Source organism: Curtobacterium sp. PhB25 (genome assembly GCF_004365375.1).
GTDB lineage: Bacteria > Actinomycetota > Actinomycetes > Actinomycetales > Microbacteriaceae > Curtobacterium.
On record NZ_SODR01000011.1, the window covers coordinates 56,468 to 100,509 of the forward strand.

Annotated in this window: 34 protein-coding genes (1 of these 34 cut by a window edge); 15 read left to right on the forward strand and 19 right to left on the reverse strand. The window is 72.3% G+C overall.

Going from position 1 to position 44,042, the window contains the following annotated elements:
- The 6 genes from secA to mtrA all read right to left on the reverse strand — a co-directional run.
- Nucleotides 1-2,566 carry the 5' portion of a preprotein translocase subunit SecA gene (gene secA, locus EDF51_RS18050; protein WP_123938737.1) on the reverse strand. The gene continues 215 nt to the left of window position 1, outside the view, so the window shows 2,566 of its 2,781 coding nt (coding positions 1-2,566); it begins with the start codon at nucleotides 2,564-2,566; the stop codon falls past the left edge of the window.
- Nucleotides 2,567-2,737: 171 nt separating this feature from the next.
- Nucleotides 2,738-3,439 (reverse strand): ribosome-associated translation inhibitor RaiA, encoded by a 702-nt coding sequence (raiA, locus tag EDF51_RS18055; RefSeq protein ID WP_134195913.1) that lies wholly within the window; start codon nucleotides 3,437-3,439, stop codon nucleotides 2,738-2,740.
- Between the two features lie 160 nt (nucleotides 3,440-3,599).
- On the reverse strand, nucleotides 3,600-4,268 hold the full coding sequence (locus EDF51_RS18060) for a phosphoribosyltransferase family protein (protein WP_131845587.1): 669 nt from the start codon (nucleotides 4,266-4,268) through the stop codon (nucleotides 3,600-3,602).
- Nucleotides 4,269-4,368: 100 nt separating this feature from the next.
- Nucleotides 4,369-6,063, reverse strand: a complete 1,695-nt coding sequence (locus tag EDF51_RS18065) for a GerMN domain-containing protein (protein ID WP_131845588.1) — start codon at nucleotides 6,061-6,063, stop codon at nucleotides 4,369-4,371.
- Nucleotides 6,063-7,784: an MtrAB system histidine kinase MtrB gene (gene mtrB / locus EDF51_RS18070; protein ID WP_243649914.1), complete on the reverse strand. Its 1,722-nt coding sequence runs from the start codon at nucleotides 7,782-7,784 to the stop codon at nucleotides 6,063-6,065. Before mtrB ends, EDF51_RS18065 begins: the two co-directional genes overlap by 1 nt.
- Before the next feature lie 5 nt (nucleotides 7,785-7,789).
- Entirely contained in the window at nucleotides 7,790-8,464 is a 675-nt protein-coding gene (gene mtrA, locus EDF51_RS18075; protein WP_123292246.1) for an MtrAB system response regulator MtrA, read from the reverse strand.
- A 151-nt stretch (nucleotides 8,465-8,615) separates the two neighbouring features.
- Here mtrA and EDF51_RS18080 point away from each other — a divergent pair, with 151 nt between their 5' ends.
- Genes EDF51_RS18080 through EDF51_RS18100 form a run of 5 tightly spaced genes read left to right on the forward strand, consistent with a single transcriptional unit; the run spans nucleotide 8,616 to nucleotide 14,233 of the window.
- Nucleotides 8,616-9,989: a glycerophosphoryl diester phosphodiesterase membrane domain-containing protein gene (locus tag EDF51_RS18080; protein ID WP_131845589.1), complete on the forward strand. Its 1,374-nt coding sequence runs from the start codon at nucleotides 8,616-8,618 to the stop codon at nucleotides 9,987-9,989.
- The gene (locus tag EDF51_RS18085; protein ID WP_131845590.1) at nucleotides 9,986-10,627 is read left to right on the forward strand and encodes a DUF4129 domain-containing protein; all 642 of its coding nucleotides are present in this window, start codon (nucleotides 9,986-9,988) and stop codon (nucleotides 10,625-10,627) included. Before EDF51_RS18080 ends, EDF51_RS18085 begins: the two co-directional genes overlap by 4 nt.
- Nucleotides 10,624-11,856 (forward strand): DUF4350 domain-containing protein, encoded by a 1,233-nt coding sequence (locus EDF51_RS18090; RefSeq protein WP_134195915.1) that lies wholly within the window; start codon nucleotides 10,624-10,626, stop codon nucleotides 11,854-11,856. The genes EDF51_RS18085 and EDF51_RS18090 overlap by 4 nt, the downstream gene beginning before the upstream one ends.
- A complete protein-coding gene (locus tag EDF51_RS18095; RefSeq protein WP_131845592.1) occupies nucleotides 11,853-12,881 on the forward strand; it encodes a MoxR family ATPase in 1,029 nt (342 codons plus the stop codon). The genes EDF51_RS18090 and EDF51_RS18095 overlap by 4 nt, the downstream gene beginning before the upstream one ends.
- Entirely contained in the window at nucleotides 12,881-14,233 is a 1,353-nt protein-coding gene (locus EDF51_RS18100) for a DUF58 domain-containing protein (protein ID WP_131845593.1), read from the forward strand. The genes EDF51_RS18095 and EDF51_RS18100 overlap by 1 nt, the downstream gene beginning before the upstream one ends.
- Nucleotides 14,234-14,246: 13 nt before the next feature.
- Here the strand turns inward: EDF51_RS18100 and EDF51_RS18105 are convergent, their stop codons facing one another.
- Complete coding sequence (locus tag EDF51_RS18105; RefSeq protein WP_131845594.1) at nucleotides 14,247-15,245, reverse strand: stage II sporulation protein M; 999 nt, start codon at nucleotides 15,243-15,245, stop codon at nucleotides 14,247-14,249.
- Between the two features lie 42 nt (nucleotides 15,246-15,287).
- On the opposite strand from EDF51_RS18105, the gene EDF51_RS18110 reads away from it, so the two are divergent.
- Complete coding sequence (locus tag EDF51_RS18110) at nucleotides 15,288-16,157, forward strand: RDD family protein (protein ID WP_131845595.1); 870 nt, start codon at nucleotides 15,288-15,290, stop codon at nucleotides 16,155-16,157.
- 142 nt (nucleotides 16,158-16,299) lie between these two features.
- Here the strand turns inward: EDF51_RS18110 and ahcY are convergent, their stop codons facing one another.
- Both ahcY and EDF51_RS18120 read right to left on the reverse strand, forming a co-directional pair.
- A complete protein-coding gene (ahcY, locus tag EDF51_RS18115; RefSeq protein ID WP_134195917.1) occupies nucleotides 16,300-17,778 on the reverse strand; it encodes an adenosylhomocysteinase in 1,479 nt (492 codons plus the stop codon).
- A 104-nt stretch (nucleotides 17,779-17,882) separates the two neighbouring features.
- Nucleotides 17,883-18,098 (reverse strand): DUF3499 family protein, encoded by a 216-nt coding sequence (locus EDF51_RS18120; protein ID WP_111085977.1) that lies wholly within the window; start codon nucleotides 18,096-18,098, stop codon nucleotides 17,883-17,885.
- Nucleotides 18,099-18,176: 78 nt separating this feature from the next.
- Between EDF51_RS18120 and EDF51_RS18125 the strand changes: the two genes are divergently transcribed.
- Nucleotides 18,177-18,617 carry a metallopeptidase family protein gene (locus EDF51_RS18125; protein WP_123938728.1) on the forward strand — a complete coding sequence of 147 codons (441 nt, stop codon included), beginning with the start codon at nucleotides 18,177-18,179 and terminating at the stop codon, nucleotides 18,615-18,617.
- Nucleotides 18,618-18,654: 37 nt separating this feature from the next.
- On the opposite strand, the gene EDF51_RS18130 is transcribed toward EDF51_RS18125, so the two are convergent.
- The 5 genes from EDF51_RS18130 to manA form a co-directional block, all read right to left on the reverse strand.
- Nucleotides 18,655-20,058 carry a DUF5719 family protein gene (locus EDF51_RS18130; RefSeq protein ID WP_134195919.1) on the reverse strand — a complete coding sequence of 468 codons (1,404 nt, stop codon included), beginning with the start codon at nucleotides 20,056-20,058 and terminating at the stop codon, nucleotides 18,655-18,657.
- Nucleotides 20,055-22,892 carry a glycosyltransferase family 2 protein gene (locus EDF51_RS18135; RefSeq protein WP_134195921.1) on the reverse strand — a complete coding sequence of 946 codons (2,838 nt, stop codon included), beginning with the start codon at nucleotides 22,890-22,892 and terminating at the stop codon, nucleotides 20,055-20,057. The genes EDF51_RS18130 and EDF51_RS18135 overlap by 4 nt, the downstream gene beginning before the upstream one ends.
- 180 nt (nucleotides 22,893-23,072) lie before the next feature.
- A complete protein-coding gene (locus EDF51_RS18140; RefSeq protein ID WP_111085981.1) occupies nucleotides 23,073-23,396 on the reverse strand; it encodes a WhiB family transcriptional regulator in 324 nt (107 codons plus the stop codon).
- Between the two features lie 197 nt (nucleotides 23,397-23,593).
- Nucleotides 23,594-24,556 carry a UDP-glucose 4-epimerase GalE gene (gene galE / locus EDF51_RS18145; RefSeq protein WP_123292353.1) on the reverse strand — a complete coding sequence of 321 codons (963 nt, stop codon included), beginning with the start codon at nucleotides 24,554-24,556 and terminating at the stop codon, nucleotides 23,594-23,596.
- Nucleotides 24,557-24,631: 75 nt separating this feature from the next.
- A complete protein-coding gene (manA, locus tag EDF51_RS18150; protein ID WP_134195923.1) occupies nucleotides 24,632-25,840 on the reverse strand; it encodes a mannose-6-phosphate isomerase, class I in 1,209 nt (402 codons plus the stop codon).
- 65 nt (nucleotides 25,841-25,905) lie between these two features.
- Here manA and EDF51_RS18155 point away from each other — a divergent pair, with 65 nt between their 5' ends.
- Complete coding sequence (locus EDF51_RS18155; protein WP_131845600.1) at nucleotides 25,906-27,285, forward strand: O-antigen ligase family protein; 1,380 nt, start codon at nucleotides 25,906-25,908, stop codon at nucleotides 27,283-27,285.
- A 31-nt stretch (nucleotides 27,286-27,316) separates the two neighbouring features.
- On the opposite strand, the gene EDF51_RS18160 is transcribed toward EDF51_RS18155, so the two are convergent.
- Complete coding sequence (locus tag EDF51_RS18160) at nucleotides 27,317-28,675, reverse strand: hypothetical protein (RefSeq protein ID WP_131845601.1); 1,359 nt, start codon at nucleotides 28,673-28,675, stop codon at nucleotides 27,317-27,319.
- Between the two features lie 131 nt (nucleotides 28,676-28,806).
- Here EDF51_RS18160 and EDF51_RS18165 point away from each other — a divergent pair, with 131 nt between their 5' ends.
- Nucleotides 28,807-30,093, forward strand: a complete 1,287-nt coding sequence (locus EDF51_RS18165) for an O-antigen ligase family protein (RefSeq protein ID WP_123938722.1) — start codon at nucleotides 28,807-28,809, stop codon at nucleotides 30,091-30,093.
- Nucleotides 30,094-30,396: 303 nt separating this feature from the next.
- Here the strand turns inward: EDF51_RS18165 and EDF51_RS18170 are convergent, their stop codons facing one another.
- On the reverse strand, nucleotides 30,397-31,143 hold the full coding sequence (locus EDF51_RS18170; RefSeq protein WP_134195925.1) for a polyprenol monophosphomannose synthase: 747 nt from the start codon (nucleotides 31,141-31,143) through the stop codon (nucleotides 30,397-30,399).
- Nucleotides 31,140-33,629, reverse strand: coding sequence for a glycosyltransferase (locus EDF51_RS18175; protein WP_133938907.1), 2,490 nt, complete (start codon nucleotides 33,627-33,629; stop codon nucleotides 31,140-31,142). The genes EDF51_RS18170 and EDF51_RS18175 overlap by 4 nt, the downstream gene beginning before the upstream one ends.
- A 137-nt stretch (nucleotides 33,630-33,766) precedes the next feature.
- Here EDF51_RS18175 and EDF51_RS18180 point away from each other — a divergent pair, with 137 nt between their 5' ends.
- The gene (locus EDF51_RS18180) at nucleotides 33,767-35,083 is read left to right on the forward strand and encodes a glycosyltransferase (RefSeq protein ID WP_166673590.1); all 1,317 of its coding nucleotides are present in this window, start codon (nucleotides 33,767-33,769) and stop codon (nucleotides 35,081-35,083) included.
- A 173-nt stretch (nucleotides 35,084-35,256) separates the two neighbouring features.
- Here EDF51_RS18180 and EDF51_RS18185 read toward each other — a convergent pair whose 3' ends face one another.
- Both EDF51_RS18185 and EDF51_RS18190 read right to left on the reverse strand, forming a co-directional pair.
- Nucleotides 35,257-37,806, reverse strand: a complete 2,550-nt coding sequence (locus EDF51_RS18185; protein ID WP_134195929.1) for a hypothetical protein — start codon at nucleotides 37,804-37,806, stop codon at nucleotides 35,257-35,259.
- Nucleotides 37,806-38,399 carry a hypothetical protein gene (locus EDF51_RS18190; protein ID WP_134195931.1) on the reverse strand — a complete coding sequence of 198 codons (594 nt, stop codon included), beginning with the start codon at nucleotides 38,397-38,399 and terminating at the stop codon, nucleotides 37,806-37,808. Before EDF51_RS18190 ends, EDF51_RS18185 begins: the two co-directional genes overlap by 1 nt.
- Before the next feature lie 190 nt (nucleotides 38,400-38,589).
- Between EDF51_RS18190 and EDF51_RS18195 the strand changes: the two genes are divergently transcribed.
- From EDF51_RS18195 to EDF51_RS18215, 5 genes are all read left to right on the forward strand, one after another.
- Nucleotides 38,590-39,492: an ABC transporter permease gene (locus EDF51_RS18195; RefSeq protein WP_123292227.1), complete on the forward strand. Its 903-nt coding sequence runs from the start codon at nucleotides 38,590-38,592 to the stop codon at nucleotides 39,490-39,492.
- Between the two features lie 3 nt (nucleotides 39,493-39,495).
- Complete coding sequence (locus tag EDF51_RS18200; RefSeq protein ID WP_123292226.1) at nucleotides 39,496-40,725, forward strand: ABC transporter ATP-binding protein; 1,230 nt, start codon at nucleotides 39,496-39,498, stop codon at nucleotides 40,723-40,725.
- Complete coding sequence (locus tag EDF51_RS18205) at nucleotides 40,644-41,783, forward strand: glycosyltransferase family 2 protein (RefSeq protein WP_208321868.1); 1,140 nt, start codon at nucleotides 40,644-40,646, stop codon at nucleotides 41,781-41,783. Before EDF51_RS18200 ends, EDF51_RS18205 begins: the two co-directional genes overlap by 82 nt.
- A gap of 74 nt (nucleotides 41,784-41,857) precedes the next feature.
- Complete coding sequence (locus tag EDF51_RS18210) at nucleotides 41,858-43,012, forward strand: glycosyltransferase family 1 protein (protein WP_243837159.1); 1,155 nt, start codon at nucleotides 41,858-41,860, stop codon at nucleotides 43,010-43,012.
- Nucleotides 43,009-43,863 (forward strand): glycosyltransferase family 2 protein, encoded by an 855-nt coding sequence (locus tag EDF51_RS18215; protein ID WP_123292223.1) that lies wholly within the window; start codon nucleotides 43,009-43,011, stop codon nucleotides 43,861-43,863. The genes EDF51_RS18210 and EDF51_RS18215 overlap by 4 nt, the downstream gene beginning before the upstream one ends.
- Nucleotides 43,864-44,042: the final 179 nt, after the last annotated feature.

A 44,042-nucleotide genomic window follows, 5' to 3' on the forward strand; every position in this document is an offset into this window, starting at 1 on the left:
ACTCGAGGCCGGAGACCTCGTCCTCGCCGAGACCCTTGGCCTCGATGACGGCGTTCTCGCCGTCGGACTGCACCTGGACCTCGAGGTTGAACAGGTAGCCGACCGACTCTTCGCGGATCTGGCCCATCATCGTCTGGAACAGCGCGTAGCCCTCGCGCTGGTACTCGACGAGCGGGTCACGCTGCGCCATCGCGCGGAGGCCGATACCGTCCTTGAGGTAGTCCATCTCGTACAGGTGGTCGCGCCAGCGGCGGTCGATCACCGACAGGACGACACGACGCTCGAGCTCGCGCATCGCCTCGTCGCCGAGGAGCTCCTCACGCGTGGAGTACGCCAGCTTGGCGTCGGAGAGGATCTCGCGGCCGAGGAAGTCCCGCGACGCCTTGCCCTTCGAGCCGGCCTCGGTGATGACCTCGTCGATGGAGATCGAGATCGGGTAGAGCGTGCCGAGCTCGGTCCACATGGCGTCGAGGTCCCAGTCGTCCGGCGAGCCCTCACCGGTGTGGGTGTCGATCACGTCGTCGATGACGGCCTTGAGGAACGACTGCGCACGGTCGTGCAGGTCGTCGCCCTCGAGGATGTGGCGGCGGTCGCTGTAGATCGCCTCGCGCTGCCGGTTCAGGACGTCGTCGTACTTCAGGACGTTCTTGCGGATCTCGGCGTTCCGGCCCTCGACCTGTGCCTGGGCGGAACGGATCGCGCGGCCGACGAGCTTGTTCTCGATCGCCAGGTCGTCCGGCACGTTCGAGCGGCCCATGAGGCTCTCGGCGGCACCGGAGTTGAACAGGCGCATGAGGTCGTCGGTGAGCGACAGGTAGAAGCGGCTCTCACCCGGGTCACCCTGACGACCGGAACGACCGCGCAGCTGGTTGTCGATGCGGCGCGACTCGTGGCGCTCGGTGCCGAGGACGTAGAGTCCACCGGCCTCGCGGACCTTGTCGCCTTCGACCTCGACCTCGGCCTTGACGCGGGCGAAGACCTCGTCCCACTCGGCTTCGTACTCGTCGGGGGTCTCGGTCGGCGACAGGCCCTTGGCGTGCATCTCCTGCACCGCCAGGAACTCGGAGTTGCCGCCGAGCATGATGTCGGTGCCTCGGCCGGCCATGTTCGTCGCGACGGTGACGGCGCCGAGGCGACCGGCCTGGGCGACGATCGCGGCTTCACGAGCGTGGTTCTTCGCGTTGAGGACCTCGTGCTTCACGCCCTTCTTGGCGAGGAGCTTCGACAGGTACTCGGACTTCTCGACGCTCGTGGTGCCGACGAGGACGGGCTGGCCCTGCTCGTGGCGCTCGGCGATGTCCTCGGCGACCTGCTCGAACTTCGACTTCTCGTTCTTGTAGACCAGGTCGGTCTGGTCGATGCGCTGCATCGGCTTGTTCGTCGGGATCGGGACCACGCCGAGCTTGTAGGTCGACATGAACTCGGCCGCTTCGGTCTCGGCGGTACCGGTCATGCCGGAGAGCTTCTGGTACAGCCGGAAGTAGTTCTGCAGCGTGACCGTGGCGAGGGTCTGGTTCTCCGCCTTGACCTCGACGTTCTCCTTCGCCTCGATCGCCTGGTGGATGCCCTCGTTGTAGCGACGGCCCATCAGGATGCGGCCGGTGTGCTCGTCGACGATGAGCACCTCGCCGTTCATCACGACGTAGTCCTTGTCGCGCTTGAACAGGGCGACGGCCTTGATGGAGTTGTTGAGGAACGAGATGAGCGGGGTGTTCGCCGACTCGTACAGGTTGTCGATGCCGAGGTAGTCCTCGACCTTCTCGATGCCGGGCTCGAGCACGCCGACGGTGCGCTTCTTCTCGTCGACCTCGTAGTCCTCGCCCGGGGTCAGGCGCTTGGCGATCGAGGCGAACTCCGTGAACCACCGGTTGGCCTCGCCCGAGGACGGGCCGGAGATGATGAGCGGCGTGCGGGCCTCGTCGATGAGGATCGAGTCGACCTCGTCGACGACGGCGAAGAAGTGGCCGCGCTGCACCATGTCGGAGGCCTGCCACGCCATGTTGTCGCGCAGGTAGTCGAAGCCGAACTCGTTGTTCGTGCCGTAGGTGATGTCCGCGGCGTACTGCTCGCGGCGCTCGGCCGGCGTCTGGTTGGCGATGATGCAGCCGGTCGTCATGCCGAGGGCACGGAAGACGCGGCCCATGATCTCGGACTGGTACGACGCCAGGTAGTCGTTGACCGTGATGACGTGCACGCCGCGCGACGGGATCGCGTTGAGGTACGCCGCCGTCGTCGCGACGAGGGTCTTGCCCTCACCGGTCTTCATCTCGGCGATGTTGCCGAGGTGCAGGGCCGCCCCGCCCATGAGCTGCACGTCGAAGTGCCGCATGCCGAGGGTGCGCTTCGCTGCTTCCCGCACGGCGGCGAACGCCTCGGGGAGCAGGTCGTCGAGGGTCTCGCCGTTGGCGTACCGCTCGCGCAGCTCCTTCGTCTCGTCCTGGAGTTCCTCGTCGGTGAGGCTCGAGAAGTCGTCCTCGAGGTCGTTGATCGCCGAGGCGTACGCCTTCAGCCGGCGGACGGTGCGTCCTTCGCCGATGCGGAGGACCTTCTCCAGCACGTTTGCCACGTGAGCTCCTTACGGGGTCGTCGTGCGCGACCTGCGCGCCCGATCGACCAGTCATGCTAGCAACCCCCCGGTGCCGTGCGCTGTGAGGGCTGTCGGTGTGGGGGCAGCGGTGTGCGCGGCCCGCGAACGGACCGCGCACACACGGGTCGGACGGTGTCCGCAGCGATCGCGTCAGGCGAGCGCCGCGGCCGGCTCGGCGTCCACCGACGCCGTGGCACCGGTCTGGTCGTCGATGCCGATCACGCCGTAGTCCCAGCCCTTGCGTCGGTAGACGACGCTCGGGCGGTGGGTCTCGGCGTCCACGAACAGGTAGAAGTCGTGTCCGACGAGCTCCATGAAGTACAGGGCGTCGTCGACGGTCATCGGCGCGGCCTCGAAGACCTTGTGCCGGATGACCACGGGGCTGTAGACCTCGTCGTCCTCGTCCTCCGGTGCGTCGGCGTCGACGACCGGGACCGCGCCGGTGGCGACGTCCTCGATGAGGCGGCCGTCAGCGGGGACCACCCCCATGCCGTCGAAACCACTGCCTGCGGCCTCGGCCACCGAGGTCGGGCGGTGACGACCGCGGTGCACCTTGCGCCGGTCACGAGCACGACGCAGCCGTTCCATGATGCGGGCGAAGGCGAGGTCGAAGGCGGCGTACTTGTCGGACGCCGCGGACTCCGCCCGCACGAGGGGCCCGGGACCGATGAGCGTCAGCTCGATGCGGTCCTCGCCCTGGCTGCCGCCCGACTTCTCGTGGTGGCGGCTGATGCGCACCTCGAAGGCGAGCGCACGGTCAGCGAGCACGTCGATCTTCTCGGACTTCTGTTCGACGTAGGTGCGGAATCGGTCGGTGACCCCGACGTTCCGGCCTGTGATCGTCACGTCCATGTCGCGGCTCCCATCGAGCTTCGGCGCGTCGCCTCCATCCGGCGAACCCGAACGCCTTGCCGCGAGGCTAGACCCGCCACAGGTCCCGCGTCACGGTGCGTCGGCGAGTCTGCCGGACACCCACCGGACGCACAGCGGTCACCCGGTGTTCACCGAGCCGTCAGTCCTCGACGCTCGCGACGGCCACGCACCGGACGACCCGGCCGCCCGCGGCGCGGACCGCCCGCACGCCCTCGGCCATCGTGACGCCGGTCGTCACGACGTCGTCCACGAGCACCACGTCCCGCCCGTCGACCCCGCACGCCCGCAGCGTCCCGACGGTCGCGGCGACCCGCTCGATCGCCGTCCGTTCCTTCTGACCCGGCCCCCCGCTCGCCGGTCCACCCCGGACCCGCACCCGTCGGAGCCGCCCGGTGCCACGGACGCCGCCGCGGGCGAGCAGCAGCACCACGGGGTCGAACCCCCGACGCCGTGCCCCCGCCCGCGACGGCGGGACCCGCAGCACGACGGTGTCCACGGGTGCCTCGGCGAGCGCGGCACGCACGAGCGAGCCGAAGCGAGCGCCGAGCGGTCGTGCGACGTCCACCCGACCGCGGAGCTTCAGCTCGAGCAGCAGGGTCCGGACGAGTCCCTCGTACTCGAAGGCGGCGTCGAGCCGCACGCCCGCGACGAGTCGGACCCGACGCGGGCGTCCGGCCAGGGCGGCGCGGCAGGCCCGGCAGAGCGCACGGTCGGGGCGTCCGCAGCCCAGGCACTCCACCGGCAGGAACAGGCCGAGCACCGCGAGCGCCGCGTCGCGCCACGGCGTGAGCGGGTCCTCGGTGCGCATGCGACGAGTGTGGTGGCGACCGCACGGCGGGCGTGCGCCGACATGGCGGACGGTGGACGGGCCTCCCGGCCGGGGTGGGTGTGGAGGGGTGACCGCGACGTCAGCGCTGGACGCCGAGCACGTCCGCGGTCACGCCGGTGGTGTCCCAACCGCCGCCGGTGGACTGCAGCACCGACCCGCTCGACATCCGGAGCAGCAGCGCACCACCGCTCCCGCCGCTGATCGAGGTCGCGCGACCGTCCGGCTTCGGCAGGGTGCTCGACTGCCCGCCGATCGTGGTCCGGACGACGTTCGGACCGGCCGTGGTCTGCCCGACCGACGCCACGTCGGTGTCGTTCACCCACGTCGCCCCGACGGCGTCGCCGGTGGCAGCCTGCACCCGCACGGCGGCGCCGAACGACGTCGGGGACCGGTCGGACCCGCGGATGATCGCCATCACGTACAGGCCGGGGCCGTCGGCGGTCTGGATCAGGGCGAGTGCCCGGGTCGAGTCGCGGGAGACCTGGAACGACACGAGGTCACCGCGCGGCAACGACGTCGCGACCTGGTGCGGGTCGCCGCCGAGGCCGTAGGCGGTGATCCGGCGGGTGTCCGACGACTGGCCGACCCAGACGAACCCGAGGTCGTCGATCGCGGGGGCGACGAGGTCCTCGCGGGCGTCGACGCGCAGGTGGTCGTCACCGCGGACGACGACGGCACCGTCGCGGTTGCCGACGGCGGCCGTGGTGCCGGAGGCGGACAGCGAGATCGAGGTCGGGTCGAGGCCGGCCACGGTGTCGCCGACGCCGCCGCCGAGCTTCGAGACCTTGCCGGTGCCCGAGGCCGCGTAGCCGACCACACCGTCCTCGTCGACGAGGGGGCGGGGGTCGACGTCCGGGTTCTGCTGCGCGTTCGCCCCGCTCGAGTCCGGGACGGACAGGCTCGCGCCCTCGATGGTCATCGACACCGACGAGATCGTGGCGACCGAGGCGAGCGACTTGCTCAGCTGCTCACGCATCCGGACGCGGTCGACGGTGCTGGCGCGCAGGGCGTCGCTGGACAGGTCGACGAGTGCCGTGCCGCTGTCGATGGTGACCGCGTTCAGGGAGAGCTGGGTGCCCTCGGGGAACGACGAGACCACGGCGCCCTTCAGCCAGTCGGCGGGACCGGCCATCAGGGCGCTGGCGATGCGGGTGCTGGTGGACGAGCGGGCGAGGAACCAGCGCTCGTCGGGCACGAGGAACCGGAACGTCGGGTCGTAGAAGTACAGGGCGTGCTGCTGGAAGACGGAGTCGAAGCTCACCGGGGACAGGATGATGCCGTCCGGGGCGTAGGCGATGCGCCACTCGCCGTCCTCGCGGGTGAACTGGAACGTCAGCGTGGACGAGGTCGGGCGGACCGCCTGGGTGTACTCCCCCTCGGAGTCGACGGTCGCGCTCGCGGTGAGCGTGTACGTCAGCTCGCGGTCGTCGGCGCGCTCGACGGTGCCGCTGCCGTCGCGGATCGTGACACCCTGCCGCGGGTTCCACTGCTGCGAGAAGTCCGAGGCGAGGAACTGCCGGGCGATGGCGTAGTTGTCCTGTGCGCCGGTGGCCGCCGCGATGAACCCGCGCAGGATCGCCGTCTGGTCGGAGCCGGTGATCGGCTTGTCCGGCCGGAAGTCGACGCCGGACAGCGACTCGTCCTTGATCGTCTGCCCGGTGCGGACGGCGCCGTCGACGGGGATGGCGGCGCAGGCGGTGAGCGCCAGCACACTGACGGCCGCCAACGCCGCGGCGACGACGTGCCGGAAGCGGGGACGGAGGCGGGGGCGCATCAGGACTCCTCTCGCACGGCGCGGGGGCCGTCGTACGACTCGTCGAGCTCGGGCAGCGGGATCGCCGACGTCGCGGCGGTGACCTGTTCGTTGCGGGGCAGCGTCAGCACGAAGGTCGATCCCTGACCGGGGCGCGACCACACGTCGATCCGACCACCGTGCAGCTTCGCGTCGCCCAGGCTGATCGCGAGACCCAGGCCGGTGCCGCCGATGGTGCGCTTGCGGCTCGGGTCGGCGCGCCAGAACCGGTCGAACACCCGTGCTGCGTCCTCCGGCGGCATGCCGACGCCCTGGTCGCGCACCGCGATGGCGACCGTGCGGGCATCGCTGTCGACGACGACCTGGACCGGCTTGGCGTCACCGTGCTCGATCGCGTTGCCGACCAGGTTGCGCAGGATGCGACGCACGCGCTTGGCGTCGAGCCGCATCGTGGTGTGGCCGCCGGGTGTGGCGAGCTGCAGGTCGATGCCGGCGCGTTCGGCCAGGGGGCGGAACTCCTCGACGATGTCCGCGGCGAGCGCCGCCGGCACCGACGGCTCGGTGTCGAGCTGCACGGCCTGCGCGTCGTAGCGGGAGATCTCGAGCAGGTCGGCGAGCAGCAGCTCGAACCGCTCCACCTGGGCGTGCAGGAGCTCGGCCGAGCGCCCGACCGAGGGCTCGAACGCGTGCCGCGAGTCGAAGAGCATGTCGCCGGCGAGCCGGATGGTGGTGAGCGGCGTGCGCAGCTCGTGGGACACGTCGGACACGAAGCGCTGCTGCACGCGGGAGAGCTCGGCGAGCTGGGTGATCTGCCGGCTGACGGCCTCGGCCATGCCGTTGAAGCTCCGCGCGAGGGTCGCCAGGTCGTCCTGGCCGCGCACCGGGATGCGTTCGTCGAGGCGTCCGGCCGCGATCTTGCGGCTCGTCTCCGCTGCCTCGCGGATCGGGACGACGACCAGCCGCACGACGAGCGAGGTCACCAGGGCGATGAGCACCATGAGCGCGACGCCGCCGATCGAGAGCGTCTGCGACACGAAGTCGAGGGTCTGCTGGGCATCGGACAGGTCGTAGACCAGGTACAGCTCGTACTGGCCGGCGCTCGGGATCTGCAGCGTCGAGCCGACGGCCAGCCCGGGCACGCGGCGGCCGTCGTCGTCGAGCTGCACCGGCTGCAGGCTGAGCTTGCCGGTGTTCGCGCCGACCTCCTTGCGCAGGGCGTCCGTGATGACGGCGTCCGGGAAGTCCTGGCTCGCGATGGTCTGCAGCGTCTGCGGGGTGGACTGGTCCGGGCTCCGCTCGATCGCGATGCTCGTGCCGCCGGGGCTCGTCGTGTTCGACAGGATCGCCTGCTGCGCCTCGTTCTGCAGCGTCTCGAGCTCGGATTGGTTGTTGTCCTCGGCCGCGGTGGCGGCGTCGAAGATCCCCTGCGCGACGATGGTCGCGCGGGCCGACTCGGACTCGATCTGGTCGCGGCGCTGCGAGTAGACGTTCGTCGAGATGCTCACCATGACGGCGGTGCCGATGATCCCGACCGCCAGTCCGGTCGTCATCACGGTGATGGCGACCGAGCGGAACATCAGGGACCGGCGCCACACGTACGCGACGGGCCGCCAGCCACGGCGGACCCAGCGGCGCATCCGTCGTCGGCCACGGCCGACCACCCCGATCGACACGGTGGCCGTGCCGGGGGCGGCACCGGCTGCCGTGCCGGGAGTGGTGCCGGCGGGCGGGGCGGGCGGCACGGTGGTCAGGCTCCTCCGGCCCGGTACCCGACGCCGCGGACCGTGGTGACGGTCTTCGGGTTGTCCGGGTCGTGCTCGATCTTCGCGCGCAGGCGCTGGACGTGCACGTTCACCAGGCGGGTGTCGGCCTTGTAGTGGTAGCCCCAGACCTGCTCGAGCAGCATCTCGCGGGTGAAGACCTGGTTCGGCTTCTCGGCGAGCGCGCGGAGCAGGTCGAACTCGAGCGGGGTGAGCGCGATGACGGTGTCGCCGCGGCGGACCTCGTGCCCGGCGACGTCGACCGTCACGTCACCGACGTGCAGCACCGTGGCGTCGGTGGCGCTCGGCCGCAGCCGCGTGCGGATGCGGGCGACGAGCTCCTTCGGGTTGAACGGCTTGACGACGTAGTCGTCGGCACCGTTCTCGAGGCCGAGGACGACGTCGGCGGTGTCGCTCTTGGCGGTGAGCATGATGATCGGCGTGCCGCTCTCGGCACGGATGCGCTTGCAGACCTCGATGCCGTCGATGCCCGGGAGCATCACGTCGAGCAGGACGAGGTCCGGCTTCGTGCTGTGGAACGCGTCGACGGCGTCGTTGCCGTCAGCGCTGAACTCGGGTTCGTAGCCCTCCGAGCGGAGGACGATGCCGATCATCTCGGCGAGGGCCTGGTCGTCGTCGACGACGAGGATGCGCGGTGTCATGTGATGTGGACTCCGTGTGGCGTGCGGGTGGTGCCGGGTCGGCACGTGTCCCCACACGATAGCCGAGGCCCCGTCACGCGGCGTTTTCCGCCAGGATGGAGGTGTACCGCGCGTCGCAGCGCGGACCGACACGACGAAGGGGGCCGAGGTCATGTCCGATTGGCAGACGCCTGGCGGTGGTCAGCAGGGGGCCGGGCAGCAGGGCGCCGGGCAGCAGGGCGCGTGGCAGGGACAGCCGGGAGGCCCGCCCCGCTTCTCCGCGCCGCCGCCGCCCGCCCCGGGGCCGGGTCGACCCCCCGGCGGTCGTGCGCCGTCCGGCTCGCGTCCGGTGATCCCCCTGCGGCCGCTCGGGTTCGGTGACGTGCTCGGCGGCGCCTTCACGGTCTTCCGCCGCAACGCCCGCGTCCTGCTGCTCTGGAGCGTGCTGCTGAGCGGCGTGCTCGGGCTGCTCTCCACCCTCGTCAGCACGTTCGGCCAGCAGGCGCTGCAGTCGCGGATGATGACGGCGTTCGACGGCAGCGGTGGTGGCGACACGATCGTCGCGGGCTCGGTGACGCTGTGGATCCTGCTGACGATCGGCCTGCCGTTCCTGGCGTACCTCGGGCGCGGCTTCCTGGTGGCACCGGTCGCCGCGGACACCGGCCAGCGGGTGCTCGGCCGTCGCGCGACCTTCCGGGGGCTCTGGGCGTTGCTCGCCGGGCGGCGGTGGCCGGTCGTCGGGTGGATGTTCGTGCAGATCGGCGCGGGGCTCGTCGTCGGGATCATCGTCGCGGTGGTGTTCTTCGGGTTCTTCGCGGCGCTCGGTGCCGGGGACGCCGGCGCCGGGTGGTTCGTCCTGGCGGTCTTCGTGATGGTGCTCGGCTTCGGTGTCGTGCTGACGTGGCTCGGCATCCGGTTCGCCTTCACCGTGCCGACCATCGCGCTCGAGGGCCGACCGGTCTTCGCCGCCGCCGCGCAGTCGTGGCGGCTCACCCGCGGGGCGTTCTGGCGGACCTTCGGCATCCTGCTGCTCGTGCAGGTGATGTTCGGCGTCGCGGCCTCGATCGCCACGGCGCCGCTCACCATCGGGGCCGTGCTCGTCGGCGGCGTGTTCGACCCGCTCGGGCAGACCGACGCGTCCTCGGGCATCGGTGCGGGCGCCCTCGTCCTGATCGTCATCGGCAGCCTGCTCGCGATCGCGGTGCAGTGCGTCACCGACGTGCTGAGCGCGGCGGTCGTCACCTTCCTGACCATCGACCGGCGGATCCGGACCGAGGCCCTCGACCAGCGCATCGCGTCGCACCTCGACACCGGGCAGCCGGCCGACCCGTTCGCACCGTCCGCGCCGGTCTCCCGACCGCCGTGGCCGCCGCAGCAGTGGGCCGGGCAGCAGCAGCCGCAGCAGTGGCCCGGACAGCCCCCGCAGGCGTGGCCCGGACAGCAGCAGGCGCAGCAGCCCTGGCCCGGACCGCAGCAACCGTGGCCGCAACAACCGCAACACCCGCAGCAGCAGGGGCAGCACCGCCCGCCGGACGGGACCGCATGACCGCGGTCGACCCCGACGAGGCCCGCCGCCTGCTCGAACGCGAACTCGACCGGCCCGCGTACGACGGCGCCCACGTGACGTGGTGGGACCGCGCGTCACGGACGTTCCTGGACTGGCTCGGGTCCCTCCGCGCCGACGGACTCGACTCCCCCGTCGCGGCCCGCACGGCCCTGGTGATCGCGATCGTGGTGCTCGTCGCCGTCGTCGTGCTCGTCGTCGTGGCCCGCGGGCTCCCCCGACGTCGTGCACGCAGCGGCGCGGACGACGCCGGCGGGGTGTTCGACGACGACGACCTCCGGTCCGCCCGGGAACTGCTCGACGCCGCACAGTCCGCGATCCGCCGGGGCGACTGGTCGGCGGCGGTCCTCGACGGCTTCCGGGCGGCCGCCCGCGGCCTCGGCGAGCGCGACCTGGTCCCGGACGTCCCCGGGGCCACCGCACGCACCATCGCCGCCCGCGCAGCCGTGCCCTTCCCCGCCGAGGCCCCGGCGCTCGACGACGCGGCGACGGCCTTCGACGCCGTCCGCTACCTCGGGCTCGACGCCGACGAGGCCACCGCTCGCCGGGTCCTCGACACCGAGCGTGCCGTGCGCCAGGCTCGTCCGGCCAGGTCCTCCGGGCCGGTGGTACCGGCATGACCGCCAGCACCGCCACCGCCGCCGTGCCGCGCACGGGTGCGCCGTCGCCGGACCAGCCAGAGGGCCGCCGGCTCCGGGTCGGCTTCTGGGTCGCGATCGTGCTCGTCGGGCTCGTGCTCGCCGTGCTCACCGCCGTGGTGCAGGGCGCCGAGGGCCCGGACCGCCGGCCGCTCGACCCCACCTCGACCACCGCGAGCGGATCGGCGGCGCTGGTCCGTGTCCTGGAGCAGCGTGGCACCTCCGTCCGGGTGACCGACCGGGCTGACGGGATCGACGGTGGCACGGTGTTCGTCGACGACTCCGACGGCGTCCTCGACCCAGGCGTCGCCGAGCGCATCGCCCGGACCGCCGAGCACGTGGTCCTGGTGGGCGTCGACTCCACGCCGTTCACGTCGTTCGGCCTCGACGTCACCACGGCCACCGCGCCCGAGGGCGACGACACCGTGTCCACCGCGTCCTGTGCGATCCCGGCCGCGGCGTCGGCTGCGCGGGTGTCCACCGCCGGGTACGGCTACACGGTGGACGACCCCGACGCGGACCGCTGCGCGCCGTCCGGCAGCGGCGACGACCGAGCCTGGGGACTCGTCCGCACGGCGACGCCCGGCGGCGACGTCACCCTCGTCGGCACCACGTCGGCGTTCCGCAACGACACGATCACGACCGCCGGGAACGCCGCGCTCGCCCTCGGGCTGCTCGGCTCGGACGACCGCCTCACCTGGTACACGCCGACCGTCGGCGCCCCCGACGCCGCCCCGACCCTCGGCGAGCTCGCGCCGCCGTGGGTGCCGAGCGGCCTCGCGCTGCTCGCCCTGGTGGCCGTCGCCGCCGCGGTGTGGCGGGGCCGACGTCTCGGGCCGCTCGTCGTCGAACGGATGCCCGTCGTGGTGCGCGCCGCCGAGACCACCGAGGGCCGGGCCCGGATGTACGCGCGCACCCACGACCGCACGCACGCCCTGGACACCCTCCGCGTCGCCGCGGTGCGCCGGATCGGCCGGCTGCTCGGACTCCCCCGGTCCGCGCACGTCGACGACGTCGTCCGCGCAGCGGCCCGCGCCACCGGCATCCCGCACGACCGCGTCGGCGCCGTCCTCGTCGGCGGTCCGACCTCCGACGACCGTGCCCTCGTCGACGGCACGAGGGCACTCGACGACCTCGAACGGGCCGTCCGACGATCCACCTCGGGCGACCGTCCCAGCACCGACCAAGACCGACCAGGAGCACGACCGTGACCGACCTGCCAGCTGCCCCCGACCAGCACGTCCCAGCACCGGGCGACCGCGCCCCGCACGACCGGAACCAGCACGACCCCGGGCTCCGCGACGCCTTCGGGCGGGTCCGGGCCGAGGTCGCCAAGGCCGTCGTCGGGCAGGAGGGCGCGGTGTCCGGCATGATCGTCGGACTCCTGGCGCAGGGGCACGTGCTGCTCGAGGGCGTGCCCGGCGTCGCCAAGACCCTGCTCGTCCGCAGCCTGGCCGCCGCGATGTCCCTCGACACGAAGCGGATCCAGTTCACGCCGGACCTGATGCCCGGCGACGTGACCGGTTCGCTCGTGTACGACGCCTCCACCGGCACGTTCCCGTTCCGCGAGGGCCCCGTCTTCACGAACGTGCTGCTCGCCGACGAGGTGAACCGCACACCCCCGAAGACCCAGTCCGCCCTGCTCGAGGCGATGGAGGAACGCCAGGTCAGCGTCGACGGCGACGCCCGGCTGCTGCCCGACCCGTTCTTCGTCGCCGCGACCATGAACCCGATCGAGTTCGAGGGCACCTACACGCTCCCCGAGGCGCAGCTCGACCGCTTCCTGGTGAAGCTGACGCTCGACATCCCGCCGCGCGACGTCGAGTGGCAGGTCCTCCGCCGGCACGCCGACGGCTTCGTGCCGCGGGACGTCCGGTCGGCGGGCATCACCCCCGTGGTCGGCGTCGACGAGGTCCTCGCCGCGCAGCGCGCCGTCCGGGCCGTCGGTGCCCGTGACGACGTGCTGGCGTACATCGTCGACCTCGCCCGCGCCACCCGTCAGGCACCGTCCGTCCGCGTCGGGGTCAGCCCGCGCGGTGCGACGGCCCTGCTCGCCGCCGCGAAGGCCTGGGCGTGGCTCACCGGCTACGACGCCATCACGCCCGACCACGTGCAGGCGATGGCCCTGCCGGTCTGGCGGCACCGGCTCCGGGTGGCCGCCGACGCCGAGCTCGAGGGCGTCGGCGCCGACGGGGTGCTCCAGCAGGTGCTCGAGCAGGTGCGGGTGCCGATCTAGTGGCGGTCTCCGGCCGGTTCGTCGCGCTGCTCGCCGTCGCCATCGTGCCCACCGTGCTGCTCGCCAGCGGGTGGGCCGGCCTGGCGTGGGTCGTCGTCGTGCTGCTCGCCGCGGCCCTCGACGTCCTGCTCGCCGCCGACCTGGCACGCGTGCGGGTCGAACGGCGGATGCCGCGACTGGCCCGTCGGGACAGCACCGCCGACGGCACGCTCGTGCTCGCGAACGACGGCGGGCGGGTGCTCCGGGGCATCGTCCGCGACATGTGGGAGCCCTCGGCCGGACACCGGCCGCGCCGGGTCCGGATGACGGTGCCCGCGGGCGAACGACGGACCGCCCGCATGCGGTTCACCCCGTTCCGCCGCGGTCGACGCCGCACGGCCGGCGTCGCGGTCCGGGCGTTCGGTCCGCTCGGTCTCGCCGCCCGGCAGCGGGTCGTCACGGCGCCGGGCGAACTCGTCGTCACCCCGCCGTTCCGCTCGCGACGGCACCTGCCGTCACGGCTGGCCCGGCTGCGCGAACTCGACGGTGAGACCACCCTGCAGCTCCGCGGCCACGGCACCGAGTTCGACTCGCTGCGCGACTACGTCCGGGGCGATGATGTCCGCTCCATCGACTGGCGAGCGACCGCCCGACGGCAGGACCTCGTGGTCCGCACCTGGCGCCCGGAGCGCGACCGTCGGGTCGTGGTCGTCGTCGACGCCGGACGCGCCGGCGCCGGACGGGTGGCCGACGAACCGCGCCTCGACACCTTCATCGAGTCCGCACTGCTCCTCGGCGCCCTGGCCGCGGCCGCCGGCGACCGGGTCGACCTGGCGGTCCTCGACGACACCGTCCACGACCGTGTGCACGGGGCGACCCGCACCGACGTGGTCCAGCGCTTCGGCGAGGCCCTCGCGATGGCGGAACCCGGACTCGCCGCGACCGACTGGTCCGCCGTGCCGGCGCTCGTCGACTCGATCACGACCTCACGGGCGCTCGTCGTGCTGGCGTCGAGCCTCGACTCGGTCGGTGCCTCCGGCGACCTGCTGGCGGTGCTGCCCCGGCTCACCCGGCGGCACGCCGTCGTGGTGACGAGCATCGAGGACCCGGCGGTGCAGCGGACCGCGCGCGGCGGGGTGGACCCGGCCACGACGATCCGCACCGCGCGGGGCGGACGCGTGCCGGGCCTCCCCACCGGCGCGGAGCGCGACGTGTACCGGCGGGCAGCCGCCGAACGCACCCTGCTCGATGCCGACGGCGTCGCCGACGTCGCACGCCGGAGTGGCGCCGAGGTCGTCCGTGGCGCACCGGAGGACGTCCCACCGCTCGTGGCCGACGCCTACCTGCGCGCGAAGGCGACCGGCCGGCTCTGAGACCGGGCGGACGCTACCCGGCGACCAGCGCGGAGGTGCCGCGCTCGAACTCGTCGAGGTCGCCGCGCTCCCCGGCCCGGTACGCGCGACCGCCGAGCACCCACTGGTACGCCAGGACCGCAGCGAGGGCGATCGTCCCGATGCCGATCTTGACCGGCCACGGCCAGTCCTGACGGGTGACGATGCCCTCGACCAGGCCGGACAGCAGCAGCGTCAGCGTCAGGCCGACCGCGATCGTGATGAGGGCACGGCCGTCCTCGGCGAGGGCCTGCGCGCGGGTCCGGTGCGGCCCCGGAGCGACCCACGACCAGAAGATCATCAGGCCCGCCCCGCCGGCGAGGAAGACCGAGTACAGCTCGAGCTGACCGTGCGGGGCGATGTAGAGGAAGAAGTCGCCCAGGCGGCCCTGCGAGTGCATGATCGCCGCGGAGACCCCGAGCCCGACGGCGTTCTGCATGATCGAGAACGGCACGAAGACGCCCGTGATGCCGAACGCGACCATGGTGGCCGCGATGTAGGCGTTGTTCGTCCACACCTGCGCCGTGAACGCGCCCAGGCCGTGGTCGGAGTAGTAGTCGACGAAGTCCTGCGTGGCGTACTGGCGGAGCGCCTCCGGCGTGCCGAAGGTCGCCGTCGCCCCCGGTGTCGTCGTGATCCAGACGGCCACGATCGCGCCGATCGCGACGGTGGCCAGCGCCACCCAGATCGTCACCCAGCGGATCCGGTACAGCGCCGCGGGCAACTGCCGGGTGAAGAACAGGGCGACCGCGGTGAGCGGGTCGACCGGGGTGCCGGTGAAGCGCAGGCGGGCGCGGTACAGGGTGAGGGACAGCCGGTCGCCGGTCGCGGTGCGGGGTGCGGCGCCGCGGATGCGGGCGAGGTCCGTCGCGGCGGCCTGGTAGCCGGAGACGAGCTGGTCGACGTCGGCACCGGTGGTGTGCCGGGCGCGCGCGAGGCGGTCGAGCTCCTGCCACCGGTCGCGGTGCACCTCGGCGTAGGCGTCCAGGTCCACGTGTTCCCCCTCGTGTCGGCCGACTTCCGACAGAATGATCCCATGTCGAAGCCCCGCACGCCGCGCGACCTCGCCGATGCCCGGTTCTCGCTCGCCCTGGACGAGACCGCCGACGAGCTCGTGGTCGGCGAGGCGGTCGCGCTCGACGTGCAGCCGGCCGGACTCGTCCTGCGGTTGGCGTCGGCGCTCCTCGACGGGGTGTGCCTGCTCGTCCTGTACCTGCTGCTCATGTTCGGGGTGTCCCGGCTGTGGCCGAGCGGCCTCGACGAGGCGTGGGGTGCCGCGCTGAGCATCGCCCTGTTCGTCGCCGTGCTCGTGCTGGTGCCGGCCGCCGTCGAGACGGTGACCCGGGGCCGCAGCGTCGGCCGGTACGCCGTCGGCACGCGGGTCGTCCGGGTCGACGGCGGTGCGATCGGGTTCCGGCACGCGTTCACCCGCGCGCTCGTCGGGCTGTTCGAGCTGTGGATGACGTTCGGGTCGGTGGCACTGCTCGTGGCGTTGTTCGGCAGTCGTCCGCGGCGCCTCGGGGACCTGCTCGCCGGCACCGTCGTGCAGCACGAGCGGCTGCCGAAGCAGCGCGACCCCCAGGTGGTGCTGCCACCCGAGCTGACGGCCTGGGCCACGGTCGCGGACGTCTCGGCGCTGCCGCAGCGACTCGAGAACCGGCTCGGCGCGTTCTTCCGCGGGGCCGCCGTGATGCGCCCCGAACTCCGCGAGTCCGCCGCCCGTGCGCTGGCCGCGGACGTCGCACCCTTCGCCCACCCGGTGCCGCCGGTGCCCGCCGAGGTGTTCCTCGCCGGGGTGGTCGTGCTGCGCCGTGGGCGGGACGTGCAGGCGCTGCGCTCCCGCGTCGGGTTGCTCACCGAGGCTGGAGCGTCGGCGTCGGCGCGGCCCCCGGGCTTCCCGCGCTAGCGCGCTGCGCGCGCCCGGCTCCTGCCGAACGACACCTCCCGCACGGAACCAGGTTCCGGACACAACACCGCGACATCACGCGGTGCTGTGTCCGGAACCTGGTTCCGCGGGGCCGCAGCGCGCCGCCGGCCGCCCGACCGGCTCAGTACCGGTAGTGCTCGGGCTTGAAGGGGCCCTCGACCGGCACGCCGATGTACGCCGCCTGCTCCGGGCGCAGCGTCGTCAACTCCACCCCGAGGGCGTCGAGGTGCAAGCGCGCGACCTTCTCGTCCAGGTGCTTCGGCAGCACGTAGACACCGGTCGGGTACTCGTCACGACGGGTGTGCAGCTCGATCTGCGCCAGGACCTGGTTCGTGAACGAGTTGCTCATCACGAACGACGGGTGCCCGGTGGCGTTGCCGAGGTTCATCAGCCGCCCCTCGGACAGCACCAGGATCGAGCGGCCCGTCGGCAGGCGCCACTCGTGCACCTGCGGCTTGATCTCGACCTTCTCCACGCCGGGCAGCGACTCGAGCCCGGCCATGTCGATCTCGTTGTCGAAGTGGCCGACGTTGGCGACGATCGCCAGGTGCTTCAGCCCGAGCATCTCGTCGACGCCCACGACGCCGAGGTTGCCCGTGCACGTGATGACCATGTCGACGGTCTCGATGACGTCGGCCAGACGGGCCACCTGGTAGCCGTCCATCGCGGCCTGCAGCGCGCAGATCGGGTCGACCTCGCTGACGATGACGCGGGCGCCCTGGCCGCGCAGTGCCTCCGCCGCACCCTTGCCGACGTCGCCGTACCCGACCACGAACGCGACCTTGCCGCCCATCAGGACGTCGGTCGCACGGTTCAGACCGTCGGGAAGGGAGTGGCGGATGCCGTACTTGTTGTCGAACTTCGACTTCGTCACGGAGTCGTTCACGTTGATCGCGGGGAACCGCAGCTGTCCGTTGCGCGACAGCTCGTACAGGCGGTGCACGCCCGTGGTGGTCTCCTCGGTGACGCCCTCGATGTCCGCGGCGATGCGGGTCCAGCGGTCGGAGGACGTCTCGAGCGACGCCGCGACGGTGTCGAGCACGATCTTCCACTCGGCACTCGCATCGGCAGCGGCGACCGGGGCAGCACCGGCAGCTTCGGCGTCGGCTCCGGTGTGCACGAGCATGGTGGCGTCACCGCCGTCGTCCAGGATCAGGTTCGGACCGGCCCACTCGGCTCCGACGGCAGCGGCCTCGGCGGTCCAGTCGAAGATGCGGCTGGTGCACCACCAGTACTCCTCGAGCGTCTCGCCCTTCCACGCGAACACGGGGACGCCGGCTGGTGCGTCCGGCGTGCCGGTCGGGCCGACCGCGATCGCCGCGGCGGCTTCGTCCTGCGTGGAGAAGATGTTGCAGCTCGCCCACCGCACCTGCGCACCGAGGGCGACGAGCGTCTCGATCAGGACGGCCGTCTGCACCGTCATGTGCAGCGACCCGGCGATGCGCGCACCGGCCAGCGGCTGCGACGCACCGAACTCCTCGCGCAGGGCCATCAGGCCCGGCATCTCGTTCTCGGCGAGGCGGATCTGGTGACGGCCCGCCTCGGCGAGCGAGAGGTCGGCGACGCGGTACGGTGCTGCGGTCTGGGCTTCGGTGGGCATGCCCATCAGTCTTCCATGCCGGGAGGCGCGGGTCCCCAGCCGACGTCGGTCACGTTCCACGGGCCTCCCGTCCACCGCCGCTGGTGCGTCGCGGACGCGAGCCGTCAGTCGGTCTCGCGCTGCAGCGGCTCGCGCCGCACCACCTGCCAGCCGCGCGGGACGCGCAGGCCGGCCGCGTGCCGGGCGCAGAGGTCGTAGCCGTGCGGTTCGACCCGCGTGGAGAGCGGCCCGACGACGACCATGGAGTCCCCGTAGTCGTATGTCAGGGTCGCCGAAGCGCTCGCGGCGCACGCGACCTTGCTGCAGATCCTCACGTCCATGTCGTCAGGGAGCCTAGCGGAGCGCGCACGAGCGACCGGAGCGACCGGGAGTGACGACGGCACGCGTACGATGTGGGGATGCGTCGCAAGCCCCGCCTCGTCACTCCGGTCGACCGCGGTCGAGGCCGGTCCCGGCACGGACGCGGCGGGCGGTCGAGCGTGACCGGTCCCGAGCTCGCACCGATCACCACCCGCGCCGAGGCCTTCGACCGCATCGTCGGCGACAGCGCCCACTACCTGATCGGGCTCTGGCCCGACGAGCTGTCGGGCGTGGTGTTCCAGGTGGCCGACATGCCGACCGACGCCACCCTGCCCGACGCGATGCCCCGCTGGCGCATCGACCGCGACACCCGCAGGGTCACCGTGTTCCGGATCCCCGTCGAGCGGGTGAACCGCAGCCCCGAGAAGGACGACGCGGACCGGCGGATCATCATCGAGACGGCCGTGTTCCGCGCCGTCGGCGAGCTGATCGGCAAGGACCCGTGGGACCTGGCGCCGGACCGCTACCGCCACTGGTGACGACGCGGCACCCGGGGGCACCGCACCGACGTCACCGTCAGGGGTAGACGCGGACCGGCGTGGACACCTGGGTGGACGGTCGGACCGGGAAGCCGGCGATGCCGTCGTCCCCGCGGTAGGTCACGCCCACCACGACCCCTTCGGCGCCGGAGATCGAGAGCTGCTTCGCGGTCTGCACGGGCATGGTGGCGGTGGCACCCGACAGCACCCTGATGGTGCGCTTCTCGTCGCCGGAGCGGATCGTGATTGAACGGTCCTCACGCGTCGGGTTCACGAAGTTCATGCGGACGCCCTCCCCCGGTGCCACCGCGGTGATGACCTGGTCACCCAGGGGCTCGGCCGAGGCGAACCAACCGAGGTCACTGTTGCCGTCAGCCGTCGGTGAGGTCGTGCGGGCACCGGCGACGACGGGCTGCGTCGACGTGACGGTGAACGAGTAGCGGCCGTCCGGGAAGTCGTCGAGCGCGACGTCGGTCACGACCCCGGGCTCGGCGGTGGCGTTCACGGTCGTGCCGCCGCCGTCCGCCGTGCTGATGCCGAGCGTGACGCGTGCCGACTCGGTACCGGGGACGAACAGCCGGACGACGGGGGCTGCGTCCGCCGTGTCGTCACCGCGCTGTGCCTCCTGCGCGCCGGCGAGCACGACGCCGGGGATGACCTGCGACCGCGAGGGGGCGGCGCCGCCGGAGACGATGTCGTAGCCACCGGGGGTGAGCGTGCGGACGACGGTCTCCTGCATGTGGGCGACGATCTGCCCGCCCGAGGACGACACGTGCACGACGGTGGATCCCTGGTCGGACACGAAGCCGGACAGCGGGACGACCTTCTGGGTGTTCGGGGCGACGACGATGCCGGTCGTGCCGGGGGCGCTGACCGTGCCGGTGCCGTCGTAGATCGCCAGGTCGACGGTGGCGTTCACGTCGGTCGGGTTCGACAGGGTGACGAGGCTGGTGCGCCCGGTCTCGGTCGAGCCGCCGACGAGCCAGGTCGACTGCGAGGGGTCGTCGCACGACGCCGCGCCGGCTCCGACCAGGTCGCCGCTGGAAACGCTCTGGTAGCTGCTGCCCGCGACCTGCGGTGTCGTGTCGCCCGCGGGGGCGGTGAGCAGGCGCGGGTCGCTGCCGCCGGTGGACGACGGGTCGAGCGAGGTCCGCTCGACGGTCGAACCGGTCGTCGCCGTGGCCACGGTCGCCGCCCCGACGGTGCTCGCCTGGGTGGCGTCGTTGCCGGAGTCGTCGGACAGCCGCAGGGCGCTGCCGGCGCAGACGCGCTCGGCGTCGGCGGGCACCGGGGTGACGGTCCGGCCGGCCGGGCGACCCGGTTCGGCCGCGGTGCCGTAAGCGTGCGCGGCCGTGACGGCGCCGGCAGCGACGACGACGGCGATCGCGGTCGCGGTGCCGCGGACGACCCAGCGTCGGACGGAGCGGGTGGTGGTGCTCATTCGTCGCGCTCCTCGTCGAAGGTGGTCGCGGGTTCCTCGGCCTCGATGACGTTCGAGGTGGCGCGGCGACGGCGCGGGGCCGTCGGCACGGCGAGCAGGGCGGCCGCACCGAACACCACGCCGAGCACGACCAGGTACAGGACGTGCGTGGCACGGGCGGCGGCGGACCCGGTGGTGGTCCGGTCGACGTCGCCCTCGTAGTGGAACAGCTGGCCGTTCGTGGTCTCACCGATGCTCGTGAAGAGCGCGTTCTGCCCGATCGCGCCAGCGGCACGGTCGTGCACGGTCTGCGCCTCGGGGTCGTCACCGGGGTCGTCGAGCAGGACGAAGCTGATGCCGAGTTCCTGCAGTGCCGGCCGGGGGTCGTAGCCGCTGCGGCTCGCCAGGTTGCCGGCGAGCGTCGTCAGCCGGGCGCCGGAGTCGCTCAACCGCAGGGCGGTGGCGTCGAGGGTCGACTGGTCGTCGAGGGTGGCACCCTGGCCGCGTTCGAGCGCGACCGCGAGCGACCCGTCGTCCTGCGGCACCACGACGAGCGTGCCGACGTCGGGGTTCGCCTGCGCCTCGGCGTTCACGTACGCGCTGAGCACCCGGCCGGTGGTCGGCTGGATGGCGGCGTTGCCGAGGTAGAACGCGGCGAAGGCGGGGGCCACCGCGACACCGGCGAGCACCGTCGCGACGAGTCCCGTGACCGGTGCGGCCTTGGGCAGCACGTCGATCCCGATGCAGGCAGCGACCACGATCGCGAGCCAGTACACCGACAGCCCGCTGCCCGGCCACACGATGGTGGTGGTCGACCCGACGCCGGTGACGGTCACGTGGGTGGCGGCGAACGCGGTGCCGAAGCCCAGCAGTGCGACGACGAGCGCCGAGCCGGCGACGGCCCAGCGGTGTCCGAGCATCGCGCCGATCGCCGCGGCGGCGATCGGGACGGCCAGGACGGCCATCACGATCGGCAGCCACGTGCCGACGGCGGCGAGCCCGGACGTGGCGGGCAGCCACCCGCTCCAGTCCGGCAGCGGCTGACCGATGGCCAGCTGCAGCGCGGACGGCGCACGCGTGGCGGACGGGACGCCGGGGTCCGCGAAGACGGCGAGGACGTTGCCGCGTGCGACCTGGGCGAGGACGAGCGGCAGGAAGAGCACCGCGGTCGGCACCGGGATGAAGGCCCGACGGTGTGCACGGCGCCACCCGACGACGAGCGCGACGAGCCACCCGATCAGCAGGACCGGCAGCAACGACGGCGCCGAGGCCGCCACGACCGCGAACAGCAGCGAAGCGCCCGAGGCCCAGGCCCACGAGCGGTGCGCCTCGAGCACGGCGACGAACAGCCACGGCAGCACCAGGTGCGCGATGACGGCGCCGAGGTGGCCCGTCGTGACCGCGCCGACGAGCGAGGGCGCGATGGCGTACAGCGCGGCACCGATCACCGGCACCCACTTGCGTGTGGTGACCTTGCGGACCGCGAACCAGGCGCCGAGGGCGGAGACCGGGAACGCGACGAGCATCACGAGCACGACGGACGTCGAGGGCGACCAGAACACGATCGACCCGAGGACCGCCAGCACGGCGGCGAACGGGTCGGACGGCCCGGTGAACCCGGTGCCGAGCGAGTGCCAGCCGTACCCGACGTTCTGCCAGAGCTGCCCGACACTCGTGCTGAGGGGCAGCAGGCCGCCGCCGGTCAGCGCCGGTGAGCCGAGCAGGGGGTAGAGCGTGACGACGCTCAGGACGGCCGCGGCCAGCACGACCCAGATCCCGCCGTCGCCGAGGAACGACGCCCGCGCGATCGGGGCGTCCTCGACCCGGGCGAGTTCGACGTCGCGCGAGGTGGTGCGGTGCTCGTGCACCCGACGCCAGCTGACCCGGAGCGGTTCGACGGCGGCCCAACCGAGCTTCTTCGTGCGGGCGAGGTTCCTGCGCGCCCGACCGGTGCCTCCGCCGAAGGCCACCGCGAACGCCGCGGCGAGCTCGGGGACGACGGCCGCGGGGTGCTTGGCGACGAGGTGGCCGACCGCCCGGCCGAGCGCGAAGGGGACGAGGGTGAGCCAGTGCAGCCAGAGCAGTCCGCCCGGCGCGTAGGTCATCCGGCGGTGCAGCTGCGCCTGCCGGTGCATGCGGACACGGCGGGCCTCGGAGACGCGCTTGCGGCCGAACTCCTCGACCGGACCGGCGGTGGTGACCTTCGCCTCGGGGACCACGGCGACGCGGTGCCCGGCCAGGCGCACCCGGACGCAGAAGTCGAGGGCGGCGTCGACGTCGGGCAGCGCCGGGTCGAAGCCGGCGAGCTCGGTCCACACCGAGCGGCGCACGAGCATGCCGCCGGCGGCGACGCCGAGCACGTCGGTGTGCCGGTCGTGCTGGCCCTGGTCGAGCTCGTCCTGCACGAGACCGATCGATCGGCCGAAGCGCGTCATGCTCTCGCCGAACGCGCGGATGAGCGAGGGGTCGTCGTCGGCGACGAGCTTCGGGCCGGCCACGACCACGGACGGCGCGATCTCGACGGCGGAGAGCAGGTCGGCGAGCGCGGTCGGCGACGGCGCGTTGTCGTGCCCGAGCAGCCACAGCCACTCGTCGACGGGCTCGTCCACGACGGCGGGCGGGGCCTCGCGCTCCCCGCGGGCGACGGCCTCGCCGAAGGGGCGTCCGGCCGGCAGGCGCAGGAGTTCGGCGGACCCGCCGAAGGACAGGCCCGCGGTGGAGCCGTCGGTCGATCCGACGTCGACGACCACCAGGTTCTCGGGGTGGCGGGTCTGGGCCGCGAGTGCGTCCAGGGTCCGGTCGAGGTGGGCCGCTCCGTTGGCGGCGACGAGGATCGCGGTGACTCTGGGCTGCATGACGGGCGTCACTCTACGGTCTGGAGGCACGGCGTCCGCTGCGGCCGGCGGCGCGCCGTGAACCTGCGCGGCCGAGCGGTCACGGCGCGCCAGCGCCGTGCGAGGTCGCGCCGAGGAGCCTGCGACGAGGATTCGGGACCGCACGGTGTGCGCCGGGCGCGCACCGTGCCTCCTGGACGGCTACGCGCGCTTGCGCAACTTGCGACGCTCGCGCTCCGACAGGCCGCCCCAGATACCGAAGCGTTCGTCGTTCTCGAGTGCGTACTCGAGGCACTGCGCCCGGACCTCGCACGACGTGCAGATCTTCTTCGCTTCGCGCGTGGAGCCGCCCTTCTCGGGGAAGAACGCCTCCGGGTCGGTCTGTGCGCACAGCGAGTCGACCTGCCACGCGAGCGGGTTCTCCTCGTCGTCCGTCTCCGGCCGTCGAACACCCGGGACGCCGAGCGCCACGGGGTCGACGTGCCAGTCCTCCGGAACTCCGGCGTGGAAGTCGGAACCGTTCACCCTGATCACCCCTGACGTCTCGATAACGGGACCACAACGATTGAAGTCGTTGCCTGTAATTACAGCGGTGTCATTCGCCTGAGTCAAGTCGCGGATCATAGAAGGCACTGACCGCTTCGGCGTGTCATGTCCCCCGTCTGGGCGTGTCGCGCCCGGTCTGTCGGGGTTTCGGGGGACAACTGACACGTCCTCAGCCGCTACGAGGCGCTGCGGCGGGCCTCCCACGCACTCGTGACCATCTCGTCCAGGGTGTGGCGCATCGCCCAGTCGAGATCGCGCGTGGCGGCCTCGCCGGTGGCCACGATGCGCGCCGGGTCGCCGGGGCGGCGGGGCGCGATCTCCGGGTCGAAGGCGATCCCGGTGCCCTTCGCCATGGCGTCCATGATCTGCCGGACGCTCACACCGTCGCCGCTGCCGAGGTTGTACGCCTGTTCGAGCGACTCCCCCGCCTCGAGCTTCTGCGCCGCGACGGCGTGCGAGTGCGCGAGGTCGGCGACGTGGATGTAGTCACGGACGCAGGTGCCGTCCTCGGTGGCGTAGTCGTCGCCGTTGATGCGCGGCGTGCGGCCGGCCAGCAGGGCGTCGAACACGAGCGGGAACAGGTTGTGCGGGCTGGCGTCGTACAGGTCGGGTTCGCCGGAGCCGACGACGTTGAAGTAGCGGAGCGAGGTCGTCGTGAAGCCCGCGGCGACCTCCATGTCGCGCAGCAGCCACTCGCCGATGAGCTTCGACTCGCCGTACGGGGACTCTGGTGCCTTCGGGGTCGACTCCACGACGACGTCGACGTCCGGGGTGCCGTAGACCGCGGCGCTCGACGAGAAGACGGCCTTCGTGACGCCGTTCTCGGCCATCGCACGGAGCAGCGTCGCCATGCCGGTGACGTTCTGCTCGTAGGTGTGCAGCGGACGCTCGACGGAGACGCCGGCGTACTTGAAGCCCGCGACGTGCACCACGCCGGTGACGTCGTGCTCGCGCAGGGTGCGGGCGACCAACTCGCCGTCCAGGATCGTGCCCTCGACGAACGGCACGTCGTCCGGCACGAAGGCTCGGAAGCCGCTCGAGAGGTCGTCGAACGCGACCGTGTCGATGCCGGCCGAGCGCAGTGCTCGGACGACGTGGGACCCGATGTACCCGGCACCGCCGGTGACCAGCCAACTCATGGTCGCCACGCTAGCGGACGCACGGTGCACCCCGGTCGCGGCGTGCGGGACCGCGCCAGCGGGTGCGGCTCCGCGCTACCGACCGGTCGCGATGAAGACCGTGGACGTCACGCCGTTCGACGAGTCGGCCTCGACCGTGACGTCGCCCTCGTCCGGTGTGATGAAGCAGGACTCGCCCTTGCGGAGCAACGTGGCGGACGTCGCGCCGACGAGCGTCACGACGCCCTCGGTGCAGATCGCGATCGACGGGCCGGCCAGCGGAGCCACCCCGCCGGTGCTCAGGCCGACCGGTCGTCCGTCGCCGTCGACCCGCAGCAGCGCGAACCCGACGTCCTCTGGTGCGAAGCGGTCCACGCCGGGAGCCAGGCGCTCGGGCTCGAAGACCGGTGCCGGGTAGGCCGTGAAGTCGAGCACGTGCAGGAGTTCGGGGACGTCGACGTGCTTCGGCGTCAGTCCCCCGCGCAGCACGTTGTCGGACGGCGCCATCAGCTCGATGCCGAGGCCGTCCAGGTAGGCGTGGATGTTGCCGGCGGGCAGGTACATCGCCTGTCCCGCGGTGAGCGTCACCCGGTGCATGAGCAGGGAGACGACGATGCCGGGGTCGCCCGGCCAGCTCGTCGCCAGGTCGCGGACCGTCGCCGTGTTCGGGGTGAGCAGGTCGTCGTCGAGGGCGACGGCGAGGTCGCTCGCGGCCTGCACGACGGCGAGCGCGGAGTCGTCGGCCGTCTCGAGCCACCGCACGGTGTCCTCGAGGCCGTGCTGCAAGTGCACCTCGAGCGGGCCGAGCCGACCGCTGCCGGCATCGAGCACGCGGACCTCGGCCAGGGTCTCCTCGACCGGCCGGAAGCCGCTCAGGGCCTCGAACCGCTCGCTCAGCGCGACGACGAGCTCGGGCTTCGGGAACGGGTCCTTGTAGTTGCGCGCCGGGTCGTCGATCGCGATGCCCTCGCGCTCCTCGCGCGCGAAGCCGGCCTCGGCCTGCTCCGGCGTCGGGTGCGCCTGCAGCGACAGGGGCGCCGCCGCTGCGAGCACCTTCAGCAGGAACGGCAGGCCGGTGCGGTCGCCGCCCAGGGCGTCCTGCGGCTCGGCGGCGATCCAGTCGAGCAGTGTGTCGGCACCGCCGACCATCGCCGGGTTGACGACCACGCTCGGGCTGCCCGGGTGGGCGCCGAGCCAGAGCTCTGCCTGCGGGGCGCCGGTGACGGTGCGACCGAGGAGCTCCGGGATCGCGGTGACCGAGCCCCAGGCGTAGTCGCGGGGGGTGTTCGTGATGCCGAGGAACATGGGCGAGAGCCTACCGGCGGGATCCGGGGACTCCGGTGGCCCGCTGCCGCCGGTAGCCTGACGTCGTGACGAACACCTGGCCGCTGGCACGCGGGACCGTACCCGAGCGCGAGGCGTTCGCCTTCGGTGCGACCACGATCTTCGTGCTGTTCGCCGGGGACGCCGTCCCGAACACCCTCACCTGGGTCGGAGCAGGCGTCCTGTGGGCGCTCGTCGCCGCCTGGGGCATCACGATCCTGGTCCGGGCGAAGCCGCCGCTCGTGCGCTCCCCCTGGCCGCTCTGGGCCTTCCTGGGGTGGTGCCTGCTGTCCGTCGTCTGGTCGCACTGGTGGTTCGCCACGATCTCGAGCCTGACCGTGCAGGTGATCTGCGCTGCCGTGGCCTTCACGATCGCGTCCACCCTGACCTGGCGCCGGATCCTCGACGCCCTCAGCCTCGCGCTCCGCTGGGTGCTGCTGCTCTCGATCCTGTTCGAGGCCGTCGTCGCGGTGTTCGTGCGGCACCCCATCGCGCCGATCTGGACCGACTACGGCGACGCCGACATCCCGGACGCCTTCTACTTCTCACGCGCCGAGCTCTTCACCGGTGGCCGCATCCAGGGCCTGCCGGGCAACGCGAACCTGCTGGCGATGGTCGCGCTGCTCGTCGCGATCGTCGTCGTGCTGCAGCTCGCCGAGGGTCGGATGCGCCGGCAGCGGGCCACCGGCTGGCTCGTGGTCGCCGTCCTCGGGTTCGTCCTGACCCGCTCCTCCACGGTCATCGCAGCCGCGCTGGTCGTCGCCGTCGTCGCCCTGGTCGCCGTGTGGATGCGCCGGGTCCCGACCGAGCGACGCACCCCGCGCTACCTGCTGCTCGCGGTCGGCGCGGTCGTCGTCGCCGGCGCGGCGTTCGTGCTGCGCGGTCCGGTCTCGGAGCTGCTCGGCAAGGGGTCGGACGCGACCGGCCGCGGCGAGATCTGGGCGAAGGTGCTCGGTCTGATCGACCAGCACGCCGTCGTCGGCTGGGGCTGGATCGGGTACTGGTGGCCCGGCATCCCCACCCTGGCCGACCTGGCGCACCGCAAGGGCGTCACGTACCTGCAGGCGCACGACGCCTACCTCGACGTCTGGATGCAGACCGGCATCATCGGCCTCGTCCTGTTCCTGCTGTACGTCGTCACGACGCTGTCGCGCTCGTGGGCGTGCGCGACCCGGATCGGCTACGACGCCGCACTCCGTCCGCGCACGTTCGACCCGGTGTCGCTCCTGCCGCTGCTCGTCGTCGTCGCGCTGCTCGTGCAGTCCGTCGCGGAGTCGCGGCTGCTCTACCAGGGGAACTGGGTGCTCTTCGCGCTCATCGCCATCAAGACCCGGATCGTCCTGACCGGCGAGGAACCGACGTCGACCGGCGACGGCCCGCGCACCCCGCCCGCGAAGCGCGAGTTCCGCTGGGCCACCACGCGCTGATCGTCAGCGGCCCGCAGTCAGCGGTCCCGCGTCAGCGGAACAGCCACGCGCACGCGACCGGTGACGACCACGGGTTCGACCGTACCCGCACGACCTCGAGCGTCGGGTCGGCGCGACACGCCTCGGCGGCCGCGGGCAGCTGCTCCGCCCACACCGGCCCGTCGCTGCGCCGGGTGTCCGCCGGCGCGACGTGCAGGACGGCCGACGCGACGACGGCGGCGACCACGCACCAGGCGGCCAGCGCCCCGACGAGGCGACCCGTGCCTCCCGTCCGCTGCGCGACACGCGACCACCGGTCGGTGTCCACCAGCGCGGCGGCGGCGACCACCGCGGCGCTGACGAGCAGCAGGCCGGACGCGGCTGCGTACCGCTGCGGCGGGATCGCCGCCATGGCGGCCGTGGGGTTCGCCCACGGCTGCCCGGCACCGTCGTTCGCCAGCAGCGCCGCCCACCACACGGCACCGGACGCGACCGTCAGCGCGACGACCATCCACCGGGAGCGGGCCGGCCCGACGACGACACCGGCGACGAGGACCAGCACCAGTGCGCTGACGGGCACGAGGACCGGCGCCCAGCCGTGCTCGACGACCGTGGAGACCACGACGCCGAGGTGCGGGTCCCACGCGCCGGCGACGGGCCGGAGCAGGAACCCGGCGAGCACGTCGTGGAACGCGGGAGCGCCGGGGGTCAGGTCGCGCGGGTGGGTGAGCGTCGTGACGACCTGCACGACGGCCCCGGCGAGCGCCGCGACCGTGACGGGCAGCGGGAGCAGGCGCGCACGGCGAGACCCGTCGCCCCCAGGACGACGCAGCGGCCACGCGAGCAGGAGCAGCGGCGTGAACAGGATCGTCTGCGGTTCCGTGAGGACCGCGAGTCCGGCGACGACGGCGAGCCCGACGGCTCCCCACCAGGTCCGGCTGCGGTGCGCGAAGACCCACGGCACCAGCACGAGCAGGTACCAGTGCAGGTTGGCGGCGTTCCCGCTGATCTCGTACGGCGCGAGCGGCAGCACGACGGGCACCGCGGCGAGCACGAGGCGGAACGGCCACGGTCGGACCACGTCGCGGGACAGGACGAAGACCAGCGCGCACACGGCCCCGACCACCAGGCAGGACGACAGCGAGACGACCTGGGCGTACCGCGCGGTCGGCAGCGCGTACCCGAGGTCGACCACCATCCGGGGCAGCAGGTGCACGTACCCGGCGTACGGGTGCAGCAGGGTGTCCACGGGGCCGAGGGCGATGCGCTCCCGCAGGAAGACCCCGCCGTCCTCGGCCCAGACGGTGTTCCGGGGCACGGGGCCGAGCCGGTACCAGGCGAGCGCGGCGGCGGCGAAGCCGATGACGACCGCGACCAGCGGCAGGCCGGCGGCCCTCCGCAGGGGGTCCATTGCAGTGAAGCTAGGTCAGCATCGCGCATCGTCGATGACGCCACACCGCGGATCGTCGATACAGCCGTTCCGCGATGCGGGCGACTCGTCACAAGGTCGTACGCCAAGATGGACGCGTGACGGACGGCCGGGTGAGCAGACACGTGCTCGGGCGCCGGTACCTCTCCGCCTGGATCGGCTTCTCGGCCGGTGGACGGTTCAGCCAGGCGCTCGCGACGGTCATCGTGCTGTTCGGGTTCGGGCAGCCGACCGTCCAGGCCCTCGTCGGCAGGTCGGGCACGTGGGCCGTGCTCGTGACGCTGTTCGTCCTCGCCGGGCTGAGCCTGCTCGGGCAGCGGTACCGGATCGAGTGGCACGGCGTGCTGCCCCTGTCGCTGCTGGCGTTCGTCGGGTACTGCGCGTTGAGCGTGCTCTGGAGCGAGTACTCGTGGGTCGCCCTGCGCGGCCTGGTGCAGACGGTGTGCTTCATCGGGCTCGGGCTCTACCTGGCGCTCGGGCGGGACCTGGTGCAGGTGATCCGGGCGTCGGGTGACGCGTTCCGGATCCTGCTCGTCGTCGCCCTCGGCCTCGAGGTCCTGTCCGGACTGGTGCTCGACGTCCCGCTGCCGGCCTTCGGGATCCGCGGCGACATCGCCTACGGCGGCCCGATCCAGGGCATCGGCGGCACCCGCAACTTCATGGGGTTCATCGCCGCGATGGCCCTGGTCACCTTCGTCGTCGAGTTCCTCACCCGCTCGGTCACCATGTGGCGGGCGATCGGCTCCACCGCCCTCGCCGTCATCGCGCTGATGCTCGTGCAGTCCCCCATCACCGGCCTCGCGATGATCGCCCTCGCCGTCACCGCGCTGGCCCTCTGGTCGCTCAGGCACGCACGGCCCGCCACCAGACCGGTGGTCAACGGCGTCCTCGGCGGCGCGGTCCTGCTCACCCTGGTGGTGGCCGTGTTCGCCCGGCACCGGCTGCTCGCCGAGATCGGTGCGGCCGGCGGCACGGCGACGCGCATCGACCTGTGGTCGCAGATCCGCGTCCTGACCGAGCGCTACCCGATCCAGGGCTGGGGGTGGGTCGGGACGTGGCCGACCGAGCCGGTCGTGCCGTACGTCACGCTCATCGACCCGTCCGGCGCGCGGTTCACGTCCGGCCTCAACGCGTTCGTCGACGCGTGGCTGCAGCTCGGGGTGGCCGGCACGATCATCCTGGGGATCGCCGCGCTGCTGGCCTTCGCACGGGCATGGGTCACGGCGACGACGTTCCCCGGGGTGGCCTACGTGTGGCCGGCCGCGGTGCTGGTGCTGCTCGCGGTGACGAGCACGGCGGAGAGCTACCTGCTGCACGGTGCGGGTCTGATGTTCTTCGTGACGGTGCTCGTGATCGCGGCGCGGCGGCGCTCGTGGCGCCGGCACCTGCCGCGGGCGTAGGTGCCGCGGGGGCGCGCAGGCACGGCGTGTGACGCACTTCGTGAGCAGGAATGGTCGAGTCCGCCGCGGCGACCCGACCATTTCTGCTCACGAAGCGCCAGCCACCGCCGCCGCCATGCCTGCTCGTGCGCAGGCCGCCGAGGTTCCACGACATGCCGCCCGTGTGTCGCCGAGGTTCCACGGAACGGCGGTGGGAGCGCCGAGGTTCCGAGATCTCGGAACCTCGGGGGCGCACACGGGGGCGGGGGGGGGGGGCGCGCGGGCGGGCGCGGGCGTGCGTGCGGGGGCAGCGCGGCGCGAGCGCTACGGGCGCGTGCGACGACCCAGGCGGCGCTGCAGGCCCCACTGCGTGACGCGGAGCATCGCCTCGACGACGATGGACCGGCTCATCTTCGAGACCCCGTGCACGCGGTCTCGGAACCGGATCGGCACCTCGACGATGCGGCCGCCCAGGGCGTCCACGCGCAGCGTCATGTCGACCTGGAAGCAGTACCCCTTCGAGTCGATCGAGCCGAGGTCCATCCGCACGATCGCGTCGGAACGGTAGACGCGGTACCCGGCGGTGATGTCCCGCACGTGGATCCCGAGCACCAACCGCGCGTACGTGTTCGCGCCGCGGCTCAGGGCCTGGCGACGGAGCGGCCAGTCGACGACCGACCCACCGGGCACCCAGCGCGACCCGATCGCGAGCAGCACGTCGTCCGACGAGGTGACCGCGTCGATGAGCGCCGGCAGCCGGTCGGCCGGGTGCGAGCCGTCGGCGTCCATCTCGACCAGCAGCGGGTACCCGCGCTCCAGGCCCCACCGGAACCCGGCGACGTAGGCCGTGCCGAGCCCGAGCTTGCCCGACCGCTGCAGCAGGTGCACCCGGTCGTCGTCGGCCGCGATGGACCGCACGATGTCGCCGGTGCCGTCCGGGCTGCCGTCGTCGATGACGAGCAGGTGGGCACCGGGCGACGCCGTCAGGATCGCGTCGGCGATGGCTCGGATGTTCTCAGCCTCGTCGTACGTCGGGACGATGACGAGGGCCGTGGTCTCGGCTGGGTTCACCGGTTGCCGAGGCGTCGCTTGATCTTCCCCGCGACGCTGCGCGGGCCCTCGGTGCGGAAGTAGTGCACCGCACGCCCGACGTCGTAGCGGACGCCTGAGAGCTTCTTGCGGTCCGGCACGCGCACGCGCATCGTGTGGGGCGCGAGCTTCGTGCTGGTGTCCCGCACCGACTTGTCCGCCGCGCGGATCGGGTTCCGGCAGAACTCGACGAGCGGTGCCAGGACGTTCTCCCACGTGAACTGCTCGCGCACGCGGTCGACGTTGGCGATGAACTGGGCGCGGGCCTTCTTGTCGAAGAGCGCGGTCTCGAGCGCCGTGGCCAGGCCGTCGACGTCCTGCTCGTGCACCGCGACGCCGAGCTGCTGCTCGGCGACCAGGTCACCGAAGGAGTCGCCGGCCGTCGTGACGATCGGCAGGCGCGCCCACAGGTAGTCGAGGATGCGGGTGCGGAACGAGAACGTGGTCTCGAGGTGCTCGTAGTGCGTCGAGACGCCGGCGTCGGCCTCGAGCAGGTAGGCACCGCGTTCCTCGTACGGGATCCACGAGTCGTTGAAGAACACGTGCTTCCCGGTCAGACCGAGGGCGTCGGCCTCGGCGCGGACCTTCGCGACGATGTCCATCTCGGGCACGTCGGGGTTCGGGTGCTGCACGCCCATGAAGAAGAGCTTCACCGACGGGCGACGGGCGGCGAGCTGGGCGATCGAGCGGACCAGGGTGATCGGGTCGAACCAGTCGTAGATGCCACCGCCCCAGACGACGAGCTTGTCGTTCTTGCCGATGCCCGGTACGACGCCCTTGACCCGCGGCTGGTCGTGCACCGGCGGGGTCGAGGACAGCCCGAACGGCACGACGCCGATGAGCGAGCGGAGGTCGGCGTCGCGCGAGTACGTGCGGGCGTTCACCCGGCCGGAACCGGCGAGCTGGCCGAGCCAGAACATGCGCTGGCGCTCCGAGGCGCAGATGAAGTAGTCGCCGAGCTCGAGCTGGTGGTTGAGCGTGTCCGAGGCGTCGAGGATCTGACGGTTCCACTGGTCGACGTCGTCGCTGCGGCCCTGCTCGAGCTGCTCGAGGTGCAGCGGGTCGTACACGTCGACGACCAGGATCTTGCTCGTCGACTCGAGCACCGGGAACAGCCGGAGCGCGTGGCCCTGCACGATGATGACGTCGGCCCAGCCCTCGTGCTCGACCATCTGGCGGGGGTGGCGGTGCGGCACGGTGACGACGTCGTACGACGGGTCGATCTGCGACGAGCGGGTCAGGCTGACCACGCGCACGTCGTGCTCGGACGCGAGCTGCTTCGCCATCTGGGTGGCGCGGATCGCGGGACCGGCCATCTTCGCGCCGATCGAGTCGCCCGTGATGATGAGGATGCGACGACGGGTGCCGACCTCGAGCACACCGAGGGAGTGCACGATCTTGTCGTAGCCGGCAAGGTAGTTCTCGATCGGGTACGCGGGCTCGTCGCGGTTGCCGAACAGGCGCAGGAGCTCGCGGTCGCTGCGGACACGCGTGGCCTGGATCGCGCGGCGCGACTCGGTCATCGACGGCAGCTGCTCGACGAACTGGTCGACGCCGTAGATGCCGGCCATGCTCGTCTTCGGCACCGGGATGGTGGGGACGCTGTCGTCGCCGGGGTTCCGCAGGTCGAGCTCCGTGGAGTCGAGCTCCCCGCGGCCCACGGCACGGCGGACGGCGAGCGCCAGCGAGCCGGGCAGGGCTGCGGCGAGCTGCTCGTCGCCGAGGTTCTTGTACAGCGTGAAGAGGGCGTTCCGCTCGAGCAGGTAGGTCTCGCGGAAGTCGCCGAACTTGTTCATCGACGCGTGGTGCTTGTGGAACGCGACCGACTTCGGCTGGTACCGGAAGCGCCAGCCGAGCAGGTTGAGCCGCCAGCCGAGGTCGACGTCCTCGTAGAACATGAAGTAGCGGTCGTCGAAGCCGTCGAGCTGCTCGAAGAGCTCGGCGCGGATGAACATCGCGGCGCCGGTGCCGAACAGGACGTCGGTCTCGCTCTCCCAGCGGCCGGTGTCCGGTGACCCGGCGAAGGGCTTGTAGCCCATGCCGTACCAGGTCATCGCGGCCTCGGTGAAGTCGATGTTGACGCCCTCCCAATCGAGGACCTTCGACGCCACGGCACCGATGTCGGCGCCGGACGCGAACGTGGCCATCGCCTCGCGCACCCACCCGGTGTCGGGACGGGCGTCGTTGTTGAGGAACGCGACGACCTCACCGGAGGACTTCTCGACGCCGAGGTTGCACCCGCCGGTGAAGCCGAGGTTGGCGGCCGCGTCGATCAGGGTGAAGTCGAGGTCGGAGGCCTGCAGCCGGCCGAGGTGCTCCGGACCGGAGCCGTTCTCGACGACGATCACCTCGAGCTTGTCCTGCGGCCAGTCCTGCTTGCGGAGTTCCGCGATGCTCGTCAGGGTGTCGTCCGTGCCCTTGTAGTTCACGAGGATGACGGACACGACTCCCGGCTTGCGCTCTGTCACGCGAGTTCCTCCAGCAGCTGCCGCGCACGGCGCGGATCGGTGGCTCGGCCCACGGGGTGCCGCGAGCCGATGACACCATACAAGGCGCGCCCCGCCACTCCCCTGTGGCCGTCGCCGATTCGTGCAGAATGGGCCGCGTGACTGCCGCAGTGATCCCGAACACTCCCCTGTCCTCGCCCCTCGCACCGGAGTACGCGGCCATCGCGGCCGGTGCGCACGCCGAGGGGCCGCGCGGCACCGTCCGGTTCGCCGTGTCGACCGCCGACCCGACCGAGGGCAAGGGCGACCTGTTCGTCGCACTCGGGCTCGCACGGGCGCTCCGTGCCGAGGGCTGGGGCGTCGCGATGTGGCCGCTCGAGCACTGGGGAGAAGCGGTCCCCGCCGACACCGCCGTCGTGGTCAGCATGATCGAGTCGTTCGTCCCCGGGTACGTCCCCGCCGGCACCGCCCTGGTCGCGTGGGTGCGGAACTGGACCGCGAAGTGGGCGGCCCTGCCCTACCTCGGTGAGTTCGACGCGGTGTGGACGTCGTCCGGCATCGCCCGCGACGCCGTCGCCGCGCAGTACGACGGTCCGGTCGAGGTCGTCCCGATCGGTGTCGACCTGGACCTGTTCACCGACGAGCGACCGCACGAGGCCGGCACGACCACGGCCGCCACGGCGTCCGAGCGCACGGACCGTGCCGTCACGACCGTCAACTTCTGGGGCGTGCGCCGCCGCGTGCAGGACGTGCTCGCCGAGGTCGCCCCGGCCGAGCCGATCGTGTGGTTCGCCGCGAACGTCGACCACGTCGAGGCCACGGCCGGCGTCGAGCTCCGGCCCGCGGTGTCCTACTTCGCGCTGCCCGAGGTGTACCGCGCCGCCGGCTTCGTCGTCGACGACGTGATCGCCCCGGCCGCCGAGTACGGCACTCTGAACTCCCGCCTGTACGAGGCGCTCGCGTCCGGGGCGCTGCCGGTGACGGACTGCGCGCTCGGCCTGGACGAGCTCGGCCTGTCCGACGTGCCGGTCTTCGACGACGCCGCGTCGCTCGAGCGGGTGCTCGCGATGCCCCGCGCCGAGCGCACGGCTCTGACGGACCGACTCCGTGCCGTGGTGGTCGAGCGACACTCGTTCCGCGCGCGCGCCGAGCAGGTCGGCCCGGTCCTGGACGCGGCCGTGGCGATCGCCTCGGGTCGGTCCGGCGAGCGGAACGCGTTCCTGCGCTGGGCGACCGCGCAGCGCGAGGTCCTGCGGCAGGCCGAGCACGACCGTGACGTCCACCTGTCCGGGGTGCAGGACATCAACCGGCGGCTCGTCGCGTCGGAGCAGCAGGTCGGCGCGTACGACACCGCCCGTCGCCAGGCCGAGGCGGAGCGCGACCAGATCGCGGCGCGGTTCGCGGGCCTCACCCGCTCCCCCGAGTACCGGTTGCTGCACGGCGTGGGCCTGATGGCCCGGCGCGTGCGCCGCTGACGTGGGACCAGCACCGACGGTCAGCGCGCCCACTTCGTGAGCAGGAATGGTCGGGTCCGTCCACCGGACCCGACCATTGCTGCTCACGATCCGCCGCCGTGGGCGCGACCGCAGAACGGACGGGAGGCCCGTGGCGGATCCGCCACGGGCCTCCCGTCCGTCTCGGCGACCGTCTACTGCACGGTCACCGTCTTCGTCCCGAAGCTCTTGTACGTCCCGCTCGGCAGGTCCTGGTAGTAGACCCGCACGGTGTGCGTGCCGGGCTTCAGCCCGGTGAGCACCCGCGACAGCCCGACGTCCGAACCCCAGTTCGGGTAGTTCTTCTGCACGTCGGTGCGGGTCGCGTTCACCGTGCCGGGGGTGATCGCGACGCCGTCCAGGTGCATCTTGTACTTGACCGGGTCCCACACGTCGGGGTCGATCGCCCAGCCCTTGACGGTGATGGTCCCCTTGCCTCCGGTGACGGAGTCGTACGACCCCTTCACCGACCCGGTGTTGCCGGTCTTGCCCGTCGCGGGCGGGTCGATGACGGTGAAGGACTTCGTGCCGAAGCTCTTGTACGTCCCGCTCGGCAGGTCCTGGAAGTACACGCGGACGGTGTGCGTGCCCGCGCTCAGACCGGTGAGCTGCACGGACAGGCCGACGTCGGAGCCCCAACCCGGGTGGACCGCCTCGACGTCGGTGCGCTTGGCGTTCACCACGCCCGGGTCGATCGCGACGCCGTCCAGGTGCATCTTGTACTTGACCGGGTCCCACACGTCGGGGTCGATCGCCCAGCCCTTGACCGTCGCGCTGTAGACGCCGCCGGTCACCGACTCGTACGAGCCCGTCACCGCGCCGGTCTTGCCGGTCTTGCCGGTGGTGCCGGACGACGGGGCCGTGGCCGACGTCACCTTCACGGTCTTCGTGCCGAAGCTCTTGTAGGTGCCGCTCGGCAGGTCCTGGAAGTAGACCCGCACGGTGTGGTTGCCGGCGCTCAGCCCGGTCAGGCGGAGTGCCAGGCCGACGTCGGAGCCCCAGGACGGGTGCTTCGCCTCGACGTCGGTGCGGGTGGCGTTCGCGGTGCCGCTGTTCGTGCTGACGCCGTCGACGTGGACCTTGTACTTGACGGGGTCCCAGACGTCCGGGTCGATCGCCCACGCGCGCACCGTGGCCGTGCCGGCGCCGCCGGTGACGGAGTCGTACGTCCCGCGGAGTGCTCCGGTCTTGCCGGTCTTGCCGGTGGTGGGGGCACTGACGGTGACGGACTTCGACGCGACCTTGACGTAGCCGGTGCCGGGCTTGTCCTGCGTGTAGAGCGCCACGGTGCGGGTGCCCGGTGTGATGCCGCCGATCGTCTTCGAGAACCCGAGGGTGCTGCCGACGCCCTTGTAGACCTTGGCGACGTCGGTGCGGGTGCGGTCGGTGGTGCCGGTCGCCTTGCTGACGCCGTCGACCAGGATCTTCCACGGGGCGGGCTTCGCCGAGTCGGGGTCGAGGGCCCAGCCGGTCGCGGTGATCGTGCCGGCGCTGCCGGTAACGGTGTCGAGTGCACCCTTCGGGGCTGCGCTCACGACCGTGCGGGTGTAGCAGCCGAGCAGCGTGTTGCTGCCCTTGCCCTGGTTGATGGCGTAGGTGCACACCGAGTGCTTGCCGACGCTCAGCCCGGTCAGCTCGGTCGAGAACCCGTGCTTGAGGTTGTTCGCGCCGAGGGTGGCGGACAGGTCGGGGCGGTTCACGTTCGCGGTGACGGTCTTCGCCCCGGCCCCGTCGACGTAGAACGCGACGCGGAGCGCGCTCGTGGTGTCCGGGTCGACGGCCCAGCCACTGACCGTGATCGACGAGGTCGAGCTCGGCGTGACCGCGTCGACGTTGCCGTACGGGTTGCCACCGCCGGTCGCCGAGCCGAACCAGTCGGTGTACATGCGCCAGAAGTTGCGGTTGCCGTACGCCGAGCAGCCGTCACCGGTGCCGTAGAGGTTCGACATCGCGGCGGTGTTCGGGGTGTACGGGGTGTAGATGTACAGCCCCGCGGTCGCCTGGTTCTGGATGTAGACGGACTTGCGACCGCAGGCCGCGTTCGGGTTGAGGAGGATCGAGTTGGTCCGACCCGCCTGGTACGCCCACGAGGTCGGCGACGACTGGTAGCGCTTGAACTGGAGCGCGGCGGCGTAGACCTGCTGACCGAAGCCGAAGTACGCCGGGTCGCACGGGGCGGTGTCCGGGCACGCGAAGCCGGTGGCGTGCAGGTACATGTAGGACGTCGGCGAGGACGTCGTGACGATGCCCTGCTCCTTCTGCAGGAGCACGAGGAGCACCTTCTGGCTGATGCCGCACGCGGCGCCGACCTGGGCGATCATCGTCGCGGCGGACTTGGTGCCGCCGGCGATGGCGCTGCACCGGCCGGAGACGGCGCCGATCGCGCTCATCTTCTGCGAGAAGTCCTTCAGGCAGGCGGGTCCGCTCGACGACTTCCGGCAGTTCGGGGCGACGCTCGTCAGGAACGACTGCACGGAGGCGGCGTTCATCGCCGAGCCGTTGTAGAAGTTGGCGTCGCTGATGATGTTGCCCGGGTCGAAGTCGCCGGCGACGGCGGCCGAGGCGGACTCGGTCGTGGTCTGCTCGGACAGGATCGTGCCGAAGGTCAGCCCGCTGACGGCGACGGCGAGTGCCGCGACGATCGCGAGGGAGGTCCGGAAGGGTCGGCGACGGCGCCCGTCCGACTCGGTCTGGATGGAACGCATCACGGCACCTCCGCCGGCATCGGGTCGGACGTCGTCGACGCGGAGCCGACGGCGTAGGTCAGGGTGACGGACCAGGTGCCGCTGGGGACCTGGGCCGCGGGGAACGCGACCTGCGCGCAGTTGACCGAGGAAGCACTCGCCTGCGCCGCGCTCGTGGCGGTGCGCGTGACGCTCCCCTTCTTCGCGGTGAACGTGCAGGTCCCGCTGGTGTCGGTGGTGCCGGAGACGAGTCCGCCGGCTTGCAGCGACTTCGAGGCCGTGTCCCAGCCGCTGTAGGTGACGACGGCGGTCGCCGGGAAGTCCGACGGGTCGGTGTCCGGCTCGTTGGTCGAGCCGCTCCCCGGGAAGGCACCGGGGGTGTCGTCGTCCGAGGCGGTGGGGTCGTCGGTGGCTTCGGACGCGGGCGACGACGCGGTGCCGGTGGGCTGCGTGGTCGCCGGGTCGTCGGCGGTCGGGGTCGGACTCGCGGTGCGGGTCGCTGACGCGGACGGCGACGGGGTGGCGTCGTCGCCACCACCGGAACAACCGGCCAAGAGAACACTGAGGGCACCGACCACCGCGAACGCAGCGATCGGCCTGGATGCGAGGAGCATGCTGACGGGCCGTCCTGTGGATGTTGACAAGGGTCCGGGTTGCGACAACGGTAACCCCAAAGTGAAGGTTGAGGGTTGGATCGGTCCGGAATCACCCCCGCTCGGGGTGCACGACGGCCGTCGCCCATCCCTGCCGCGCGGGCCCGGTGAGTATGCTGTTCCGGTCCTGCCCCCACGAACGAAGAGACGTATGGTCGATCAAGCCCGCATGGCGGCGCTCGCGAAGGAACCCCTCGTCGTGATCGGCGCTCCGACGAGCGCCTTCCGCGGAACCTGGCGAGAGCTGCGCGACGTCTTCCGGCAGCGCGAGATGCTCGGGATGCTCATCCGACGCGACCTCAAGGCGCGGTACAAGGACTCGGCGCTCGGGTTCGTGTGGACGCTGGTGCGCCCCCTGACCCAGCTGCTCATCTACTACTTCGTCATCGGCAAGGTCCTCGGCGCCGCCAACGGCATCGACAACTTCGCGATCTACGTCTTCACCGGCCTGACCGCCTACACGCTCTTCAGCGAGATCGTCGCCGGGTCGACCGGCTCGATCGTCGGCAACTCCGGGCTGATCAAGAAGGTCTACGTCCCGCGCGAGGTCTTCCCGCTCGCCAGCGTCGGCGCGGCCCTGGTCAACTTCACCATCCAGTTCGCGATCCTGCTCGCCGCGACCGTGGTCATCGGCGTCTTCCCGTTCCACGAGGGGCTCGTCTACCTGATCCCGTCGCTCGCGGTGATCCTCGTCTACGGCGCGGCCATCGGCCTGGTGCTGTCCGCGCTCAACGTGTACCTGCGCGACGTGCAGTTCGTCATCGACGTCGGCCTGATGGTGCTGCTCTGGGCCTCGCCGATCGTGTACTCGTACTCGCGGGTGGTCGCCACCGTGAACACCGACTGGCTCATCACCGCCTACACGAACAACCCCCTGACGCTGGCCGTGCTCGGCATGCAGAACGCGATCTGGCTGCACGACCCGGCCGACGTCACGTACCCGGACCACCTGATGCTGCGCCTCGGCATCGCGTTCGTCATCGGTGTCCTCTGCCTCCTCGGCGCGCAGCGGGTGTTCTCCCGTCTGCAGGGCAACTTCGCGCAGGAGCTGTAGACCATGGCCATCAGCACCCCCGTCGCCCCGACGCCCACCGAGGGCACCGCCGAGCGCCCGGACGTCATCGTCATCGACCACGTCCGCAAGCGCTTCACGGTCCGCAAGGACAACACCCTGCGCGAGCGCATCGTCACGCTCGGTCGCGCCGGCCGCAAGCACCGCCAGGACTTCTGGGCCCTCGACGACGTCACCGTGTCGATCCAGGCCGGCTCCACGGTCGGCCTCATCGGCCAGAACGGCTCCGGCAAGTCGACCCTGCTCAAGGCCATCGGCGGCATCATCCAGCCGACCTCCGGCACGGTGGCCCGCCGCGGTCGCCTCGCTGCCCTGCTCGAGCTCGGCGCCGGCTTCCACCCCGACCTGTCCGGGCGCGAGAACGTCTACCTCAACGCGTCGCTGCTCGGGCTGAGCCGCAAGCAGACCGACGAGAAGTTCGACGACATCCTGGCGTTCTCGGGGATCGGCGACTTCATCGACACCCAGGTGAAGTTCTACTCATCCGGCATGTACGTGCGACTCGCCTTCGCCGTGGCCGTGCACACCGACCCCGACGTCTTGCTCGTCGACGAGGTGCTGGCCGTCGGCGACGAGGCGTTCCAGCGCAAGTGCCTCGACCGCATCCGCACCTTCCAAGAGGCGGGCAAGACGATCATCATCGTCACGCACTCGCTCAGCCAGGTGCAGGAGATGTGCGACCGGGTGGTGCTGCTCAACAAGGGCAAGGTGCTGCACGACGGCGATCCCGTCCAGGCCGTGAGCATGTTCCGCGAGGTCCTCGAGGAACGCCGCCAGGGCGAGCTCAGCACCGACGTCGCCGTCGGCCGCGGCAAGGTCCTCGGCGCGAGCGTGCACGTCGACGGCAAGGAGCCCCGCGCCGAGGTCATGCCCGGCGACGACCTCGTCGTGGACATGGAGTTCGAGCACCTGGACGGCATCGCCGACTGGGAGGCCGCGGTGCAGATCAACAACGCCGGCGGCCAGGTCGTGTACGGCACCACCACCGGCATCATGGGCCTCGAACTGCAGCCGCTGCACGGTCGCCGGAAGCTCCGCCTGCGGATCGCCGACACCGCGTTCGGCACCGGCAAGTACTTCATCAACGTGTCGATGATGGACTCCGCCGGCCGCCACCTGCACGACATGCCGGAGTGCGACTCGTTCGAGGTGCCCGGGTTCGAGAACGCCGTGGGCACGGTCTACGCGCAGCCCTCGATCGAGGAGCTGGACTGAGCCCGACCGACGACGGCACCGACGTCCGGACCCCGGGTGTCCCGCGCACCGCGGTCGTCGTCGTCAACTGGGAACGCGCCGACCTGACGATCGCGGCCGTCCGCGCCGTGCTCGCCGAGGGCGCGGCCGACCAGGTGGTCGTCGTCGACAACGGCTCGTCGGACGACTCCGTCGCCGTCCTCCGCCGCGAGCTGCCCGACGTCGACGTGGTCGCGCGGGAGCACAACGGCGGGTTCGCGGCCGGCGCCAACACCGGCATCCGGCACGCGGACGCCGAGGTCGTCGTGCTGCTCAACAACGACGCGGTCCCCGCGCCGGGCTTCGTCGCGGCGCTCCGCGACCACCTGGCGCAGGCGCGGCCCGAGGTCGCGGCCGTGACGGGCCGCATCGTGCTCGCCGGACGCTGGACGAGCCTCCCGGTCGGCGCGACGCCAGCACCCGGCCAGCGCGTGCTGCAGGGCCACGACGGCCGTCTGTGGACGCCGTCGCCCGACGGCGAGGTGCGCCTCAACTCGACCGGCGTGCGCGTCGACCGCGACGGCAACGGCATGGACCGCGACTGGTTCGCGCCCGTCGACCGGGTCGCGGACGTCGACGTCTTCGGGTTCTCCGGTGGGGCCTCCGCCCTGCGGCGGAGCGCCCTCGACGACGTCGGCCTGCTCGACGAGTCGCTCTTCATGTACTACGAGGACACCGAGCTCGCGTGGCGACTCCGCCGACGCGGCTGGCGCGTGGAACACGCGGCCGACGCGGTCGTCGAGCACGACCACTCGGCGTCGTCCGGGGTGCAGAGCGACCTGTTCCTCTTCCGCAACGCGCGGAACCGGATGGTCGTCGCGCTCTGGCACGCGCCGTGGGGCACCGTCCTGCGGGCGAGCGCCCGGACCCTCTTCCGCGGCCTGCGCGGACTGCTCACTGCTCCCACCCGACGGGAGGCCCGGCTCGTCCTGGCAGCGTTCGCGGACGTCGTCGGGGCGCTCCCGTCGCACCTCGCGCGGCGGCTCCGCGAGTCGCGGCGCGCGTCCGTCCCGCGCCGCAGCGTGGACCCGGGCGCATGAGCGCGGAGGGCTATCCTGGTCACTCCCCCGCCGACGGACCCGACCGTGGCGCCCCCGTTCGGAAGGACCCTCGCGTGCCGCAGCTCACCGTCCTCGTCGACGGGACCGCGGTACCGCGTGCACTCGGCGGTGTGGGCCGCTACGTCGAGGGGGTCGTGTCGCACCTGACCGACCCGGGGCTCGACGTCCACCTGGTGGTCCGACCCGTGCACGCTCCGCACTTCGCCGCCGTCGCGCCGCACGCGACCGTGCACACCGCGCCGGGCTGGACCGACTCGGTGCCGCTCCGGTTCCTGTGGGAGCAGACGGGGCTGCCGGCGCTCGGCCGACGACTCGGCGCGCAGGTGCTGCACTCCCCGCACTACACGTTCCCGCTCGGCTGGCGCGGCGGATCCGTCGTCACCCTGCACGACGCCACGTTCTTCTCGAACCCCGAGTGGCACTCCCGCCTGAAGCGGACGTTCTTCACCTGGTGGAGCCGCCGGTCCCTGCGCTCCCGCCCGGTCGTCATCGTGCCGAGCGCGGCCACCGCGACCGAGGCCGCACGGGTCGTGACCGGCATCCGCGCCGACGTCCGGGTCGCACCGCTCGGCGTCGACCGTGCCGTGTTCCACGAGCCGTCCACCGCCGAGGTCGAGGACGCCCGGATCGCCGCGACGCTGCCCGAGGGTGCGCCCTGGATCGCGTTCCTCGGCACGATCGAACCGCGGAAGAACGTCACCGCGCTGCTCGATGCCTACGCCGCGGTGCGTTCCGCGCGCGCGGACGCCCCGTGGCTCGTGCTGTCCGGAGCGCGGGGCTGGGACGAGTCCGCGATCGCCCGGCTCGACGCGCTGCAGCCGGACGACCACGTGATCGAGGCCGGCTACCTGCCCCTCGAGGACCTGGCAGGCTACCTCGGCGGCGCGGAGTTCGTCGTCTACCCGTCGCTCGGCGAGGGCTTCGGGCTGCCGGTGGTCGAGGCGATGGCGTCCGGCGCCTGCGTCCTGACCACCCGGCGGCTGTCACTGCCCGAGGTCGGCGGTGACGCAGCGGTGTACACCGAGCCGTCCGCCTCCGCACTGGCGTCCGCGATGACGGGGCTGCTCGACGATCCGTCGCTCGTCGCGTCGCACCGGGCGGCCGCGCTGGCCCGGGCCGCCTCGTTCACATGGGAGGCCACGGCAGCCGTGCACGTCGAGGCCTACTCGGCCGTGGCCCGGGACGCGCGGGCCGGGGGTACCCGGTGATCCGCGTCGCCGTGCTGACGGTCACCTACAACACCGGCGAGACCATCCGGCCGTTCCTGGCGAGCGTCGCGGCGGCGTCCTCGGAGCCGGTCGCCGTCGTGATCGCCGACAACGGGTCCGCCGACATCGACGCACTGCGGGCGATCGGTGAGTCCTACGGTGCCGTCGTGGTGTCATCGGGGGGCAACCGTGGCTACGGCGGGGGCATCGACGCCGCACTGAGCGCCCTCGACGACGTCCTGCCCGACGTCCGCCCCGAGTTCCTGCTCGTCACGAACCCCGACGTCGTGCTCGCACCCGGCTCGATCGACGAACTCGTCCGCGCCGCCGACCGGCTGCCGTCCGGCGGGTCGTTCGGGCCGCGGATCCTCGACGAGCAGGGCGAGACGTACCCGTCCGCGCGCCAGCTGCCGTCGCTCCGGACCGGGCTCGGCCACGCGGCGTTCTCGCGGTTCTGGCCCGCCAACCCGTGGAGCCAGCGGTACTGGTCCACCACGCAGGTCGTCGAGCGCGAGGCCGGCTGGCTGTCCGGCGCGTGCTTCCTCATCCGGACGTCGGTGTTCCGCGAGCTCGGCGGGTTCGACGAGTCGTACTTCATGTACTTCGAGGACGTCGACCTGGGCCAGCGCGTCGGTCGCTCCGGTCGCGCGAACGTGTACGTGCCGACGGCCGTGGTCACCCACACCGGGGCGCACTCGACGTCGTCCAACCGGCGCCGGATGGAGATCGAGCACCACCGCAGCGCGTACCGGTTCCTGTCGCGGAAGTACCGGGCGTGGTGGCTCTGGCCGCTGCGCGTCGCCCTGCACGCGGGCCTCTCCGCCCGCGCCCGCTGGGTCACACGCAAGTAGCCCGGTCGGGGTCTTTGCGCGCGGGGTTCTGCCATCGCGCCCCCGCACGGTCGTGGGGGCCCCCCCCCCCCCGGGGCCCCCCCCCCCCCCGCGCCCGGCCCCGCGGGGGCCCGGGGGGGGGCCCCCGGCGGGCGGGGGGCGCCCAAACCCAGGGCCCCGGAGCCCCCGGGGGGGGCGGC

What these genes read in the sequence shown, in the direction of transcription:
- EDF51_RS18195 (WP_123292227.1), top strand. Translation starts at nt 38,590, where the DNA reads ATGGTCGATCAAGCCCGCATGGCGGCGCTCGCGAAGGAACCCCTCGTC.
- raiA (WP_134195913.1), bottom strand. Translation starts at nt 3,439, where the DNA reads ATGGACGTGACGATCACAGGCCGGAACGTCGGGGTCACCGACCGATTC.
- EDF51_RS18130 (WP_134195919.1), bottom strand. Translation starts at nt 20,058, where the DNA reads ATGAGCACCACCACCCGCTCCGTCCGACGCTGGGTCGTCCGCGGCACC.
- EDF51_RS18190 (WP_134195931.1), bottom strand. Translation starts at nt 38,399, where the DNA reads ATGCTCCTCGCATCCAGGCCGATCGCTGCGTTCGCGGTGGTCGGTGCC.
- manA (WP_134195923.1), bottom strand. Translation starts at nt 25,840, where the DNA reads ATGTTCCTCGGCATCACGAACACCCCCCGCGACTACGCCTGGGGCTCG.
- galE (WP_123292353.1), bottom strand. Translation starts at nt 24,556, where the DNA reads ATGAGTTGGCTGGTCACCGGCGGTGCCGGGTACATCGGGTCCCACGTC.
- EDF51_RS18085 (WP_131845590.1), top strand. Translation starts at nt 9,986, where the DNA reads ATGACCGCGGTCGACCCCGACGAGGCCCGCCGCCTGCTCGAACGCGAA.
- mtrA (WP_123292246.1), bottom strand. Translation starts at nt 8,464, where the DNA reads ATGACACCGCGCATCCTCGTCGTCGACGACGACCAGGCCCTCGCCGAG.
- EDF51_RS18065 (WP_131845588.1), bottom strand. Translation starts at nt 6,063, where the DNA reads ATGCGCCCCCGCCTCCGTCCCCGCTTCCGGCACGTCGTCGCCGCGGCG.
- EDF51_RS18080 (WP_131845589.1), top strand. Translation starts at nt 8,616, where the DNA reads ATGTCCGATTGGCAGACGCCTGGCGGTGGTCAGCAGGGGGCCGGGCAG.
- EDF51_RS18110 (WP_131845595.1), top strand. Translation starts at nt 15,288, where the DNA reads ATGTCGAAGCCCCGCACGCCGCGCGACCTCGCCGATGCCCGGTTCTCG.
- EDF51_RS18200 (WP_123292226.1), top strand. Translation starts at nt 39,496, where the DNA reads ATGGCCATCAGCACCCCCGTCGCCCCGACGCCCACCGAGGGCACCGCC.
- EDF51_RS18060 (WP_131845587.1), bottom strand. Translation starts at nt 4,268, where the DNA reads ATGCGCACCGAGGACCCGCTCACGCCGTGGCGCGACGCGGCGCTCGCG.
- EDF51_RS18125 (WP_123938728.1), top strand. Translation starts at nt 18,177, where the DNA reads ATGCGTCGCAAGCCCCGCCTCGTCACTCCGGTCGACCGCGGTCGAGGC.
- EDF51_RS18135 (WP_134195921.1), bottom strand. Translation starts at nt 22,892, where the DNA reads ATGCAGCCCAGAGTCACCGCGATCCTCGTCGCCGCCAACGGAGCGGCC.
- EDF51_RS18120 (WP_111085977.1), bottom strand. Translation starts at nt 18,098, where the DNA reads ATGGACGTGAGGATCTGCAGCAAGGTCGCGTGCGCCGCGAGCGCTTCG.
- ahcY (WP_134195917.1), bottom strand. Translation starts at nt 17,778, where the DNA reads ATGCCCACCGAAGCCCAGACCGCAGCACCGTACCGCGTCGCCGACCTC.
- EDF51_RS18185 (WP_134195929.1), bottom strand. Translation starts at nt 37,806, where the DNA reads ATGCGTTCCATCCAGACCGAGTCGGACGGGCGCCGTCGCCGACCCTTC.
- EDF51_RS18090 (WP_134195915.1), top strand. Translation starts at nt 10,624, where the DNA reads ATGACCGCCAGCACCGCCACCGCCGCCGTGCCGCGCACGGGTGCGCCG.
- EDF51_RS18160 (WP_131845601.1), bottom strand. Translation starts at nt 28,675, where the DNA reads ATGGACCCCCTGCGGAGGGCCGCCGGCCTGCCGCTGGTCGCGGTCGTC.